The sequence below is a fragment of the Pantoea sp. ACRSC genome (assembly GCF_022346785.1).
GTDB lineage: Bacteria > Pseudomonadota > Gammaproteobacteria > Enterobacterales > Enterobacteriaceae > Pantoea > Pantoea alvi.
The window spans coordinates 1-57,455 of the sequence record NZ_JAKRNN010000002.1 but is presented as its reverse complement, the minus strand read 5'-3'; the positions used below and the strand labels follow the sequence as shown (position 1 = coordinate 57,455).

Here is a 57,455-nt window from a genome sequence, read left to right as displayed (position 1 = left end):
AACGGCGCTCCAGATTCTCGGCGAACAGCGCCTGCTCCAGATCGCTTTTGCCGTCGGCGCGGCGGCGCAGGTTGCCGATAACGCGCAGGCTCACCTCTTTCAGCAGCTCGGGATCGATATTCTCCTCGCTGTCCTTCTCCAGCCGCTCTTCCATTTTATGCAGGCTTTCAATCGCCACGCTCGCCATCACCGCGCGGGCGTTTTGCAGCTCGCGACGGTGGCCGGCTTTATCGATGCCGTCTACGCCGCGCAGCAGCAGCGGCAGCACCACCACGCCCACCAGCAGCGAAAAGAGGATGACGCCGGTTGCGATAAACACCAGCTCATAGCGCGCCGGGAACGGCTCGCCGGAGGTCAGGAACAGCGGAATAGAGAGCACGCCCGCCAGGGTGATGGCGCCGCGCACGCCCGCAAAGGTGGCAATCAGCAGCTCGCGCAGCGAGTAGTTGGCGAACTCCATCGGCTTCTTCTTCAGCACGCGCTTGCTGAGACGCTGCATGATCCAGAGCCAGCCGAAACGCACCACCATCAGCGCGGCGTAAACCAGGATAATGTCGGTAAACAGCATCCAGAGTTCCACGTTGGGATCGGCGTTGGCGGCATCAATCGAGGTGCCGATAATGTCCGGCAGCTGCAGGCCGAGCATCAGGAACACCATGCCGTTGAACACGAACTCCAGCATCTGCCAGACGCTGTTGGCGCGCAGGCGCATCGCCAGCGGCGCCTGACGGATAATGCCGGAGCGGGTAATGGTCATGCCCGCCGCGACCGCCGCCAGGATGCCAGAGACGCCGAGATGTTCGGCGATCAGGTAGGAGGCGAACGGCAGCAGCAGCAGCAGCACGGTTTGCGTCGCCGGATCGTCGCCGCTCCAGCGGCTCAGCAGACGCAGCGATTTACCATAGAGCCAGCAGACCGCCACGCCCGCAATCAGGCCGCCGATCGCCACCTTAAGGAACTCGATGCTGGCGCCGCCCCAGGTAAAGACCATCGTGCCCATCGCCACCGCAACGGCGAACTTCAGCGAGACCAGGCCGGAGGCGTCGTTCATCAGCGCCTCGCCCTGCACGATAGACATGATTTTCTTCGGGATGCGCCCCTCGCCGACAATGCCGGAGAGCGCCACGGCGTCCGTTGGCGACAGCACGGCCGCCAGCGCGAAGGCCGGGATCAGCGGAATGCCCGGCACCGTCCAGTAGATAAGGTAGCCGATGCCGACCACGGTAATCAGCACCAGCACCAGCGCCAGGCCGATAATTTCCCGGCCGTGGTGCAGGAACTCGCTAATAGGCGTTTTCCAGCCGTCGGCAAACAGCAGCGGCGGAATAAACAGCACAAGGAAGAGTTCCGGGTCGAAGTCGACATGCAGGCCGAAGGTCGGCCAGGCGAGCAGCGCACCGGCGAAGATCTGCACCAGCGGCAGCGGGATCTGGAACGGCAAGATGCGCGCGGCCACCCCGGAGAGCGACACCACCAGCGTCATAATGAGAATAGTGAAGAAGATTTCCATGCTTTCCTTAGGCGAATCGTAAAGTCAGAAAAAATGTTGTGAGCGCTAAAGTGTAAAGCAAAGTGCGCAGAGAATGACAAGTCACGCGTGCGGCGCGGCGAAAAATCAGAGAACGAGCCGGGCGAGACGGCGCTCGCCCGGTTTTACTGCTAGATCGCCCAGCCGCCGGCGTAAAACATCACCAGCGCGGCAGCAATCACCACGGTGCCAACGTTCAGCCTGCGCCACTCGCCGGCGAACAGGCGGCCCACCACCAGGGTGGCGAAACCGAGCATAATGCCGGTAACGATATTGCAGGTCAGTACGATAAAGACCGCAGTTACCAGGCCGGACATCGCATCGACAAAGTCGCCGAAGTCGATTTTCGCCACGTTGCTCAGCATCAGCAGGCCGACATACATCAGCGCGGGCGCGGTCGCATAGGCGGGCACCAGATAAGCGAGCGGCGACATAAACAGAATCGCCAGGAACAGCAGGCCAACCACAATCGCCGTCAGGCCGGTCTTACCGCCCGCCGCCGTGCCGGCTGCGGATTCGATATAGACTGCCGCAGGCGACGCGCCGACCAGGCCGGCGAACAGGCTGCTGACTGAGTCAGTGGTCAGCGCGCGTCCGCCGTTGAGGATCTGGCCCTTCTCATCCAGCAGGTTCGCCTGCCCCGCCACCGCGCGGATGGTGCCGGTGGCGTCAAACACCGCCGTCATCACCAGCGCCAGCACGCTCGGCAGCACCACCGGCTGTAGCGCCCCCATAATATCCAGGCTGAACAGCAGCGAGTTGCCCTGGCCGTCGCGCAGGCTGGGTAAGGCGAACAGCCCCTGAAACTTCACCGCCGGATCGAAGATAAGTCCGAGAACCGAGATAGCGATAATGGTGAGCAGAATGCCGCCCGGCACCCGGCGCTTCTCCAGCCCGACGATTGCCGCCAGCCCCAGCAGCGACATCATTACCGGAAACGAAGTGAAGTTGCCCAGCGCCACCGGCAGGCCAGGCGCAGGGTTCTTCACCACCAGCCCAATGCCGTCGGCGGCGATCAGCAGCAGAAACAGGCCGATCCCCACGCCGGTGCCGTGCGCCACGCCCATCGGCAGATTGCGCAAAATCCAGGCGCGGATGCCGGTCAGCGAGATAAAGGTAAACAGCAGCCCCATCAGGAACACCGCGCCGAGGGCGACCGGCACGCTGATATGCTGGCCGAGCACCAGACTAAAGGCAGTAAAGGCGGTGAGCGAGATGGCGCAGCCGATAGCCATCGGCAGATTGGCCCATAATCCCATGACGATTGAGCCAACGCTGGCGACCAGACAGGTGGCGACAAAGACCGCCGTGGGCGAAAAGCCCGCTTTGCCCAGCATGCCGGGCACCACAATCACCGAGTAGACCATCGCCAGGAAGGTGGTCAGTCCCGCCAGAATTTCCTGCCGGACGCTGCTGCCGCGTGCAGAAACAGAGAACCAGGCGTCCAGCTTGCCAGCGGACGAGCGTGATTCATATGACATAGTTGAGCCTCAAAATTTTTTGTTGTGTGAAACGCCCTGCGTCGCAGCCTGCAAAATCCCTGGTTATCGACCCGGCACCATAGCGCGCCAGGCGGCAGGCAAACGTTTACTTCGCGGCGGATAGCTGTCCGCTATGCGGCCAGATTAAAGGCACGGGATTATCCGGCGTTTGGCAGCCGATTTTCAACTGCTTCCTCGCTTAAATTCAGGACAAAAAGAGGCGCTGATGGGGCTTTCTGCGGGGTTGTGCGGCGACCGCTTCAGGGCCGCCGTCGCGTTAGGTTCTGATGTCGCGGGATTTTTTTGCCGCTTAGCCCCCTGGTAGCACCTCGCCGCCCTGCTGCACGGCGCGCTGCCAGGCGGCGCGCTGTTGCACAGTATTTAGCCAGGCCGCCGTGGCGGGCATATCATCCAGGCCGCCGCGCGACTGCAGCGCCAGCAGGGGAAAACTCATCTGAATATCGGCGATGCTGAAGCGCTTGCCGGCAAACCAGGGCTGAGCGGCCAGATGGTGCTCAATCATCTGGCGATGCGGCACCAGCTGCTTATCGAGCCAGGCCTTCTGTATGCCCTTGCCCAGCGCCGCGCCCGCCGGACGCAGCAGCCAGGGCACCGGCGCCTTGCCGAGACGGCTAAAGACCAGCTTCATCACCAGCAGCGGCATCAGCGAGCCTTCGGCATAGTGCAGCCAGTAATTAGCCTGCAGACGCGCCTGCTCGTCGGCGGAGGTCAGCCGCTGCTCGCGGTCATATTTGCTTTCCAGCCAGGAAAGAATGGCGCCCGACTCAGCAATCACCTGATTGCCGTCGGTAATTACCGGCGACTTGCCGAGCGGATGGACCTTCTTCAGCGCTTCCGGCGCCAGCATCGACGCCTCGCGCTGATAGCGTTTGATTTGGTAAGGCACTTCCAGCTCTTCCAGCAGCCACAGCACGCGATGCGAGCGCGATTGCTCAAGATGGTGGACGGTAATCATAGTCAATTCCTGTTGTGAGCCTCTGGCAAGTATAGCCTTCATCCTCTTTAGCGCGGCGGCTCGCCTTTATCATCCTGTTCGGGATCGAGCAGCACCGCGCCGGACCCCTGCTGCGCCAGCCGGTCGCCGGGATTGCGCAGCGGACAGTCGCGCATCGACAGGCAGCCACAGCCGATACAGCCGTCGAGGTCGTTACGCAGCCGCGTCAGGGTTTCGATGCGCTTATCCAGCTCCTCGCGCCAGTGCTGCGTCAGGGCGTCCCACTCCTGGGTCGACATGCGCTTGTTGGCGGGGATATGCATCAGGCTGTCGCTGACCGTGGCGAGCGGAATGCCGATACGCTGGGCAATCTTGATAATGGCGACGCGGCGCAGCACGTCGCGGCTGTAGCGACGCTGGTTGCCGCCGTTGCGGGTACTGAAGATAAGCCCTTTGCTCTCATAAAAATGCAGCGCGGAAACCGCCACGCCGCTGCGCCGCGCGACTTCGCCCGGCGTCAGAACCGGTTTTGGGTAGTTGCAATCTTTTTTCATCTGGCTCTTTACCTCAAGTTAACTTGAGGAATTATACTCGCCTCCGTCAAATAACGAATCCCTCAGAACTAAAGGACGAGATTATGATGCAAGAAGAGATCATTCACTCCCTGACGCGCTGGATCGATCAAAACCTGGATAAGCCGCTGTCGATCGATGACGTCGCGGCCAGGTCAGGCTATTCAAAGTGGCACCTGCAGCGTATGTTCCGTACCGTGACGAAACAGACGCTGGGTGGCTACATTCGTGAGCGTCGCCTGACGCTGGCGGCGGAAGCACTGCGCCAGACGCAGCGTCCGGTATTTGATATCGCGATGCAGTACGGCTATGACTCGCAGCAGACTTTTTCCCGCGTGTTCCGCCGTCAGTTTTCGCAGACGCCGACCGCCTATCGCCATTTTATGCGTCGCCAGGCGATCCAGCGTCCGCGCCGGGTAAACTTCGACTGCAGCGAGCCCGCGGCGAGCTACACCCAGCGCACCACCGGCGAATGCTGCCCGATTCGCTAAGCCTCAGGCGCCCTTAACGGGCGCACCTTTCCCCGCTTCTCTGCTTAACGCCCTGATATTCCTGCCAACATATCGATAAAAAAATTTCTACCATACCAGGTACAAATTTTGTTCAAAAAATCAAATCCAGTGATATAATGTGACCAAGATCACACATTAAATTCTTTTTGACGACGGAAAGCCTTTCCCTGACCACGCTTTCTGTCGCCGGTGATGTCCAGTAACCGTCAGGGATAATCACTTAGATTCAGAGGCTTAAGTCGATGGCGACCATAACCACCAGCTTGATCGTTATGCGTTGGGAACTGCTCAGCGCAATCATGATGTTTTTTGCCAGCACCCTTAAAATTAAATTCCGCCAGAGCAGCCATCATGTGATGGCCTTTATGTGCGGCGGCATTGGTCTCGGTATGAGCTGCTGGTTTGTGATGGGTCTGCTGGGCATCTCGCTGAGCATGGAAAACGTGCATCACTTTATGCTGGTGACCAAAGATACCTTTATTCAGGTGATGAGCCAGACGCCGCCCGACTGGCCTATGCCTTAATCGTTAGCCAGTAAAAAACCCCGCATAGCGGGGTTTTTTATTTTGCGGTGGTTATACAGAGCTGACGAAGCTGGCATGGCACGATCGCAAAGTCGCTTAACGCATCCATGCTCGCTCGGCCCGCGCCTTCCCTGGCGCGGGACGCTTTGCTCTTCGGCTTATGCCAGCTTCGTTTTGGCTTCGTTAGCCAATAAAAAACCCCGCAGCGCGGGGTTTTTTATTTTGCTGTGTGACTCAAACTTTCTTCAACAGCGCAGGAATATTGACGTCCTGCACCGAAACGCCCGGTCTCTGCGTGCCGCGGCGATCCTGAATCCACATATCTCCCATCATCTGATTAAGCCCGCGATCAAGCCCGGTCACCAGACCTGCGCCCGGCGTGAAGGTCAGCTCGCCGAAATAGATGCGGCCTTCATGGATATACCAGTCCACGCGCACGTAGTCGAAATCGCTCGCCAGCTTCTTGCTCAAATCGAGCGCGTGCTGCAGCGAATCGGCGATTTTCGTCACGTCGAGACCGGTATCGCGAATCTTATGAAAGGCTTCGGTCAGGTTATTGACGTAAAAATTCATCGACAGCTGCGGCTGGCAGCGGTTGTAGATCACCTGCAGCACATATTCAAAGCGGCCGTCGCGCTTGTTGAACATATGGAACTTGTAATCGATCGGCGCCGTTTTGCCGTCGCCAATATACTGTTCGACCAGAATACGCGGCTTGATATAGCGGTAGTGGATCTCGCGCGCCTCGTTGGCGAAGTCGGTCTTCAGCCACTTATAGCAGCTGTTGATAATCTGCTGTTTGCGCAGCGCGTCCGGCTCTTCCAGCAGGATCTCCACCATATTGGAGGCGTGATTCGGCTTGATGACCGTGCCCTTCCAGCTTTGCAGGCTATTCAGCGATGCCGGATCGGTGGACTGGTGCACCAGCGGAATCAGGTACTCGTTGCCAATCTTCTCGGCAATATAGTCGCGCACTGAATACTTGTCCGACAGGCGGCCGTAGATCTGATAGTCGCCATAGACAAATTTGCGGTACAGCACCTTTTCGTTAAACACCTTGGGCTGGCGCAAATTGGGCAATTTTCTGAACTTATGGAAGTAGTAAATGCGGTCCTGGTATGCCCAGGGCATCTTCTTAATGAAGTACTGCACACTTCTTCTGAGTTCATCTTTCAACTTAAACATATCTGACCTCATTTGTAGGTTTTGTAGTTGAGTGAGGAAACCTGAATTCTTTGAATGACGCCGTTTTTGAAGAAGTAATTCATTACGGTAAGGGACAAGAGTTCCGACACGAAGACGCTCCACGCAGCGCCCATAATGCCGTAGCCCTGGATCAGCCACCACGAAAGCGGCAGGCTGATCACCATCAGGCAGATGATTTTCTTCAACAGATAGTTGAAACCACCCTCTTTCACCATGTAGCGGTAGGCTACTGTGCCCATAGCGGAGAAACAGGTTGCCATTGACAACAACGTAATGAGACTTCCTGACTGTGTGTATTCTGAACCGTATAAAGCGATGATGATTTTCTCGCCGAACAGCGCGATGACCAGCAGCATCATCAGTGAAACTCCCATGACATAGCCGTTAAGCCGCGCTGCCAGCTTAATAGCCACTTCGCCGCGTTCCCTGAAGATCTCAGTGAAGCATGAAGTTATGAGCGCCACGGGGATAAAAATCCACGAAGCCGCGATTGTGTTGGCCGCCGCAAACAGCCCGAGGTCGCTTGCCGACGCAATGCCGGCTAAAAACATCTGCGCGGCTTTCACCTGCACCGAAATAAAAATACTGGAGATCGCCAGCGGCAAACCGGCGTACATCAGATAGCGCAGATAGGCGCTGCGCTTCTCCTGCGGCGGAGGAATATCCTGAGTTTCGCGGTAAAAGTTGTATCGTTTGATAGCGTAAGGCACCAGGGTCACGGCGACGATAGAGAGCGTCAGCCATGCCGGATTCAGGCGCAGCCAGGCGATAACGAAGCTGATGGTGAAGCTCAGCAGCATGCCGAGCGAGTTCGCAACGGTATTCAGCCGGGAGGCCAGGCGCGCGTTGTTGTAAACGCTGAAGGTGTCCTGGGTGACAAATACCGAGGCGACGAACGACGCCAGCGTAAACGCCAGAAAGTTTTGCGGCATGGTAAACCACACCCAGGCCAGCACCGGCACCGAGGTAAGCAGCAGTAAAATCATGCGCAGCGTGCGCGCCACGTTCATCAGGCGCAGCCCTTTCGGCGCGCTTTTGCTGATCCGCTTGAACAAGATAGTTTCGGTACCGAAGATGGCAACGGTCTGGACCATAGAAAATAAAGAGGTAGAAAACGCCATCTGGCCAAATACGGTTGGCCCGAATGATTTCGCCACGTAGGAGGTCACAAATATGACGCCAAAAACCGAGACGATCTTCTCAGACATCATCCAGGCGGCATTCGACATTACGCTTAATTTCATTGACTCATCCTTTGCATTACTTACTTCAACCGCTTCGGTACAACGTCCCTGTAACGAATTAACAAGCGCTCAGTGGGCCTGGCGTTATTTAAAGATTTCAAACCAGGCTGGTCCGAAAAATGAGAATCAGAACACGATTCGGTGAATATTTTCAGGATAATTCTGATTAAATTTGGCTCAGAACGGCTAATCTGGAATCGATTTCACGGTGAAAACAGAACCCATTCGCAAGCCATTTCCCTGCGAATTTAGCAAGCACGTTATGCTAAATATCAAATGTACGTAGAAATTTTTCGTATTTGGGATGGGAAGAATCTATAACAAAAATCCCTGACCAGGAAGGTGCGCCCATCCGATAAGAATAAAATAAGATTTATCCCATGATGATATTTATTCTAAATATCTTAATTTAACCCACGCAATTCTAATCGCGCACTTTAATACTGCATTAATAGTTTATTTACAGTGCCAGATATTAATACAGTACATCTCATCCATTAATCGATAAGAAAGGTAAGAGCATTTATGAGAAAGTCACGATATAGCGAAGAGCAAATCACAAATGCCATTAAAGCTTCTGAATCAGGGGTTAAAGTCAGGGAGATTTGTGACGAGCTGGGGATCTCTGAGGCCACCTTCTATAGCTGGAAAAAGAAATTCTCCGGTCTCTCTTCGGAAGAAGGAAGAAGAATCAAGGAGTTAGAAGATAAACTACAAACACTTACCCGTGAGCTGCAAATGCTCAACTCAGATAAGGAGATGCTGCAAAGCGTACTGAAGAACTTCTTTACTACCAATGAGAAACGTCAGGCGGTCAACTTCCTGCAGAGCACTTTCGACATCGGCACGCGCCGCAGCTGCCGCCTGCTCGATATTAGCCGCAGCGTTTATCACTACCCGTCAGGCTCGGAAAATCGATAAAACCAATAATACTGCCTTAAACTGACTTAGCGCTGAGATTGTTCTTACCAGAAGAGATGATGACACTTTAAGATACCATTCGTGGCTTTAATTTTCGCTCCATGCATTCCTGATGAGTTTGCAGCCGGGCTGATTTTCATTTTTTGCGGTAATATTGATAAGCACCAGCAAAAGTCTCGCATTTCTCGCTACTTCTACTCTCGCCCAATCTCATTTCGATGAGATTGGTGCTTCTTGCTTTTCATCAGGCATGTTAATGGCCGGCGCTAAACGTCGCTCTTACCATTAAGCCGTGCTAAAGCGCCCGCCAAAGCCAGCCTACTTTTACTTCAACATTCGCTGGCACTAAGTTTGCATCCACTGGATAATATTTAATCAGCCCGGAATAAGCGGTGCGGCACAAAAACGCCAGGAATTTTCCTGGCAGAATGGTTTATCACTGCTTATCTCTTTTCTTATTCAGGGGCGATCTCATATAAGAATATTCAGGATAAAGATCGGCAAATCTAAAGTTTCGTAAATTCCGTCGTTAGGAATTATTCTTATTAGCCGCCCCCTTTCTGGAAAAAACGGTGGTTTATCAAACGCTATTCTCAGGGCCAAATGCCAATAAAAACGCACCGGCAGGTGATAAATATGCAGCAAAATGGCGAATTGATCGCCAGCGTTACGGCCTTAATGACGGTTTAAAAGGGAATAAAAGCGGCCGGAAGCGCAGATTACGGCCAGGTTGAGACGTTAAACGCCAGGCTGACAGCGAAAAAAATGCGATCAAGATCGCTTTTTATCAGGTTTCTCTCGCTGGCCTTAGCGCTTATTTAGCAAAAGAGCGGCAAATTTTGCCGCTCCGCTCTGCGTATTATTCTTAAAACGGTGTGAAATCAGCGGGTCAGCGCATATTGAATGGCGCGACAGCAGCAGAGATTAATGCTCAATTGAGGTCAACAGCGGTTCCGGCTTGATGCGCATCGCCCAGAGCACGCCGAGGATTAAACACAGAATACCCGTTATCGTCAGCAGCGGTGGCCAGCTCTGGCGCCAGAGAAAGGTCCACAGCAAACCGGACAGCGTTTCGAATACGATAAGCGGCCCCATAAAGACCGTCGGCAGCCGCTGGCTGGCGGCGTTCCAGCAAAGGGTGCCAAGCCAGGAGCAGAGCAAACCAATCACCAGCATTAGCGGCAGAAACAGCTGCGGCTGCGGGCCAAACGGCAGGGCGAACGCCGGTCGCTGCCACGCCAGCTGCGCGCTGACCAGCGCATACATCACCAGCGCCAGCGGCAGCGTGACAACGCCCTGCGCCGTTGCCCAGGTGGCGGGCCTGTGCTGCGGATGAGTGCGCAGCCAGCGCGCGTTGCGCAGCGGATACCAGGTCCAGCACGCGACCGCTAACACCGCCAGCGCAATGCCGCTCAGGTAGCGCGTAAGATCCCACTCGCCCCCCTGACCGCGCAGCTCGGCGACATTGACGCACGCCAGCCCCGCGCCAATCGCCAGCAGCGCAGGCGCCAGCCGACGCCAGGCGAGGCGCCCTTCAAGATGGCCGTAACAGAGGTTGGCGGTAATCGCCATCACCACCGGCAGCGTGCCGATAATCATGGTCGATACCGGCGCGCCGGTGCGCTGGATCGCGCTGGCGAGAAAGGTGTAATAAAGAAGGTTGCCTACCAGCGACAGTTTTAGCGCCTCGCGCCAGTCGGCCGCCAGCAGCTTACGCAGGCGGCGGCGATCGAGCCAGGCGAGCGGCAGCGCGATCAGACCAAAGGCGACATAGCGCCCGGCAGACTGCAGCGCGCCGGGATAGTCCGGCACCAGCAGCGGCCCCACGAAAATCAGTCCCCACATCAGCCCTGCGGCAAGGGCAAACAACACGCCAGCTAACATCGTCTCTTCCTTTATTAAAGTGCATAAGGAAGTGTGGCGGAAAAAGCAGGGATAAATCTTGTAGCAGATTGCGGTTAGCTCTGGGTGCCGCGCACCTGTTTTTGATAGCGCACCGGCGTAATGCCGTAGCGCTGGGCGAAGGCGCGGGTGAGGTGCGCCTGGTCGCTCAGGCCGACGCTCGCCGCCACGCTGGCGGCCGACTGCCCGCGCGCCAGCAGCAGCTTGGCTTCATAGAGCCGGTACGCCATCAGCATCTGGTGTGGCGTCACGTGAAAGTGCGCGCGGAAGGCGCGCAGAAAATGCCACGGCGAAAGACCCGCCAGCGCCGCCAGCTCTTCCAGCCTCACCGACTCGGCCAGATTGTCGCGCAGGTAATCACGCACCTGGTCGAAGCGATGACGCCCCTCCTCTTTGCCTCTTTGCGCCATGCGCGCCAGCGGCCGCAGCTGCGCCAGCACCTCGCCCAGCAGGCTTTGCCGCGCCAGCACGCTGTCGGCCTGCCACAGCGCCGAGAGCGCCTGCGACAGCGGCAGCGCCAGCTTTGAATCGGTGCGCAGCGCTTCGCTGAACCACCAGCCGCGATCGCCGGTAAGCTGCGTCATCTCCTCTGGCTGGATATAGATCATCTGGTAGCGCCAGCCCTCCTCGCAGGCGGACTCGCCGGTATGCAGCTCATCGGGATTCATCATCACCAGCGAATGGGTCGGCGCCGTGTATTGCGCGCCGCGATAGCGGAACCGCTGCGCGCCCGATTCGATGGTGCCGATGCCGAACGCTTCGTGCGTATGCGGCTCAAAAGCATAGCGGGTGATATGCGCCTGATAGAGTTCTACGCCTGGCAGCTCGTCAAACTGGCGAAACTGCGCGCGATCTTTTTCGCAGGGAAAAATGGCCGGAACGCCCTCCACCTCTGACTCCTTATTCGCCTGACAGGCAGTCAGAATGCCAGCGATAGCTGACCGATTGCAAAACAGTTTTGCCATTTTGCCCAGCCAGGGTAAGACTGGGCCATCGCAGGCGCAGGGAGAAAGGATAATGTCGCTTAAAACAGTAGTGGTAGTAGATATGCAAAACGGTGTGTTTGCCACGCCGCGCTTTGACCAGGCGGGCTGTACCGCGCGCATCAATCAGCTTACTGAGGCGGCCGACCGCACGATTTTTATATCGCATTGCGAAGGCGAGCTGCAGGAAGGCACGACGGCGTTCCAGCTGCTGGCCGGGCTGCATCAGCCTGAAGGCAGCCTGTATGTGAGCAAAACCGCCTGCGACAGCTTCTGGAGAACCCGGCTGGCCGATACGCTGGCGCAGTTAAACGTCGATGCCTTTGTGATTTGCGGCTGCGCGACCGATTATTGTGTCGATACCACCATTAAAGTCGGGGCGGGATTGGGCTATCGCATTACCGTTGCGGCCGATGCCCACACCACGGCGGATCGCACCTGGGCCAGCGCAGAGCAGTTAATCGGACAGCACAATGAGGTCTGGGCAGGCCTGTCGCTGCCGGGAAATGTGCCTGAGGTGAAAAGCACGGCGGCGATCCTGGCAGAATGGATGCGCCGTGCTGAGTGAAGAAGCGCGGGCAGAAATAAATAAAGCCGCGACGAGCGCGGCTTTATTACAGGAATCTGGATTATCAGAACGGGATATCGTCGTCAAAATCCATCGGCGGTTCGTTGTTGTTGCTCGCCGGCGCGCTCTGCGGCTGCGGACGCGACTGCGCACCGCCGCTGAACTGGTTTCCGCCCTGCGGCTGCTGCGGCTGGCCCCAGCCGTTGTTGTTGCCGCCGCTCTGCTGGCCGCCCATCGGCGCGCCGCCTGCGCTGGCACCGCCCTGCTGACGGCCGCCCAGCATCTGCATGGTGCCGCCGACGTTGACCACTACTTCCGTGGTATAGCGATCCTGGCCGCCCTGGTCCTGCCATTTACGGGTGCGCAGCTGACCTTCGATATAGACCTGCGAACCTTTACGCAGATATTCGCCAGCGACTTCCGCCAGCTTGCCGAACAGCACGACGCGGTGCCACTCGGTGATCTCTTTGTTTTCACCGGTCTGCTTGTCACGCCAGCTTTCCGACGTGGCCAGCGTAATGTTGGCAACCGCGCCACCATTCGGCATGTAGCGCACTTCCGGATCCTGACCCAGATTCCCGACAAGAATCACTTTATTTACGCCACGACTGGCCATGTTGCTCTCTCCCGCTGAGTTAATACTAAGAGTCTAAACGATCAATTCTACCACGTCCTGCCAGGCGATCCCACTTTCGAGCCGTCTCGCAGAAGCGCTCATTTTACACCCAAAACGCAAAAAATACTGGATATTTAATCAGTCTATTTTTTGTGCCATAATACCCTGTTTACGCTAATCGTGTCCGCAAGGCACGGGGCGTGCTGCTCAATCCGGGAAAGGTGAATGGATAAGATCGAAGTTCGTGGTGCCCGCACCCATAATTTGAAAAACATCAACCTGATCATCCCTCGCGACAAACTCATAGTGGTCACCGGCCTGTCAGGCTCCGGCAAGTCCTCTCTTGCGTTTGATACGCTCTATGCGGAAGGTCAGCGCCGCTACGTAGAGTCGCTCTCTGCCTATGCGCGTCAGTTTCTTTCTTTAATGGAGAAGCCGGACGTCGACCATATCGAAGGTCTGTCGCCCGCCATCTCTATTGAACAGAAGTCCACTTCACACAACCCGCGCTCTACGGTCGGCACCATCACCGAGATCCACGACTATCTGCGTCTGCTGTTCGCCCGCGTCGGCGAGCCGCGCTGCCCGGATCACGACGTGCCGCTGGCGGCGCAGACCGTCAGCCAGATGGTGGATAACGTGCTGGCGCAGGAAGAGGGCCGACGCCTGATGCTGCTGGCGCCGGTAGTGAAAGATCGTAAGGGTGAGCATACCAAAACGCTGGAGAACCTTGCGGCGCAGGGCTATATCCGCGCGCGTATCGACGGCGAAGTGTGCGATCTCTCCGATCCGCCGAAGCTGGAGCTGCAGAAAAAGCACACCATCGAAGTGGTTATCGACCGCTTTAAGGTGCGTGAGGATCTGTCGACGCGCCTCGCTGAATCCTTTGAAACCGCGCTGGAGCTCTCCGGCGGGACGGCGATCGTCGCCGATATGGACGACGCAGACGCAGAAGAGCTGCTCTTCTCCGCCAACTTCGCCTGCCCGATCTGCGGCTACAGCATGCGCGAGCTGGAGCCGCGTCTCTTTTCGTTCAACAACCCGGCAGGCGCCTGCCCGACCTGCGACGGCCTGGGCGTGCAGCAATATTTTGATCCTGACCGCGTGGTGCAGAACGGCGAGCTGTCGCTGGCCGGCGGCGCGATCCGCGGCTGGGATCGCCGCAACTTCTACTACTTCCAGATGCTGCGCTCGCTGGCCGAACATCTCAGTTTCGACGTTGAAGCGCCGTTCAACAGCCTGAGCGAGAAAGCGCGCCAGGTTATTCTCTTCGGCTCCGGCAAAGAGAACATTGAGTTTAAGTACATCAACGATCGCGGCGATACCTCGGTGCGTCGTCACCCGTTTGAAGGCGTGCTGCACAATATGGAGCGTCGTTATAAAGAGACGGAATCCACCGCGGTGCGCGAAGATCTGGCGAAGTTTATCAGCAACCGCGCCTGCGCCAGCTGCGAAGGCACCCGTCTGCGTCGCGAAGCGCGTCACGTTTTTGTCGAAAACACCAATCTGCCGACTATCTCCGATATGAGCATCGGCCACGCGATGGATTTCTTCCGCAACCTTAAGCTGAGCGGCCAGCGCGCCAAAATCGCGGAAAAAGTGCTGAAGGAGATTGGCGACCGTCTGAGCTTCCTGGTGAACGTCGGCCTGAACTATCTCTCGATGTCGCGCTCCGCAGAGACGCTTTCCGGCGGCGAAGCGCAGCGTATCCGCCTGGCGAGCCAGATCGGCGCCGGCCTGGTGGGCGTGATGTATGTGCTGGACGAGCCGTCAATCGGCCTGCATCAGCGCGACAACGAGCGTCTGCTCAGCACCCTGATCCACCTGCGCGATCTCGGCAACACCGTGATTGTGGTCGAGCATGACGAAGACGCTATCCGCGCGGCGGATCACGTGATCGATATCGGGCCGGGCGCCGGCGTACACGGCGGCCAGATCGTGGCGGAAGGCACGGTGCACGAAATCATGGCGGTAGAGGAGTCGCTGACCGGCCAGTTCCTCAGCGGCAAGCGCGAGATCGCGGTACCGCAAGAGCGCGTGAAAGGCGACCCGACCAAAACGCTGAAGCTCAGCGGCGCACGCGGCAATAACCTGAAAGACGTGACGCTGACGCTGCCGGTCGGCCTGTTTACCTGTATCACCGGCGTCTCCGGCTCGGGTAAATCGACCCTGATCAACGATACGCTGTTCCCAATCGCGCAGCGCCACCTGAACGGCGCGACCACGGGCGAAGCGGCGCCCTATCGCGAGATCAGCGGGCTTGAGCACTTTGATAAGGTGATCGATATCGATCAGAGCCCGATCGGCCGCACGCCGCGTTCCAACCCGGCGACCTACACCGGCATCTTTACGCCGGTGCGCGAGCTATTTGCCGGGGTGCCGGAAGCGCGTTCGCGCGGCTACAATCCGGGCCGCTTTAGCTTTAACGTGCGCGGCGGCCGCTGCGAAGCCTGCCAGGGCGACGGCGTACTGAAGGTAGAGATGCACTTCCTGCCCGATATCTACGTGCCCTGCGACCAGTGCAAAGGCAAGCGCTACAACCGCGAGACGCTGGAGATTAAGTACAAAGGCAAGAGCATCCATGAAGTGCTGGAGATGACCATCGAAGAGGCGCGTGAGTTCTTCGACGCCGTCCCGGCGCTGGCGCGCAAGCTGCAGACGCTGATCGATGTGGGCCTCTCCTACATCCGTCTCGGCCAGTCGGCGACGACGCTTTCCGGCGGTGAGGCGCAGCGCGTCAAGCTGGCTCGCGAGCTGTCAAAACGCGGTACCGGCCAGACGCTCTATATTCTGGATGAGCCGACAACCGGCCTGCACTTCGCCGATATCGCCCAGCTGCTGGAGGTGCTGCATCAGCTGCGCAACCAGGGCAACACCATCGTGGTGATTGAGCACAACCTTGACGTGATCAAGACGGCGGACTGGATTGTCGACCTGGGCCCGGAAGGCGGTAGCGGCGGCGGCGAAATCCTCGTTGCCGGCACGCCGGAAACCGTGGCGGAGTGCGAGAAATCCCACACCGCGCGCTTCCTGAAGCCGCTGCTGAAGAAAAAGAGCGCCTGACGCTTAGCGATAAGCGGCTGGCCCTTTATGGACGCACCTCAACCATGGGGTGCGTATCCGCGCAAGCCGGCTGGCAGGGCTCTCTCCTTTTGCCTCTTCGCCATCGTCATCCGTACCCCCCCTCAGGCCCGCCGCAAGCGGGCCTTTCTTTTACTGCATATTCCATCGGATAAAAACAGAATCAGGCAAGATTCAGGCATGTATAGGCATAGCCGCGCCAGGGTTCTGTGACTATTCTTTTAACGTTCCTCATTGGCGCGCCCGGTTGGCCGCGCACTCTTATAACGGCGCTCTGCGCGCCGAACGCACGACTCTATTCACGACACAACGAACCTGGAGACACCATGAATATTACGCACGCCTACGCCGCTCAGGATGCAAAATCCCCACTGGCGCCGTTTGATTACAAACCGCGTGAGCTGCGCGCGCATGATGTACAGATTGAAGTGTTGTTCTGTGGCGTTTGTCACTCTGACCTGCACCAGGCCCGCAACGAGTGGAAAAACACCCTTTTTCCTGTCGTGCCGGGACATGAAATTGTCGGCCGCGTAACCGCCGTCGGCGGCCACGCCAGCAAATACAAAGTCGGCGATCTGGTCGGCGTCGGCTGTATGGTCGACTCTTGCCGCAGCTGTCCGAGCTGTCAGGAAGGGCTGGAGCAGTATTGTGAAGTCGGCTTCGTCGGCACCTACAACGGTCAGGATCGCGAAACCGGCGACGTCACCTACGGCGGTTACTCAACGGCGGTGGTGGTTGATGAAAACTTCGTGCTGCGCGTGCCGGAAAACCTCGATCTGGCGGGCGTCGCGCCGCTGCTGTGCGCCGGTATCACCACCTATTCGCCGCTGCGCCACTGGAACGTCGGACCGGGCAAAAAAGTGGGTATCGTCGGCCTGGGCGGCCTGGGCCATATGGGCGTGAAGATTGCGCACGCGATGGGCGCACATGTGGTGCTGTTCACCACTTCGCCGTCGAAAATTGAAGACGGCAAGCGCCTGGGTGCGGATGAAGTGGTGATCTCGAAAGATGCGGATCAGATGGCGCAGCACGCCAACAGCTTCGATTTCATCCTTAACACCGTGGCGGCGCAGCACGATCTTAACCCGTTTATCGCCCTGCTGAAGCGCGACGGCAACATGACGCTGGTCGGCGCGCCGGAGCACGATCACCCGGCACCGCAGGTGTTTAACCTGATTATGAAGCGCCGCAGCATTGCCGGATCGCTGATTGGCGGCATCGCCGAAACGCAGGAGATGCTCGATTTCTGCGGCAAGCACGGCATTACTTCCGATATTGAACTGATTGCGATGAATCAGATCAACGAAGCCTACGAGCGTATGCTGAAAAGCGACGTGAAGTACCGCTTTGTTATCGATATCAATACGCTGCGCGACGAAGCGGCGGCGTAAGGGAAACCCGGCGCGCGGCCTGACGCCGCGCGCCTCTCTCAGGCACCCGCCGCCCGGGTGGTGCCAGCCTGCTGGTAAGAGGCATCCACCAGATAGTAAATCTGCGAATCTTTTAGCGATCCGTCCAGCAATAGCGTGCTCCAGTGCGTCTTATTAAGATGCTCGCTGGGGAAGACATCGCTGTGCTCTTCGCGCAGCAGCTCCGCCAGCGCAGGCGTCGTTTTCAGCGACACCGCCGGGCGTCCCTCCACCTCATGTACCATAGCGAACAGCACGCCGCCGCTTTTAATTTGCGTCGCTTTCCAGTCGCTGTGAACGCTCTGCTCCGCGTCCGGTTTGCTCATGCAGTAAGTCAGCAGATCTGACGTATTCATTTCAACTCCCCTTGTAAAGTAGCGACAATGCGCCGCGCGCCGCCGTGGATGCGGTGTTCGCCTAACCAGATGCCCTGCCAGGTGCCCAGCATCAGCCTGCCGCGCTGTACCGGCAGCAGTAGCGATACCCCCAGCGTAGAGGATTTGATATGGGCCGGCATATCGTCGCGGCCTTCATAGTCGTGCTGATAAGGCGCCTCTTCCGGAACGTGGCGCATAAAATGGTTTTCCATATCGCTGCGCACCGTAGGATCGCAGTTTTCATTCAGCGTCAGCGACGCGGAGGTGTGCTGCAGCAGCAGGTGCAGCAGGCCGGTTTGCACCTGGGCCAGCGCCGGAAGATGAGCGACGATCTCGTCAGTGACCAAATGAAAACCGCGTGATTTCTCACTGAGCGTGAGCGTTTGTTGATGCCACATGCCTTGTTCCTGAGTTGGTTACACCGTTTAAGTGTGCAATAAGTCGCGGAAAGGTAAACCTGAAGGCGAAAAAAAACCGTCAGCCTGCGCGGACGGTTTGCATCGGGTACAAGGTGGGGGTGGCACAAGTGAGAGCGGCCGATCGCAAAGAAGTAAAAGCGTCATCCATGCCTGCCCCGCGACATCTTTATCGCGGAGGGCTTTGCTCTTCGCCCCTGCTACCCGCCTGCAGAGATCATCAGCTGCATCACATCACGGCGGCAAACGCCTGCGCGACCTGCTGCACATTATTGCTGTTAAGACCGGCAACGCAGATACGCCCGCTGCCGACCAGATAGATGCCGAACTCTTCGCGCAGGCGATCCACCTGCTGTGCGCTCAGGCCGGTATAGCTGAACATGCCGCGCTGCTTCAGCAGGTAGTCGAAGTTTTTGCCGGGCAGCGCCGTGCTGAGCACGTCTACCAGGGTTTTGCGCATGGCGATAATACGCAGGCGCATCGCCTCTACTTCCGCCAGCCAGTTCGCCTTCAGCGCGTCGTCGTTAAGCACGCGCGCCACCACCTGCGCGCCGAAGTTCGGCGGGCTGGAGTAGTTGCGGCGCACCGTGGCTTTCAGCTGGCCCAGCACGCGGCCCGCCTCTTCGGCGCTGTCACATACGACAGAGAGGCCGCCGACGCGTTCGCCATAGAGCGAGAAGATTTTCGAGAAGGAGTTGCTGACCAGCGCTGGCAGGCCAGCGGCGGCAACCGCGCGAATGGCGTAAGCGTCCGCTTCCATGCCCGCGCCGAAGCCCTGATAGGCAATGTCGAGGAAGGGAATCAGCTCCTGCGCCTTCAGCACCTCAACGGTTTGATCCCACTGCGCGTCAGAGAGGTCCGCGCCGGTCGGGTTGTGGCAGCAGGGATGCAGCAGCACGATGCTCTGCTTCGGCAGGGTTTTCAGCGTCGCCAGGAAGGCGTCGAATTTTACGCCGTGGGTCTCCGCGTCGTACCACGGATAGCTCTTCACCTCGAATCCCGCGCCGTTGAAAATCGCCACATGGTTATCCCAGGTTGGATCGCTGACCCAGACGCCGGCATTCGGGAAGTAGCGCTTGAGGAAATCCGCACCGACTTTCAGCGCGCCGGAGCCGCCCAGCGTCTGAATGGACGCGATGCGCCCCGCCTTCAGCATCGGGTGGTCGGCGCCGAACAGCAGCGGCGCAATGGCGTTACGGTACGCGTTGAGGCCTTCCATCGGCAGATAGAGCGACGCCTGCTGCGGCTCGGCTTTAAGCTGTTCTTCTGCGGCGGCGACCGCCTGGAGCTGAGGGATAATGCCCTGCTCGTCATAGTAGAGGCCGATGCTGAGATTGACTTTATTCAGGCGCGGATCCTGTTTAAAGGTTTCCATCAGCGACAGAATCGGATCGCCGGCGTAGGCGTCAACGTTTTGAAACACGGTGCAGATCTCCATGTATGGTCGTAAAAATCAGAGGTGTATGCAGCATTAAACCATGTATCGTCCGGGACGATGGTTCATGGCGATGATCAGGTTAAGGATCACTGCGCCCGCGACCGACGCTAACAGCATCGGCACGCTGACGACAAACAGCGACGCCAGCACGACGCAGGTATCGACCGCCATTTGCAGTTTCCCGGCGCGCAGCCCGATGCGATCCTGCAGCCACAGCGCCAGAATATTGATTCCGCCCAGGCTGGCTTTATGACGAAACAACACTATAAACCCAATGCCCATGATCACGTTACCGAACAGTGTCGCATAAAAGGGATTGAGCGCGGAAAAGTGGACGAAGAGCGGATGAAGATGGGTGAAGAGCGACACCAGCCCCACCGCGCAGAAGGTTTTCACGGTGAACTCCCATCCCATGCGGCGCGCCGCCAGCCAGTAAAACGGCAGGTTGATCAGGAAAAAGGCGCTGCCGAAAGAGAGCGGCGTCAGATAGCCGATCAAGAAGGCGATGCCGGCGGTGCTGCCCGTCAGCGCCCCCGCCTGTCTCAGCATAATGACGCCGAAAGAGACCATCAGCGTGCCGAGCACTATCGCCAGCGCGTCTTCGATACGTGAATGGGGAATGCGGGTAGGGTCTACAACGTTATCCATAGGTAATCTCATTGCACTCTGAGCCGAAAAAGCGTGGCGTTAAGATGCAAAAAACGCACCATGCCGTCGGCTTATGGCCGCCTTCGGCAGGTGCCAGTGATTATCCAGTTGATAACTAAGGCGCTTTTATTGCTTATTTTCGCGCACGCCTTGCGGTTAAACCGTCAATTCATGCGCAAATTCGAGTTTTTACGCATATCTTTTGCATCATATGGCGCGCAATTGCACCAAATAAGCACATCATGCACTCTTTTGGCGCGCCTTGTGCGCCGGGGCCATCATCAGGCCGTTCTCTTTGAGTCGACCCAGCACGACCGAGGTTTTCACATGGGACACGCTTTGATGGCCCGCCACCAGCTGGCTAATCAGCGCGCTCAGCGACGCCAGATCCGCTACGGCGACCTTGAGCAGATAATCGGCGTCGCCGGTCGTTTTGTAGGCGTCGACGATCGCCTCTTCCTGCTCCACCATACGGTGAAAGCTGTCGACGTAGTCGGCGGTATGGTTAATCAGCCGTACCTCAATCAGGCCGACCATGCCCAGGCCGATCGCATCAGGCGACAGGCGCGCATGATAGCCAAGAATTAAATTCGCCTGTTCAAGGTTGATGCGGCGACGCGAACACTGCGAGGCCGACAGGCCCACTAAATCGCTCAGCTCCTGGTTGGTCAAACGGCCGTTAGATTGTAATAAGGTCAGTATTTTCAGGTCGTAATCATCTACGTGAGTCATGCTGCTTCCAGTGCGTAAACGTGCGCTGTGATACAGATAACCCGATTAAAGGCGGGGTTGTCCAACACTATTTTCTGATGATGCGAGGCGGCATGCACAGATCGTGCATGCCGGAATAGAAAGGTTATTCGTCGTCGTAGGCCGGGCCAGCATAGTTGTCGAAGCGCGACCACTGACCGTTAAACGTCAGGCGAACCGTACCGATAGGGCCGTTACGCTGTTTACCCAGAATAATCTCGGCGATGCCTTTAAGATCGCTGTTCTCATGGTAAACCTCGTCGCGGTAGATAAACATAATCAGGTCGGCATCCTGTTCGATAGAGCCCGATTCACGCAGGTCGGAGTTGACCGGACGTTTATCGGCGCGCTGCTCCAGCGAGCGGTTCAGCTGCGACAGCGCCACCACCGGCACGTTAAGCTCTTTCGCCAGCGCCTTGAGCGAGCGAGAGATCTCGGCAATCTCCAGCGTACGGTTATCGGAAAGCGCCGGCACGCGCATCAGCTGCAGGTAGTCGATCATAATCATGCTCAGCCCGCCATTTTCGCGGAAGACGCGTCGCGCGCGCGAGCGCACTTCGGTCGGCGTCAGGCCGGAAGAGTCATCGATATACATATTCTTCTTCTCCAGCAGGATGCCCATTGTGCCGGAGATACGCGCCCAGTCCTCATCGTCAAGCTGGCCGGTACGGATGCGCGTCTGATCCACGCGCGACAGCGACGCCAGCATACGCATCATAATCTGCTCGCTGGGCATCTCGAGGCTGAAAATCAGCACCGGCTTGTCGTGCAGCATGGCGGCGTTTTCGCACAGGTTCATGGCGAAGGTGGTTTTACCCATCGACGGACGCGCCGCGACGATAATCAGATCCGACGGCTGCAGGCCGGCGGTCTTTTTATTCAGGTCCTGATAGCCGGTATCGACGCCGGTTACGCCGTCGTGCGGCGTTGAGACCAGCGATTCGATGCGCGAGACCGTGGCTTCCAGCACCTCCTGAATGTTCTTCGGCCCTTCATCTTTGTTGGCGCGCGACTCGGCGATTTTAAAGACGTTGGATTCGGCGAAGTCGAGCAGCTCGTCGCTGTTGCGCCCCTGGGGATCGTAACCGGCATCGGCGATCTGATTCGCCACCGAGATCATCTCGCGCACTACCGCGCGTTCGCGCACGATATCCGCATAGGCACCGATGTTCGCCGCGCTGGGGGTGTTTTTCGCCAGCTCCGCCAGATAGGCGAATCCGCCCGCCATCTCCAGCTCGCCGCGCGTTTCCAGCGACTCGGAGAGCGTGATGAGGTCGATAGGCTGGCCCGCTTCCAGCAGACGCTGCATCTCGGAAAAGATCAGACGGTGCGAGCGGTTGAAGAAATCTTCCGCCACGACGCGCTCGGAGACGTTATCCCAGCGTTCGTTATCCAGCATCAACCCACCCAGCACCGACTGCTCCGCTTCAATCGAATGCGGCGGCATTTTAATACCTTCCAGCTGACGGTCGGGCGTGTCGTTCGATTTGTTGGTGGGTTTATTTCCTGCCATAGTGAATGCAATACCGATGTTCTGAGGGGACGCGCCAGTATACCTGATGGCGGCGCGCCTCTCACGCCTGATGTTGAACAATCACAGGAGTAAAAATGGCAAAGCGTATTCAGTTTACCGCGCAGGGCGGGCCTGAGGTGTTGCAGTGGGTTGACGTCGATCCTGCCGATCCTGCTGAGCGCGAAGTGCAGGTAGAGAACCGCGCCATCGGCATTAACTATATTGATACCTACGTGCGCAGCGGACTTTATCCGGTGCCCGCCCTGCCTTCAGGCCTCGGCACCGAAGCGGCGGGCGTGGTGAAGCGCGTCGGCAGCGCGGTGACGCGCTTTAAGCCGGGCGACCGGGTGGTCTATTGCCAGGCGGCGCTGGGCGCCTACAGCGAACTGCACAACGTGGCGGAAGATCGCCTGATGCTGCTGCCGGACGCCATCAGCTTCGAGCAGGCCGCCGCCAGCTTTCTGAAAGGGCTGACCGTACACTATCTGCTGCGTCAGACCTACCGGGTGAAACCGGATGAAACCTTTCTGTTCCACGCGGCGGCGGGTGGCGTTGGCCTGATCGCCTGCCAGTGGGCAAAAGCGCTTGGCGCGCATCTTATCGGCACCGTCGGGTCGGCGGAAAAGGCGAAGCTGGCGAAAGCGGCGGGCGCCTGGGCCACCATCAACTACCGCGAAGAGAATATTGCCGAGCGCGTCAGCCAGCTCACCGAGGGTAAAAAGGTCGCGGTGGTGTATGACTCGGTGGGTAAAGATACCTGGGAAGCGTCGCTGGATTCGCTGCGTCGTCAGGGTCTGATGGTGAGTTTTGGTAATGCTTCCGGGCCGGTTAAAGGCGTCGATTTGAGCATACTCAACCAGAAAGGTTCGCTGTTTGTTACCCGCCCTTCGCTTTACGGCTATATCACCAACCGCGAAGAGCTGGAGCACGCCAGCAACGATCTCTTCTCGCTGCTCGCCAGCGGCGCCATCAAGGTCGAGGTGCCGGAGCAGCAGAAATTCCCGCTGAAAGAGGCGGAGCGGGCGCACCGCACGCTGGAGAGCCGCAGCACCCAAGGCTCTAGCCTGCTGATCCCATGAGCCCTGAACGCAAACGGGGCTTCCCGTAGGAAGCCCCTTTTCTTTTTATCGTTCGCGCTGGTGTAGGGACAGCGGCGATGAATTCATGTCGACTCAACGACAGTTATCCTGGCAGAAAACATAAGTAAAAAATATGTTTAATTGCAAAACAGGCATAAGCAATCTGTCACTCTGTGATCTCACCCGCAATTAATAGCCGCGGCGTCGCTCTAACCTGCTGATTTTGCGGCGCAGCTTGCGGCGCGCACGCTCACGACCGTCGCCGCAAAAGGCGCGATATGCCCAGGCGGCCACCAGCGCCAGCGCCAGCCAGGGCAACAATTTGATTACAAGTGCAAACAGGCCGCCGATAAACATCACCACGGTAGCGACCACCAGCGCCGCCATCACGCCCAGCAGCGAGACGCCCGTCACCAGCAGCATCAGGAAAAAGCCCAGCACAAACAGAATTTCCACGTTGTTACTCCTCTTGTTAGTTCTACAGCCTTATTACAAGAAGCGTGCCAGAGTGTAACTTATTGTCCTGTAAGCAAAACGGCCAGAGTAACGCTGGCAGCAATGGTGAATTTCCCTGAATTCTGGCGTAAAAAAAACCAGCACTCAGGCTGGTTTTTATCGACTGCCGCAGGCGATCAGGCTTCCTGCGGGATCTTGTCCGCCACCAGCGCCAGCGCGGCTTCCAGCACGCGCACGTCTGCGCCCGGCTTGTGGGCGTTTTCACTCAGATGGCGACGCCACTGGCGCGCGCCGGGAATCCCCTGGAACAGGCCGAGCATATGACGCGTGATATGGCCAAGATAGGTGCCCTTCGCCAGCTCCGCCTCAATATAGGGATACATGCTGCGCACCACCGCCACCGGATCGGCTACCAGCGCATCACGGCCAAACAGCTCGCGATCCACCTGCGCCAGCAGGCCGGGATTCTGGTAGGCCTCACGGCCCATCATTACGCCGTCGAGATGCTGCAGATGGACTTTGGCCTCTTCCAGCGATTTTACGCCGCCGTTGATGGCGAGCGTCAGCTGAGGAAAATCACGCTTCAGCTGATAGACGCGTGGATAGTCGAGCGGCGGGATTTCCCGGTTCTCTTTGGGGCTCAGGCCGGAAAGCCAGGCTTTACGCGCGTGGATAATAAAGGTGTCGCAGCCGCCGCGCTGCGCGACGGTGCCGACAAAATCGGTCAAAAATGCGTAGCTGTCCTGATCGTCGATGCCGATGCGGGTTTTTACCGTCACCGGTATTGAAACCACCTGACGCATCGCGTCGATACATTCAGCCACCAGCGAAGCTTCCGCCATCAGGCAGGCACCGAAACGCCCATTCTGAACGCGATCGGAGGGACAACCGACGTTGAGGTTCACCTCATCGTAGCCACGCTCTTCTGCCAGCTTCGCGCACTGGGCCAGCGCCGCCGGATCGCTGCCGCCAAGCTGCAGCGCAACCGGATGTTCCGCCTCGCTGTAGGCCAGATAGTCGCCCTTGCCGTGAATAATGGCACCGGTGGTGACCATTTCGGTGTAGAGCAGCGCGTCGCCGGTCAGCTGACGATGAAAATAGCGACAGTGTCGGTCGGTCCAGTCGAGCATCGGCGCGATGGAAAAACGTTGCGAGGAGAAAGAGTTGCTCATGAAGCGCAGAAAATCCGTTAAGGGTGATGATAATCTGCGCAATGATAGCACATTAACAGGGTGTCGGGCGACTCTGCGTCGCCCGGTTTAGAGACGGCTAAGCATCGCCGATCAGAAGTTAAACCCGAGCTGCATCATCGCGCCCCAGGTATTGTTGTCGCCCACTGAACCAGCCAGATCCAGATGCACCGCGTTGTTGAACGGCGATACGCCAAAACCGGCGGTAAAGACATTTTCATCGTTGGATTTCATATCCGCGCGGTAGCCAGCGCGCAGCGCCAGCCAGTCCAGCACGCGGTATTCCCCACCGACGCCAGCATACTGGCTGCTCTCTTCCGACTTAAAGCGTTTCGTTTCGGTGAGATCCACATCCAGCGCCGCGGTAAAGGGACCGCCGCTCCAGGAGAGGCCAGAGGTCACCAGCGGACGGATCTGGTAGGTGTCGCGATAGCCGTTGGTCTCTTTGGTCTTCAGATCGCGCGACACCAGGTTCTGCCCGGTAACGCCCAGCGTCCAGTTATCGCCCAGCGGCGTTGCTAAACCAGCGTCGACGTTAAAGCCGGTATTATCGTTGCGGTAGCGGCTGCCGTTGAGGTCGTTTTTATCGTAGTTGTAGATGCTGGCGGTGTAGTTATAGAGCCAGGTTTTCTGAATTTTCGGCGTCACGCCGAGCGAAACTGGATGGCCCGCCACGTTAAACTCGTGCGCCACGGCGATACCGTAATCGGTGACCAGCGCCGCCAGGCCGTTTGCGCTGGAGCGCAAATTATTCTGGTCGCCCGGTACGGGAATACGGGTGCCGTCCGCTACGCCGTTAAGATAGTCGATATCGCTCTGCGCCACGTTGGCACGCAGGTGAACCGTGCCGTACGCCTTGGTGATAAACGCAAACGGCAGGGTTTCGTTAGGGACCGTAACCGCCAGCGCGACGCCCGCCGTACCGTTGGCCTTGTTACCGCGCAGATCGCGCAGCTGGTTCGCCACGTCCCGTGACGCCGCTTTAAGCTGCGGATAGCCGTTAAGATAGTCGCGGAAGGTCAGGCCGTTGATAACGTCACGATAGCGATTAACGGTATCGCTGATGTCATCGACCTTATCGACCATCTTGTCTTTATCGGTAATTTGCAGGCCAGCAGAGGGAAAGATAATGCCGACATTGTCGTCCGGCTGCGCACGCGTCATCAGCGCCGGGTTTGCCAGCACGGCGGAGCTCCACGTCGAGGAGGCGACGCCGGTACCGCCCATCGCGTCGTTGCGCGCGTCATACCAGGTTCCCGCAGCCATCGCGGAAGAGGAGAGAAAGAGCGCGTTTAAAACAGCAGGATATAAAAGCGCAGAGCGCCGGGTGGTTTTGTTCGCCATTTGTCTGCCATCACCTTGATCAGGAAAACATTCATCATCGGAATTTGTCGTTAGCGCTATTGTGTATCGCGGCTAACGGTTCATTGCTGTGAATTTAGTTGAAACAGCACTGTTATTCGCCGGATTGGATGTTTTAGCTACAAATCGGCGCTTTTATTATTTAGGGGGATAATCAAAAAGGATATTGAGGCCAGCAGTTGCTTAAGGCCTCTTGAACATTAGTGCTTAACCTGGTGAGTTGTAAAGCAAAACTCTCTTTTTGTTAATTTATGTCTTAACAATGTTGGCACTGATTAGCATTAGCGAAGCGAGTTCACCAGCCAGCGGCCAGCCTAATGTATTGATATTAATGGAAGATGACAGGTTCGGCTCTGAAAGCGCGCAACCTGAGCGCAAGCGCATCGGGTGTGATAAGATAACATCTCGTTTTTAGCGGAGAATCACCATGTCGACAATGACGCCAGATAAAATCATGACCCAGGCAGAGAAGCTCTGTCTGCAACGCGGGGTGCGCCTGACAGCGCAGCGCGCTGAGGTGTTACGTCTGATGGCTGCGCAGCATGGATCGATTAGCGCTTATGATTTACTGGATCAGCTACGCGCCAGCGAGCCACAGGCAAAGCCGCCGACGGTCTATCGCGCGCTGGAATTTTTGCTGGAACAGGGCTTTATTCACCGCGTGGAGTCAAACAACAGCTATGTGGTTTGCCACCATTTTGAAGCGCCGGCGCATACCTCGGTGATGCTGGTCTGCGATCGCTGCGCGGCGGTCACGGAAAAGCAGGCGCAGGGCGTAGAGAATATTATTGCCGATCTGGCTGGCGAGGCGAGCTTTACGCTACGGCACAGCGTGATTGAGGCGCACGGGCTCTGCATGAGCTGTGCGGAAGTTGAAGCCTGTACGCATAAGGATAGCTGCGGGCACGACCATGAGTCAGAAGGGAAAAAGCGCGGAAGAAGAGGCTAAGCAGCACGTCCCTGTGCCGGTCGCTCAGGCAAGGCCTGAGCGAGAAGATTACCAGCGGTAATCTTTGTTATTGCTTTCCCAGTCTGAGACCTCTTTCTCTGCCTCATCCTTAGCGTAACCGTAGCGTTCCTGAATTTTGCCGACCAGCTGATCGCGTTTGCCTTCGATAACCTGCATGTCGTCGTCGGTCAGCTTGCCCCATTTTTCTTTGAATTTACCTTTGAACTGCTTCCAGTTACCGCTCGCTTCGTCTTTGTTCATGTCAGACCTCCACGTCATCCTTAGTTTTACATACCACCACATAATGGTGATACGACAATACAAAGCGCTGCTGTGTCGCGCTGTTGTAAGTTAATTATAGTAGACGAATCGGCAACTGCCGCAGAAATACAGAATAATCTGTTTAGCGCAGCGCGTTAAGGCTGCCGCTGCGCGCGATAATCAGTTTGCAAACCAGCGGTTTAGGCGCCATTCGCGCCGCCAGATCCACCAAAGCGAAACGCCGCGCAGCGCAAGAAAAACCGTTACCGCCAGCCACAAACCGTGGTTGCCCAGCGAGGGTAAGGTCAGCAGCGTCAGGAAGTAACCGAGCGCGGCCACCGCCATGCTGTTGCGCATTTCGCGCCCGCGCGTCGCGCCGATAAACAGCCCGTCCAGCAGATAGCACCACACGCCAGCCAGCGGCAGAATGATCTGCCAGATAAGATAGCGATCGACCAGCTGCTGCAGCGACGCCAGCGAAGTCAGCATCGACACAATAGCGTCACCGCTCGCCGCATAGATTAGCGCGAAGGCGAGCGCAACCATGCCCGCCTGACGACAGGCGGCGTGCCATACTGACAGCAGCCTGTCGCCGTCGCGCGCGCCATAGGCCTCGCCGGAAACGGCTTCCACCGCATAGGCGAATCCGTCGAGCGCATAGGCGGTAAAGGTAATAAACATCAGCAGGACGGCATTGGCGGCGACGATCTCTGGCCCCAGGCGCGCGCCGATAAGCGTCAGCGAGGCAAAGCAGAGCTGCAGCAGCAGGGAGCGCAGCATAATGTCGCGGTTAAGGCGCAGCAGGCGACGGATATCGCCGCGCCAGCTCCTCTTCAGCATCGTCATTGATATGCCGCGTAGCTTCAGAACCCGCCATACCATCGCCAGCCCTACCGCCAGCGTGACATATTCCGCCAACGCCGTCGCGGTCGCCGCGCCGGCCACGCCCCACTTCAGACCGAGCACCAGCCAGAGATCGAGCAGAATATTTACCGTGTTGCCCACCACCAGCAGCACAACCGGCGCACGGGCATACTGCACGCCCAGCAGCCAGCCGAGGATAACCATATTTGCCAGCGTTGCCGGCGCGCTGAGCCAGCGAATATGGATAAAGATGGCGGCCTGCTCCAGCACCTGGGGATTGCCCCCCGCCAGCCGGCCCGCCAGCGCGCTAAGCGGATCGCGCAGCAGAATAAACAGCAGGCCCGCAAGCAGCGCCATCAGCAGCGGCTGCGTCAGGGCGCGCGCCAGCGCCTGCGCATCGCGCGCGCCAAAGGCCTGCGCGGTAAAGCCGGTGGTGCTCATGCGTAAAAAGAGTAACAGCATAAAGACGAAGCTGGTCGCGGTCGCGCCAATCGCTACGCCGCCAAGGTAAACCGGACTGTCGAGATGGCCGATAACGGCGGTGTCCACCAGGCCGAGCAGCGGCACGGTGATATTAGAGAGGATCATCGGCAGCGCCAGCCGCCAGAGTTGTCGATCGTCAGCAGAGAAGAGACGCATCAGCCGGTCCATGCCTGAAAACGTAAAAAGGAGCGAGGCGGCCTCAATGCGGCGCTAGCCGCAGGAGGAGGCGCGTGAAAAGATTATCGTACAGACGCCTGGCGAAGCGATACAGGCGTCTGAAGGCGAGCGGTCAGAGCCACTCGCCGTTGCGCACCACGCCCACTGCCAGACCTTCAACGGTCAGCGACTGCGTGCGGGTATCGACGATAATCGGTTCGAAGTCGTTGTTTTCCGGCAGCAGATGAACCACGGTGCCCTGCTTTTTCCAGCGTTTTACCGTGACTTCGTCATCGATACGCGCCACAACAACCTGACCGTTACGCACATCCTGCGTTTTATGCACCGCAAGCAGATCGCCATCCATAATGCCGATATCTTTCATCGACATACCGGCAACGCGCAGCAGGAAATCAGCAGAGGGCTTAAACAGGTCGGGATCGACTTTATAGTGCGTCTCAATATGTTCCTGAGCCAGCAGCGGCTCGCCAGCGGCGACGCGGCCGATTAACGGCAGCCCGTTGGACTCTTCCTCTTCCATCAGCAGGCGAATGCCGCGTGATGCGCCGGAAACGATCTCAATAACGCCTTTACGCGCCAGCGCTTTAAGGTGTTCTTCGGCGGCGTTGGGGGAACGGAACCCCAGCTGCGAGGCGATCTCCGCACGCGTTGGCGGCATGCCCGTCTGGTTGATATGGTCGCGAATCAGGTCATAAACCTGTTGCTGCCTGGTGGTTAATGCTTTCATCCCGCCCCCTGGTTGTTTATACAGTCGCTGTGAGTATATACAGGTATTGGTGAAATGAAAACCAAAACCCAGGGAAATAACAGCCGTTTGGGCCATTGTGGAAAGCCTACCGCAAATGCGTCCAGAGCAGCGCGATCCAGATGAACAGCGCCAGTATAATAGCGAGCAAAACGGCGGCGGAGCCCATATCTTTCGCTCGTCCCGACAGCGGGTGACGCTCCTGGCCGATACGGTCGACCACCGCTTCGATTGCGCTGTTGAGGATCTCGACAATAATCACCAGCACCACCGATCCAATCATCAGGATGCGCGCGACGGTGTCGACATCCAGCCAGCAGGCGATAGCGATAGCGACGATGGCGGCCGTGGCCTCCTGACGAAACGCGGCTTCATGCTGCCAGGCGGCGCGCAGCCCCTGCCACGAGTAGCCTGCCGCTTTTACAATCCTGAGCAAACCGGTGGTATTACTTGCCATTGCGAGGGAACCCTTTAGGTTGTTTGACGTCAATGTCTGGGCCAGGTGCGTTTGGCACCACCACAGATCTTCGCAGCACTTTCTGATATGCTTGCGGCGCTTTGCTAACAAGAGGCTTCATGTTGTCTATGTCAGGTTGGCGTAAACTTTATTATAAATTGTTGAATTTACCACTCTCTGTTCTGGTAAAAACGAAGGCTATTCCGGGCGATCCCGTTTCCGAACATGGACTCGATCCAACGCGGCCGATTATGTACGTGCTGCCATACGATTCCAAGGCGGATTTGCTGACGCTGCGCCAGCAGTGTCTGAAGCATAATCTGCCCGATCCGCTGTTACCACTGGAGATTGACGGCTCGATACTGCCGCGCCACGTGTTTATTCACGACGGCCCGCGCGTATTCCCCGCTTTTGGGCCGAATACCGAATCGGTGAAGATTTTTCACGAGTATCTCGATCTGCACCGTAACAACCCTCAGCTCGATATCCAGATGCTGCCGGTTTCGGTGATGTTTGGCCGCGCGCCCGGCCGCGAGGTTCAGGGCGACGATGCGCCGCACCTGCGCGAGCTTAACGGGGTTGAGAAGTTTTTCGCTATCGTCTGGCACGGCCGCGACAGCTTTGTGCGCTTTTCGCCAACCGTCTCGCTGCGCTGGATGGCGACGCAGCACGGCACCGACAAATCCATCGCGCAGAAACTGGCGCGCGTGGCGCGTATTCATTTCGCACGCCAGCGTTTAGCCGCGGTTGGTCCGCGTCTGCCGGCGCGACAGGATCTCTTCAACAAGCTGCTGCAGTCCAAGGCGATTGAAAAAGCGGTGGAAGAAGAGGCGCGCAGCAAAAAGCTCTCCCATGAGAAGGCGCAGCAAAACGCCGTTGAGATGATGGAAGAGATCGCTGCCGACTTCTCCTATGAGGCGATCCGCGTCACCGATCGCGTAATGGGCTGGCTGTGGAGCCGTCTCTATCAGGGCATCAACGTCAACGGCGGCGAACGCGTGCGCCAGCTGGCGGAAGATGGCCATGAGATCGTCTATGTGCCCTGCCATCGCAGCCATATGGATTATCTGCTGCTCTCCTACGTCCTTTATCACCAGGGCCTGGTGCCGCCGCATATCGCCGCGGGCATCAACCTGAACTTCTGGCCCGCCGGTCCGATCTTCCGTCGCCTGGGCGCGTTCTTTATTCGCCGTACCTTTAAAGGCAATAAACTCTACGCCACCGTATTCCGTGAATATCTCGGCGAGCTGTTCAGCCGCGGCTATTCGGTCGAGTATTTCGTTGAAGGTGGGCGCTCACGTACCGGTCGCCTGCTCGATCCGAAAACCGGCACGCTGGCGATGACGCTGCAGGCGATGCTGCGCGGCGGCAAACGTCCGATTACGCTGGTGCCGATCTATATCGGCTATGAGCACGTCATGGAAGTGGGTACTTACGCCAAAGAGCTGCGCGGCGCGGCGAAAGAGAAAGAAGGCTTTATGCAGATGGTGCGCGGCCTGCGCAAGCTGCGTAACCTGGGCCAAGGCTACGTTAACTTCGGCGAACCGCTGCCGCTGGTGAACTACCTGAACAAGCAGGTGCCGGAGTGGCGCGACGCTATCGACCCGATTGAACCGCAGCGTCCCAGCTGGCTGACGCCGACGGTCAACGATATTGCGGCGCGTCTGATGGTGCGCATCAACGAAGCGGGCGCGGCTAACGCCATGAACCTGTGCGTTACCGCGCTGCTCGCCTCACGTCAGCGCTCACTAACCCGCGAGCAGCTGATCGAGCAGCTGGATTGCTACACCGCTCTGCTGCGCAACGTGCCCTATTCGCCGGAATCAACGGTGCCGCCGCTTTCAGCGGAAGAGCTGCTGAACCATGCGATGAGCATGAATAAGTTCGAAACTGAACAGGACAATATCGGCGATATCATCATCCTGCCGCGCGAGCAGGCGGTGCTGATGACCTATTACCGCAACAATATTCACCATATGCTGGTGATGCCGTCGCTGATCGCCGCCATTATTCAGCAGCATCCTAACCTGAGCGAAGCCGAGCTGCTGCGCCAGGTGCGTCTGATCTACCCGATGCTGAAAAGCGAGCTGTTCCTGCGCTGGGAAATCGACGCCCTGCCGGCGCTGCTGAGCGCGCTCTGTCAGGAGCTGGCGCGTCAGGGGCTGATTACCCTGCAGGATGGCCAGCTGCGCCACACCGCCGCGCGTTATCGCACGCTGCAGCTGCTGGCCGCCGGTATCCGCGAGACCCTGCAACGTTTCGCTATCACCTTCTCTATCCTCAGCGCGAAGCCGACCATTAACCGCGGCACGCTGGAGAAAGAGAGCCGTATGCTGGCACAGCGTCTTTCGGTGCTGCACGGCATCAACGCGCCGGAGTTTTTCGATAAGGCGGTGTTTACCACGCTGGTGCTGACGCTGCGCGATGAGGGCTATATCAGCGATACCGGCGACGCCGACGTTGAGCGTACCCAGGCCACCTGGCATATTCTGGCCGATCTGGTGACCAGCGATGTGCGGCTGACTATCGAAAGCGCGGTGGCGCACGAGTAACGCACCGCAGGCAGAAAAAACAAAGGGCGACAGTGATGTCGCCCTTTTTTTCAGTTACTCATCAGCCTGATAAGCGGGAAAGGTAAAAAGCGTCTCTTCCGCGCTAGCGCCAAAGGCGACAACGTTGTCGCCTTTTTACCGTTAAAACAGCCCACTAAACGGCGGCGTATTCAACACCACGCCGATAAATATCACCAGGCCAACATAATTATTGTTGAGGAAGCCCTGGAAGCAGGCGTCGCGCTCGCGGTGTACGATCAGCTTTTGCTGGTAGAGAAACAGCGCCGCGGCGCCAAGCAGCGACCAGAAAAAGAAGGCGTTAAGCTGCATCATCAGGCCCACCAGCGCCAGCAGCGCCAGCGTTGCGAGCTGCAGGAGGCCGATAATCAGCTTGTCGTAGCGGCCGAACAGAATCGCCGTTGATTTGACGCCAATCTTGATATCGTCATCGCGATCCACCATGGCGTACTGCGTATCATAGGCGACGGTCCAGCAGATGTTAGCCAGAAACACCAGCCAGCACTCTAGTGGTAAGGACTCACTAACTGCAGACCAGGCCATCGGGATCGCCCAGCCGAATGCCGCCCCTAATACCACCTGCGGCAAGTGGGTATAGCGCTTCATAAAGGGATAGCACCAGGCCAGCGCCAGGCCGCCAAACGAAAGCAGAATCGTCATCAGATTCATGGTCAGCACCAGCCCGAACGCCAGCAGCCCCAGCAGCACGAACAGGATTTTCGCCTCTTTCTCGCTTACCGCGCCGCTGGGCAGCGGACGGCCTGCGGTACGCTTCACGAAGCCGTCGACCTTGCGATCGGCGAAATCGTTAATCACGCAGCCCGCCGCGCGCATCACAAATACGCCGAGCACAAACACCACCAGCACCGACAGCGGCGGCACGCCCAGGGTCGACAGCCAGAGCGCCCACAGCGTCGGCCACAGCAGCAGCAGCGTGCCGATCGGTTTATCAATACGCATCAGGCGGCTATAGGCCTGAAACTTGCTCATCTGTACGCTTTTTTCCACGTGTAATCGTCCTCAGGCCAGGTCGCGATAGAGCGGCGAGGCCGGTAAAAACAGTTCGGTCAGCAGCAGCGGCTTGCCTGACAGTCGCAGGCGCGAGCGGCGTCCCCAGAGCGCGCCGACGCTGCCCGGTTCGATAAAGTCGCGGCTTAAGGTTGAAGAGGAGAAGAGATAGCGGCCAAGCGGGCGCGTTCCCAGCTTTTGCAGCATCTGCTCTGGCCCGCTGAGGGTGCTCTCCGGCACCAGCGTGCGGCCAATAAGCCAGGGTTCATCGTCGCCGCACAGCACAATCTCCCGCAGCCAGAAACGCGCATCGTCCGGCAGAAGCGCCCTTTCATCGGTAAGCTCATCGGCATTAATAAAGCCTTCGCGTATCGGCTGCACCGTTACCTGCCGACAGTGCTGCTCGAAACGGCGCGTCATGGAGTCCTCCTCCATCAGCCAGTCCAGCAGCGGCGCGGTCAGCGTCGGATGCGTGGACGGCAGCCAGTTGAGCGCGCGTAATAAGCTGAGCGCCTCGTGCGACATATCACCACTCCCGTCAATTTTGAGGGCAACAGTGTAGCGCAGAGGCGCGACGGGCACACCTGGCGGCGCTTATTCGCGCTTCAGGCGGTTGCTGTTCGCCAGCCACAGGGTCACCACCAGAATCAGGATGGCGCCGGAGTAGCAGAGCGTGTCGAAGGGATTTTTATGGTCGACGATAATCAGTCGAATAATCGCCGTAATGCCGATGTAGACAAAGTAGCGCAGCGGAAAGTGATAGCCAGACTGGAAATACTTGACGATCAGCGCGATAAATTCGAAGTAGAGGAAATAGATAACGATCCCCTCAATCAGCAGATAAGAGGAGGCCTGCTCGCCAACGTTCAGCAGCACGTTGGCAAGGTGCAGCGTCTCTTTGCCGAGGAACACTGCCAGAATAACCGCCAGCGCCAGCAGTCCCAGGTTGAGCACCCATTGCAGCGCCAACGCGATGTACTGACCGCCGGTGGGTTTAACGTTCATGATTTGCCTCGATAATGGCTTTTAGTAAGGATCGCCATCATGCTGCAATGTGACGCAGATCACAAGATACCAGCCGCGCCCTGCCCGACGCGGCGCGCCAGCTGCCAATAGCCAGCCAATATTTATCCCCTTCCCGTAGAGCGAACTGGTCTACAGTTAAAGAGTCGGCAGCGCGCGCAGGTCGCTTAAAATTCAGGAAAAATTGCGCCCGCCCGGCGGTTCGTTTTGCAGATTGCTCTTTCCGTCAGGCTGGCTTTCTGCTGCTTTTTAGCCTGACGGTTATGGAGTGGCATGACGTGTTGACCCTGCTTAATCTTCTCTCCGCCGTCGCCCTGCTGGTCTGGGGCACCCATATCGTGCGCTCCGGCATTATGCGCGTCTTCGGCGCGGACCTGCGCCGCGTGCTCAGCCGCAGCATCGAAAAGAAACCCATGGCTTTTCTGGCGGGCATCGGCGTAACGACGCTGGTGCAGAGCAGCAACGCCACCACGCTGCTGGCGACCTCCTTTGTGGCGCAGAAACTAATGGGCCTGACGCCTGCGCTGGTGGTGGTGCTGGGCGCCGACGTGGGCACCGCCATTATGGCGCGTATTCTCACCTTCGATCTCTCCTGGCTGTCGCCGCTGTTTATCTTTTTCGGCGTGGTCTTTTTCCTGTCGCGCAAGCAGACGCGCGTCGGCCAGATGGGCCGCGCCAGTATCGGACTGGGGCTGATTTTGCTGGCGCTGCAGCTGATTGTCAGCGCCGCCCGGCCGATTACCCAGGCGTCGGGTGTGCAGGTGCTCTTTTCCAGCCTGACCGGCGATATTCTGCTGGATGCGCTTATCGGCGCGGTCTTCGCCATTATCAGCTACTCCAGCCTGGCGGCGGTGTTGATCACCGCCACGCTGACCGCCGCAGGCGTGATCTCATTTAAAGTGGCGCTCTGTCTGGTCATCGGCGCCAATCTCGGCAGCGGCCTGCTGGCGATGCTCAACGCCAGCGGCTCTAACGCCGCCGGCAAGCGGGTGGCGCTCGGCAGCCTGCTGTTCAAGCTGCTCGGATCGCTGGCGGTGCTGCCCTTTATCAACCTGCTGGCGCCCTGGCTCGATACGCTGCCGGTCAATGACGAAGAGCTGGTGATCTTCTTCCACGTTTTCTACAACCTGATCCGCTGCCTGATTATGGTGCCCTTCGCTGACCCGATGGCGCGCCTCTGCACCCGCCTCATCGGCGACGACGCCGAGGCGGATATGGCAGTGAAGCCTCGCCACCTCGACCGCAGTGCGCTGGATACGCCGACGCTGGCGCTGGTCAACGCCGCGCGCGAGGCGCTGCGCATCGGCGACGTGCTGGAAATGATGCTGGAGGCGTTCAGCAAAGTGGTGCACGGCGAAGTGCGCGAAGAGCGTACGGTGCGACGGCTGGACGACGATGTCGACGTGCTCTATACCGCCATCAAGCTCTATCTGGCGCGCATGCCGAAAGAAGATTTGTCGGAAGAGGATTCGCGCCGCTGGGGCGAAATTATCGAAATGTCGCTGAACCTTGAACAGGCGGGCGACATTATTGAGCGCATGAGCGGCGACGTAGCGGATAAGGCGCTGACGCCGCGTCGCGCCTTCTCGCCGGAAGGCATCAGGGAGCTGGAGACGCTGCATGAGCAGCTGCTGGCGAACCTGCGCCTCAGCCTGTCGGTATTTCTCTCACGCGACATCAGCAGCGCGAAACGGCTGCGCCGCGCCAAGCATCGCTTCCGTATTCTGATCCGCCGCTTCTCGCATGCACATGTGGAGCGGCTGCATCAGCAAAACGTTCAGAGCATTGAAACCAGCTCGCTGCATCTGGGGCTGCTGGGAGATATGAAACGCCTGAATTCGCTGCTCTGCAGCGTGGCCTATACGCTGCTGGAGCAGCCGGACGACGAGCGGGACTATGAGTAAAGCGGGGGCGCGTCGCCCCCGCTCTGTTACTTTTTATCGACCGGTTTGCCTGACCAGTAGCCAGCCAGCAGCGAACCGGAAAGGTTGTGCCAGACCGAGAAGAGCGCGCCTGGCAGCGCGGCCAGCGGCGAGAAGTAGAGTTTGCCCAGCGTCGCCGCCAGGCCGGAGTTCTGCATCCCGACCTCCAGCGCCAGCGTGCGGCAGGTCGACTCGTCGAAGCCGAACAGCTTGCCGCCCCAGTAGCCGCCCAGCAGGCCGATGGCGTTATGCATTATCACGGCGGCGATCACCATCAGGCCGACCGAGCTGATAAAGCCCTGGCTGCCCGCCACCACGGCGCTGATGATCAGCAGAATGCACACCATCGAGAAAGCCGGCAGGTAGGGCTCGATGCGGCGCACCAGTCCGTTAAAGCTGTGGTGAACGATCAGTCCGAGGCTAATGGGGATCGCCACGATCTTCACGATGCTGAGCAGCATACCCATAACGTCCACCTGGATATGGGTATCGACGTAGAAGCGCGTCAGCAGCGGCGTAGCAAAAACCCCCACCAGCGCGGAAACCGAGGAGATGGTCACCGAGAGCGCGACGTCGCCCTTCGCCAGATAGATCATCACGTTCGAGGCGGTACCGCTGGCCACGCTGCCGACCAGGATCATGCCCGCAGCGAGATCCGGCGGCATATGGAACAGCTTCGCCAGCGCCCAGGCGGCAAGCGGCATCACCAGATAGTGCAGAAAGGTGCCGGCGATCACCGGCGCCGGGCGCACCAGCACGCGTTTGAAATCGTCGATATTAAGCGTTACGCCCATGCCAAACATAATCAGCATCAGCAGCCAGGAGACCCACGGCCCGATGCCGAGAAAGACGCCGGGGGAATACCAGGCGGCCAGGGAGAGCAGCACGGCCCACAGCGGGAACAGGCGGGTTATTTTGGCGAGCATAGCCAGACTTCCTTCTTTGAATGTTGTGTTTTTTCGCGGTTTTGCCACAGAGAAACGCGGCGCAGGAACGGGTGCGCCGGCGGAGCGGGATCATAACATTTCGTTATCGCAAGGTGAGGCCAGAAGGGAAAATGGGGATCGACTGCTGCCGATCCCGCAGATAGTGCCGGAAATACGCTGGCTTTTACGCTAAAAAGCGGTCGATCGCACCAGCCGGATCCGATCCGGCCGGGCAGATCCTTACTCGAACAGGTTCTTATGCAGCGCGCGCACGACGCTTTCCGCATCTTCACCCGGCACCAGGAAGCAGAGGTTGTAGCTGCTGGCGCCGTAGCAGATCAGGCGCAGGTTAAACGGCTCAAGCGTACCGAACACCTCTTTGCCAACGCCGCGCGCTCTGGAGAGGTTGTTGCCGATAATCGCCACCAGCGCCAGGTTCTCTTCTACCTCAACGCGGCAGAGCGACGACAGCTCCGTCAGCAGCGCCTGGGTCAGCAGGCTGTCGCCGGTCGAGGTCGAGCCGGTGGTGTCGAGCGTCAGCGCAACGCTGACTTCTGAGGTGGTAATCAGATCCACCGAGATGTTATGGCGCGCCAGAATAGTGAACACCTCGACGAGGAAGCCGCGCGAGTGCAGCATGTTCAGACTGTGCAGCGTCAGCAGCGTCTGGCGACGACGCAGCGCCAGCGCGCGGAACAGCGGCGGGTTGGCGGTTTCGCGGTGAACGCGCGTGCCGCCGGCGGCGGGATCTTTGCTTGAGCCGACAAACACCGGAATATCGCTGCGCACCGCCGGCAGCAGCGTCGCCGGATGCAGCACCTTGGCGCCGAAGATCGCCATTTCGGTCGCCTCTTCGAAGGTGATGTCATCGATACGTTTAGCGGACGGCACCACGCGCGGATCGGTGGTGTAGATACCCGCCACGTCGGTCCAGATATCGACGCGCGCCGCTTTCAGCGCCTCGCCCAGCAGCGCAGCGGTGTAGTCGCTGCCGCCGCGTCCCAGCGTGGTGGTGCGCCCCTTTTGTTCGCTGCCGATAAAGCCCTGGGTAATCACCAGCGACTGCGCCAGACGCGGGGTGAGCAGCGCGGCGGCCTGTTCGGCCAGCGTCGCGATTTCCGGCTCGGCGCGGCCAAAGCGGTCGTTGGTGCGCATCACTTTACGCACGTCGAACCACTCCGCCTCTACCTGACGCTCGCGCAGGATCTCCACGAACAGCAGCGTCGACATCAGCTCGCCGTGGCTGACCAGTTCGTCGGTAAGCGCGTTAGAGGTGGCCAGCGAGGCGGCATCGGAAAGCATGGTGATGTTTTCGAGCATGCGATCGATTTCATCACGGATAACGGCCGGGTTTTGCAGGCGTTCGACAATCGCATACTGGATGCGGCGAATTTCATCCAGCAGGTAAGCGCGCTGCGCCTGCTCCTGGCCTTCCGCCAGCGATACCAGCAGATTGGTTACGCCCGCCGATGCGGAGAGCACCACCAGACGCGTGTTGGCATTGGCCAGCACCACATCGGCGCTGCGGTTCATAGCATCGAAATCGGCAACGCTGGTGCCGCCAAATTTCGCCACGATCAGAGTTTGAGACATGTACGACCTCGTGTCAGGTTATCTTCTCCCGCGTTTATGGGACGGGAGACATTGTATCAGCCTTGGCACAAGGGAAGAGCAGAATTGGGCAGACAAGATCAGGAGACGTGTCACCCAGAAGCACTTCACCTTGCGAAGCGACCGACTGTGGACGCCTCTGGTGACAACCCAGGGGATTCAGCCCCTGCAGCCGACAGGCAACACTCCGTGTGTTGACCACCTCGGCGTCGCTCCCCCTGATGTGTTATCCCCGGATACGGTTCCTCCAACACACTGCCTGGGCGACGCGCCTCTTCTGGCTTGCGCACGGGTGCGCAAGTAGCCGCATAAAAATAGCGGGTCATAAGGTTGCTGTCTACGTCTGTTGGCGATTTGCTGCGCCCGCAGAGCTAAATGCCCCCTTTCAGACCGGTTTATTCTGATTCGGCACAAGGTTCAGCGGCGGCGTTAACGGCACAATAGGCACCGCCTGGTCTGGACATCGCCTGCGGCGACAGGCGAAAACGGCGCGCGGTTTCCGCCGCGCTGCCCGCCGCAAAGGTGACGACGCCGACAAAATTTTTCCTTTCAGCGGACACTATTGTCATACTGAAACGCTACACGGGTGTGGTTGCCCACGATGGAATGACGGTTCTTAAATCAACAAGAGTGTTGCCATGAAAAATATCAATCCGACCCAAACCGCAGCCTGGAAAGCGCTGCAACAGCATTTTGAACAGATGAAATCGGTGACTATCGCCGAGCTGTTCGCCCAGGATGCCGATCGTTTTGCTAAATTCTCTGCCACCTTTGACGACCAGATGCTGGTGGATTTTTCGAAAAACCGCATCACCCAGGAGACGCTTGACAAGCTGCAGGCGCTGGCCAAAGAGACCGACCTGAGCGGCGCAATTAAATCGATGTTCTCCGGCGAGAAGATCAACCGCACCGAAGATCGCGCCGTGCTGCACGTTGCGCTGCGCAACCGCAGCAATACGCCGATCCTGGTAGACGGCAAAGATGTGATGCCGGAAGTGAACGCGGTGCTGGAAAAGATGAAGCACTTCTCTGAGCGCATTATCGGCGGCGAGTGGAAAGGCTATACCGGCAAAGCGATCACCGACGTGGTGAATATCGGCATCGGCGGTTCAGATCTGGGTCCGTTTATGGTGACGGAAGCGCTGCGCCCCTATAAGAACCACCTGAATATGCACTTCGTCTCCAACGTGGACGGCACGCATATTGCGGAAACCCTGAAAGATCTCAGCCCGGAAACCACGCTGTTCCTGGTGGCGTCAAAAACCTTCACCACGCAGGAAACCATGACCAACGCCCACAGCGCGCGCGACTGGTTCCTGAAAACCGCTGGCGACCAGCAGCACGTAGCGAAACACTTCGCCGCGCTGTCGACCAACGCGAAAGCGGTGGGCGAATTCGGCATCGATACCGCCAATATGTTTGAGTTCTGGGACTGGGTCGGCGGCCGCTACTCGCTCTGGTCCGCTATCGGCCTGTCGATTATCCTCTCTATCGGCTTCGACAACTTCGAGCAGCTGCTGAGCGGCGCGCACGCGATGGATAAGCACTTCTCCACCACGCCGGCCGAGCAGAACCTGCCGGTACTGCTGGCGCTGATCGGCATCTGGTACAACAACTTCTTCGGTGCCGAAACCGAAGCGATTCTGCCTTACGATCAGTACATGCACCGCTTCGCGGCCTACTTCCAGCAGGGCAATATGGAGTCTAACGGCAAGTACGTCGATCGCGACGGCAACCCGGTGGATTACCAGACCGGCCCGATTATCTGGGGCGAGCCGGGTACTAACGGCCAGCACGCCTTTTACCAGCTGATCCATCAGGGCACCAAGCTGGTACCGTGCGACTTTATCGCGCCGGCCATTACCCACAACGCGCTGGCGGATCATCACCAGAAGCTGCTTTCCAACTTCTTCGCCCAGACCGAAGCGCTGGCGTTTGGTAAGTCACGCGAGGTGGTGGAGAAAGAGTTCACCGATGCGGGCAAATCAGCCGAGTCTGTCGCACACATCGTGCCGTTCAAGGTGTTTGAAGGCAATCGTCCGACCAACTCAATTCTGCTGCGCGAGATCACCCCTTACAGCCTGGGCGCGCTGATTGCGCTTTACGAGCACAAGATCTTCACCCAGGGCGCTATCCTCAATATCTTCACCTTCGATCAGTGGGGCGTAGAGCTTGGCAAACAGCTGGCTAACCGTATTTTGCCTGAGCTGGAAAACAGCGAGGATATTACCAGCCACGACAGTTCCACTAATGGCTTAATTAACCGCTATAAATCCTGGCGCTAATAAAGTCGCTGTTCTGCAAGGGCGGCCCGCACGGCCGCCTTTTTTGTGTCATAGCAAACAAAATAACCGCGCTGGCCCTCGAAACAGGCGCAATGCAGACGGGATAATTCTTAAATTAAGCTAAGATTGTTCTGAAGCTGTAGCCTGACGCCCCCTCTGCCTCGCGTTTTAAATGGCCCTTATTTTCCCTGCTGCTCTCCTCTCTCGCTTGTTTTATAAGGAAAATTTATTTCCAGCTATCCCGGCAAAATCTGATAATCGCGTTTTCGGGCCAGTTGTTAATAAAAAAGCGCAAAACGCTTTGCATTTAATTTTCGGCCAGCAATAAATCCGGCCTTGCGCTAATTCCAGCCAATAAAAAAGGGGTTATCGCTGTTTAGCCCCCTTTTTAGTCACAATAAACCGCGCCTTTCACACCCCTTTTCCCACGCTGAACTCTGGTAATTTGTTGCCCTATACTGAACGCGCCCGTAACGGGTACATCCTTCATTCACTCAATGCAGGACAAGCTGTATGAAAAAAATCATGGTTGCCGGAGCAGCCGTACTATACGTCGCAGCGCATTCCGTGGCTTTTGCCGCTCCGGAAGAAGCGGGTGCCGCAGCGGGCGCGCAGGCAGGAGCAATCTCCGCCGGCACCTCGACCGCTGTCGGTATCGGCGCGCTCGGCGCATTAGTCGGTGTCGGCATCGCCGCTTCTGGCGGTGGTGATGGCGCGAATACCGGTACAACAACCACGACCACAACGAGCACCACTCGTTGACGTAGCACCTTTAAACATAACCACACAGCCGTGTGGTTATTTTTTGCTTTGGCTTCTTTTACAGGGACACACAGTGCGCCAACTTCCTTTGTTGCTGGCTTGCCTGCTGCTGCAGGCCTGCACGCAGACGCAAAAAGGGCTGGAACAGACCGTCATGATGGCGGTGTCCGGGCCCGATGACGTGATTAAAACCGATCAGCAGATCGCCGACCTGCCCTACGCCAGCCTCTATGCGCGAATCAATGAAGGCCCACAGATTTTCGTGGTGCTGGGCTATAACGAAAATGGCCAGCAGAAGTGGATCACCCAGGATAACGCCATGCTGGTGACCCAGCACGGCCGCCTGGTGAAAACCCTCGGCCTGCCGGACAACCTGCAGGCGGTGAGCAATCTGCCGCAGGATCCGCTGGCGGATGCGCTGCATCTGCGCGACGGCGCCAGCTGGACGCGCATCGCGCAGTGGACCGAGCGCGGCGAAACGCGCGCCGCGACGGTAAGCTCGCGCTTTACGCGCGGCGCTGACGAGGTGCTGACGCTGCCGGGTCGCCGCGTCGCCTGCCGCGTCTGGATCGAGCAGGCGCGCATCGAGGCCACCGGCCGCGCGTGGGAGAATACCTTCTGGGTCGATAACAGCAGCGGCGATGTGGTGCAGGCGCGCCAGATGCTGGCTGCGGACGACTTCCCTGTTGCCACTACCCTTCTGAAGCCGGCGAAATCATGAAAACAACACTCTCTTTGCTGGTCGGGCTGATGCTGGCCGGCAGCAGCGCCGCGTGGGCGGCGGGTCAGGTCACGGTGCACGCCGCACAGGGCAGCGCTACGCTCGAAAACGTACAGAATCTGGCGCAGCTGACAACGCAGCCGGCGCTTATTGACGCCGCCTGGTGGCGCGGCGCAGTCATCGCAGAGCGAAACGCCAGCTCGGTAGCGCAGCGCCAGCAGCAGCAGACGCTGGCCGATCTGCGCGCCTGGCAGGCACAGAGCAGCGGCGATCGCGCCGCCGCTATTGGCGAAGTGCTGCGCCAGCTCAGCGCCATCAGGGTCACTGGCCGCCAGTTCGTCTCGCTCGATCCCGATGAGATCCGGCTCCATCCTGAAGCCAACCGTCGCCTGGAAGGCCGCTACGACCTCTGGCTGACGCCGCCGTCCGACAGCGTATGGCTGATGGGCGCGCTGCGCGGCGCAGGCAAAGTGAGCTGGCAGCCGGGCCAGACGGTGCGCGGCTATCTGGCGCAACACGATCGCCTTTCCGGCGCGGAGAACAGCTACGCCACGGTAATCGCGCCCTCCGGCGAGACGCAGCGCGTGCCGGTCGCGTACTGGAATCAGCGTCATCGCGAGGTCGCGCCCGGCAGCATTATCTGGCTGGGCTTCTCCTCCTGGAGCCTGCCTGACGCCTATAGCGATTTGAACCAGCGCATGATTTCTGTTCTGACTCACCGGGTGCCAGAGTGATGAATAAACGACTTTTTTTCAGCCTGCTGGCTGTTTCCGTGGCCGCCGCGTGCCAGGCGCAGGCCGAGACCTTTCCCGATCCGGTGGGTCCGTCGCAGTCTGACTTCGGCGGCGTCGGCCTGCTGCAGGTGCCGACCGCGCGCATGGCGCGCGAGGGCGAATTCAGCCTTAACTTCCGCGATAACGATCAGTACCGCTACTACTCCGCCTCGCTGCAGCTGCTGCCCTGGCTGGAGACAACGGTGCGCTATACCGACGTGCGCACCAGGCGCTACAGCGCCGTAGAGAGCTTTAGCGGCAACCAGAGCTACAAAGACAAGGCGTTCGACCTTAAGCTGCGCCTGCTGAAAGAGAGCTACTGGCTGCCAGAGGTCGCTTTGGGCTCGCGCGATCTGGGCGGCACCGGCCTGTTCGACAGCGAATATCTGGTGGCGAGCAAAGCCTGGGGGCCGTTCGACTTTACCCTGGGGCTGGGCTGGGGCTACCTCGGCAACAGCGGCACGGTTAAAAACCCCTTCTGCTCCTACAGCGACAGCTACTGCCAGCGTCCCGGCGTCGGCGAAGCGGGCTCAATTAATGGCTCGCAGATGTTCCACGGCCCGTCGGCGCTGTTCGGCGGCGTGGAGTATCAAACGCCGTGGCAGCCGCTGCGTCTTAAGCTGGAATATGAAGGCAATAACTATCAGGATGATTTCGCCGGCCGGCTCGATCAGCGCAGCAAGATCAACGTTGGCGCGATCTACCGCGTCACTGACTGGGCCGATATCAACGCCAGCTACGAGCGCGGCAACACCTTTATGTTCGGCGTCACGGTGCGCACCAACTTTAACGATCTGCGCCAGGCGCATATCGACAGCGCGAAGCCCGAATACCATCCTCAGCCGCAGGAGAGCATGCTGGAGCCGACGGTGGTCGCCAGCCAGCTGAGCGATCTGAAGTACAACGCCGGACTGAACGGGCCGCGCATCCAGACTCGTGGCAGCACGCTGTTCGTCTCTGGCGAGCAGACCAAATATCGCGACACGCGCGAAGGGGTCGATCGCGCTAACCGCATCATTATGAATAACCTGCCGGCGGGCATCGAAACTATCGAGGTGACCGAGTCGCGCTTCAACATGCCGCAGGTCACGACGCGCACCGACGTCAACAGCCTGCGCAATGCGCTGGCAGGCTATCCCCTCGGCCAGGAGCAGTCGCTGCGCCAGACGCGCGAGAATCCGGTGGATCCAGGAGAGACCGAGCAAGGTTTCTTTATTCGTAAAGAGCGCCTGAACTACAGCCTGTCGCCAGTGCTGAACCAGTCGGTCGGCGGCCCGGAAAGTTTCTATATGTACCAGGTCGGCGTGATGGGTAACCTGGACTACTGGTTTACCGATCATCTGCTGGTGGGCGGCAGCCTGTTCGGCAACCTCGCCAATAACTACGACAAGTTCAACTACAACGGCGCGCCTTCCGATTCGACGCTGCCGCGCGTGCGTACCCATATCCGCGACTACGTCGAGAACAACGTTTACGTTAACGATCTGCAGGCCAATTACATGGGCTACCTCGGCAACGGCTTTTACGGCCAGATGTACGGCGGTTACCTGGAGACCATGTACGGCGGCGTTGGCGGCGAGATGCTCTACCGTCCAGTCGACAGCAACTGGGCCTTTGGCGTCGACGCCAACTACGTGCGCCAGCGCGACTGGGACAACATGATGCAGTTCACCCGCTACAAAGCGCCGACCGGCCATGTGACAGCCTACTGGCGTCCGTGGTTTATGCAGGATCTGCTGGTGAAGGCGAGCGTCGGGCAGTATCTGGCCAAAGACAAGGGCGTCACGCTCGACGTCTCTAAGCGCTTCGACAGCGGCGTGATGGTGGGCGTCTATGCGACCAAAACCAACGTGTCGTCAGAGCAGTATGGCGAGGGGGATTTCACCAAAGGCTTCTATTTGTCGATTCCAATGGATCTCTTTACCGTGACGCCGACGCGCGGACGCGCGCAGGTGAACTGGGTGCCGCTGACGCGTGACGGCGGGCAGATGCTGGGACGTAAATATCAGCTTTATGACCTGACGTCAGACCGCGACGCACGCTTTAATTAACTGAGTGCTCCCGCCACGCACGTGGCGGGTATCATCTGCGCTCGCGGCAGGCTTCAGGCACCCCGCTTAATCGGCGTCATACCCCAGGTTTGGCGCCAGCCAGCGCTCCACCTCGCTTACCGTCATCCCTTTACGCGCCGCGTAATCCTCGACCTGATCGCGCTGGATCTGCGCCACCGCGAAGTAGCGACTCTCAGGATGGCTGAAGTACCAGCCTGAAACCGACGCGCCCGGCCACATGGCGAAGGATTCGGTAAGTTTCATGCCGGTGTGGGCTTCCACATCGAGCAGCTGCCAGATCGCCGCTTTCTCGGTATGTTCCGGACAGGCGGGATAACCCGGCGCGGGGCGAATGCCCTGATAGTTTTCGCGGATCAGCTCATCGTTGCTCAGGTTCTCATGGGGGGCGAAGCCCCAGATCACCTTACGCACCCGCTCGTGCAGATACTCGGCGAAGGCTTCCGCCAGCCGATCGGCCACCGCTTTCACCATGATTTTGTTGTAGTCGTCGTGCTGCGCGTCATACGCCTCCGCCAGCGCGTCCTCTTCAAGGCCGCCGGTCACGGCAAAAGCGCCCAGATAATCGGCCTTGCCGCTCCCCTTCGGCGCAACATAATCGGCCAGACAGTAGTTAGGGAAGTCGCTTTTCTCGGTCTGCTGACGCAGATGATGGCTAACGGCAATCACCTCGCGGCGGCTCTCGTCACGGTAAATTTCGATATCGTCCCCGACGCGGTTAGCCGGGAAGATGCCCACCACGCCGCGCGGCGTCAGGGATTTGTGCGCGCTGAGCCTGTCCAGCATCGCGTTGGCGTCGGCAAACAGACGCTTCGCCTCTTCCCCCACCACCTCATCGTGCAGAATGCGCGGATACTTGCCCGCCAGCGACCAGGTCATAAAGAACGGCGTCCAGTCGATATAGTGACGCAGCGCGTCGATGCCAACCGAAATCTCGCTGACGCCGGGACGATGCGCCACCGGCGGCGTATAGCTTTCCCAGTCGATGTGGACCGCGTTATCACGCGCGGCCTGCAGCGAAACCGGCGGCGTGCGCGGCTTTTTACGCGCGTGCTGAATGCGCACGGTGTCGTACTCTTTACGGGTACGCGCCACAAAATCCTCTTTCAGCGTCGGCGAGAGCAGTGACGACACGACGCCCACGGTGCGCGAGGCGTTCTGCACGTACACCGTCGGGCCGCTGTAGTTCTGCTCGATCTTCACGGCGGTGTGCGCCTTCGAGGTGGTGGCGCCGCCAATCAGCAGCGGCAGCGTAAAGCCCTGACGCTCCATCTCTCTGGCGACGTTGACCATCTCATCCAGCGACGGCGTAATCAGGCCCGAGAGTCCGATAATATCCGCCTTCTGTTCGATGGCGGTTTTCAGGATCTTATCGCTCGGCACCATCACGCCGAGATCGATAATCTCGTAGTTATTGCACTGCAGCACCACGCCGACAATATTCTTGCCGATATCGTGTACGTCGCCCTTCACCGTCGCCAGCACGATTTTGCCGTTGCTGCGGCCCGCCTCTTTGCTGGCCTGAATATAGGGCTCAAGGTAAGCCACCGCCTGCTTCATCACGCGCGCCGACTTCACCACCTGCGGCAGGAACATTTTTCCTTCACCGAACAGGTCGCCCACGACGTTCATGCCCGCCATCAGCGGCCCCTCAATCACCTCGATCGGACGCGCCGACGCCTGACGCGCCTCTTCGGTGTCCTGCTCGATAAATTCGGTGATGCCTTTCACCAGCGAATATTCCAGACGCTTCACCACGTCCCAGCTGCGCCACTCCGCCTGCTGCTTATCCTCGGTGCCATCACCTTTGCTGGCGCGATACTTCTCCGCCAGCGCCAGCAGGCGCTCGGTGCCGTCGGCACGACGGTTAAGAATGACATCCTCAACCGCCTCGCGCAGCTCGGCAGGCAGATCGTCATAAATCGCCAGCTGACCGGCGTTAACGATGCCCATATCCATGCCGTTGCGGATGGCGTAGTAGAGAAACACGGCGTGAATCGCTTCACGAACCGGATCGTTGCCGCGGAAAGAGAAGGAGACGTTAGAGACGCCGCCGGAGATCATCGCGTGCGGCAGCTCGCGCTTGATATCTTCACACGCGCCGATAAAGTCCATGGCGTAGTTGTTGTGCTCGTCGATGCCGGTGGCAACGGCAAAGATATTCGGGTCAAAGATAATATCTTCCGGCGGAAAGCCGACCTGCTCGGTCAGAATGTTATAGGCGCGGCGGCAAATCTCGATCTTGCGCGCGCGCGTATCCGCCTGGCCATCCTCATCAAAGGCCATCACCACCATCGCCGCGCCGTAGCGGCGCACCAGGCGCGCATGATGGATAAAGGTCTCCTCCCCCTCTTTCATCGAGATAGAGTTAACGATGCCTTTGCCCTGGATGCACTGCAGGCCCTTTTCAATCACCTCCCACTTTGAGGAGTCGATCATAATCGGCACGCGCGCGATATCAGGCTCGCCGGCGATCAGGTTGAGGAAGCGCACCATCGCCGCTTCGGCGTCGAGCATCCCCTCATCCATATTGATGTCGATAACCTGTGCGCCGCTCTGCACCTGCTGCAGCGCCACTTCCAGCGCCTCGTTGTACTTCTCTTCTTTAATCAGCCGCTTGAATTTAGCCGAGCCGGTGACGTTGGTGCGCTCGCCGACGTTAACGAACAGCGTATCGCTGCTGATATTGAGCGGCTCAAGGCCAGAGAGACGGCAGGCGACCGGCAGTTCAGGCCGCTTGCGCGGTGCCACCCCGGCGACGCTGTCCGCCATCGCCCTGATGTGCTGCGGCGTGGTGCCGCAGCAGCCGCCGATAATGTTGAGGAAACCGGCGCGCGCCCATTCGCCAATCTGATCCGCCATCACGCTGGCATCGAGATCGTATTCGCCAAAGGCGTTGGGCAGTCCGGCATTCGGGTGGGCGGTAACGTAGCATTCGGCAATGCGCGACATCTCCGCCACGTACTGGCGCAGCTCGTCCGGGCCGAGCGCACAGTTGAGGCCAAACGAGAGCGGTTCAGCGTGGCGCAGCGAGTTGTAAAAGGCCTCGGTGGTCTGGCCGGATAGCGTGCGGCCAGAGGCGTCGGTAATGGTGCCGGAGATCATCAGCGGCAGCCTGACCCCCAGCGCTTCCATTTCGGTCTGCACCGCAAAAACCGCCGCTTTGGCGTTCAGGGTGTCGAACACCGTTTCGATCATGATGAGATCGGCGCCGCCCTCCACCAGCGCGCGCGTCGATTCGCGATACGCCTCTAACAGCTGGTTAAAGGTAACGTTGCGGTAAGCGGGATCGTTGACGTCCGGCGAGATGGAACAGGTGCGGTTGGTCGGACCGAGCACGCCAGCCACATAGCGCGGGCGATCGGGCGTTTTCGCCGTCCATTCGTCGCAGCAGGCGCGCGCCAGCCGGGCTGCCTCAAGGTTAATCTCCGCCGACAGCCCTTCCATCTGGTAGTCCGCCATCGCAATGGTGGTGGCGTTAAAGGTGTTGGTTTCCAGAATATCGGCGCCCGCTTCCAGATAGGCATTGTGGATCTCGCGGATCACCTCAGGCTTGCTGAGCACCAGCAGATCGTTGTTGCCTTTGAGATCGCAGGGCCAGTCGCGGAAACGGCTGCCGCGAAAATCGTGCTCGTCCAGCCTGTAGCTCTGGATCATGGTGCCCATGCCGCCGTCCAGCACCATGATGCGTTGCGCGAGCTGCTGATGCAGCGCTTCGATTCTGTTGCTCACTCTTGCCTCATCCGCTCATCTGCTGGCTAAAATGCCAGCGCATCATACTGTCATAACTTTCACAGAGGAGAAAGCCGCAGCAGGTGAGACATTTTCAGGCGGACCGCTTAACAGATCCGACCAGAACGCGCGCGTTTGCAAATTGCGCAATTAACCTGAAAATGATTTCCACTTTGCGTAAGGAGATACCTCAATGGCTACGCCCGTTCCCGCTAAACGCGGCAAAAAACCGCGCGGCACACCCGCCGCTCCGCCTGCCGGCGGCCAGGTGCAGTCTCTGCAACGCGGCCTGCATCTGCTGGAGCTGATCGCCGACTCCCACGGCAGCGTAGCGCTGACCGAACTGGCGCAGCAGGCGGGTTTGCCTAACTCCACCACGCACCGTTTATTGACGACGATGCAGCAGCAGGGTTTCGTGCATCAGACCGGCGATCTCGGCCTGTGGACGATCGGCGCGCACGCCTTTGTGGTTGGCAGCAGTTTTTTGCAGAGCCGAAACCTGCTGGCGCTGGTGCATCCCGTGCTGCGCAGGCTGATGGAAAATTCGGGCGAAACGGTCAATCTGGCCGTGCTGGATCTCAGCGATTATCAGGCGGTGATCATCGACCAGGTGCAGTGTACCCAGCTGATGCGCATGTCGGCCCCCATTGGCGGCAAGCTGCCAATGCACGCCTCAGGCGCGGGCAAGGCTTTTCTGGCGCACCTGAGCGATGAGCAGGTCACCGCGCTGCTGCATCAGAAAGGTCTCCATCACTACACGCCCAACACCCTGATGTCGCCGCAGAGCCTGAAGGCTAATCTGGCACAGGTACGCAAAGGCGGTTTCGCCTTTGACGATGAGGAACACGCGCTGGGACTGCGCTGCGTCGCCGCGCCAGTCTACGACGAGCACGGCGAACCCTTTGCCGCTCTGTCGATATCCGGGCCGGTGGCGCGTATGACGGACGATCGCATTACCGAGCTGGGCGCGCTGGTGATCCGTGAGGCGCGTCAGGTGACGCTGGCCTACAGCGGCCGCTAAGCCAGTTCGCGGGCGTAGCGCACGCTGAAGCGCTGCGCCTGACGCCAGGCAATCGTCTCCTCCACATGCCCCTGCCGGATGCGCTGCTGCTGTGCCCGCCACCAGCCCGCATCGAAGAGTTCAGGATGCAGCTGTTGCAGCAGCGCGCCGGTAGCGGCTTCGCTGCACAGCGCGTAGCGAAAGGTTTCAGGAAAGACATCGTCCGGGCCGACGCTGTACCAGGGTTCGGCGCTCATTTCATCTTCGTCATAGCGCGCCTGCGGCACATCGCGGAAGTGCAGCTCATCCATTGGCCGGATTTCATCGTAGTCGTAAAACACCACGCGCCCGTGCCGCGTCATGCCGAAGTTTTTAAACAGCATATCGCCAGGAAAGATATTGGCCGCCGCCAGCTGTTTGATGGCATTGCCATACTCCTCAACCGCGTGCCGGCGTTGTTCGGCGTTCGCCTGCGCCAGATAGAGGTTGAGCGGCTGCATACGCCGCTCCAGCCAAAGATGGCGGACAATCAGGCGGTCGCCGTCGATATGCATCTTTGTGGCAATGCTGGACTGGAACTCCGCCATCAGCGCGGGCGGAATACGCGCCAGCGGCAGCGCAAACTGCTCGAACTCCAGCGTGTCCGCCATGCGCCCGACGCGGTCGTGCTCTTTGACCTGCTGATAGCAGGCGCGCACCTGCGCCTCCGTCACCTCTTTCTGCGGCGCAAAGCGATCGCGGATCACCTTGAAGACGCGATCAAAGCCCGGCAGCGTAAAGACCAGCATCACCATGCCGCGCACGCCGGGCGCTATTTCAAATGGCGCATCGCTGTGCGCCAGCGCATGCAGATAGTCGCGGTAGCTTTCGGTTTTGCCGTGCTTCTGACAGCCGATCGCCATGTAGCGCTCAGAGAGCGTTTTGCCCGGCAGAATCGGCTGTAGCCACGCCACCAGCGCCGCGGGCACCGGCGCGTACACCATAAAATAAGCGCGGGCGAAGCCGAACACGATGCTGGCATCGTTCGCATCCGTCAGGCAGGTATCGATCCACAGCTCACCCTGCGCGGTACGCTGAACCGGCAGCAGACAGGGAAAAATGGCGTGCGGCAGGTGTAAACGCGCCACAATCCACGCGGTTTTGTTTCGGAAAAAGAGTTCGCTGGCGACCTCCAGCCAGCCGCCCTCCAGCCTGAAATGCTGTTGCAGATGACGCAGGATATAGCTGGCGTCGCGCGCGCGATCCTGCCAGGGCAGCGTCAGTGTGGTATCGGCCAGCACCTGCTCCAGCATCGCCTGCCAGCCGTGCTGCGGCTGATAGCGACGCGCCAGCGGGCGTGCAGGCTGCGCGGCGCGCTGCTGGGTCGAGAAGATAAACAGCCGCTGCGGCTGCAGGTGCGCGTGGCCATGCAGACGACAGTAAACGGAATTAAAAAAGCTTTCGGCGATTTCCGCGCGCGGATAGTCCGGCAGCAGCGCTTCGTAATCCTGTTTGACCTGTAGCCAGAACCTGTCGTCCCAGTGTGCCGCATCGTTGAGTATGCGCAGCTGATCCACCACCAGCGTGACGTGGCTGTCGTAGAGGTGGATGCGCGTTTTCATCGCCTGCTGCACCGCCTGCCAGTCCGCCTGTTCAAAGCGCTGCTGCGCGCCAGCGGTAATATCAAGAAAGCGACCATACTGCGCGTCAAAGCCCTGCAGGATGGTATGGGCAATTAAGGATTCGCGTGGTGGCACAGGCAGCTCCCGCAAAAGCCCGCCCGAACGCGTCGGGCAGGCCATCTGGTTTAGCGTTAAAACTGGTGCTGTTCGGTCGAGCCGGTCAGCGCCGTCACTGACGAGTGGCCGCCCTGGATCAGGGTGGTGACCCGATCGAAGTAGCCCGTCCCGACCTCCTGCTGATGGGATGAGAAGCTGTAGCCTTTATCCCGCGCCGCAAACTCCGGCTGCTGCACCTTCTCGACGTAGTGTCGCATGCCCTCTCCCTGGGCATAGGCGTGCGCCAGGTCGAACATGTTGAACCACATGCTGTGAATGCCCGCCAGGGTGATGAACTGGAAGCGATAGCCCATCTCGCTCAGCGCCTGCTGGAATCCCGCAATGGCGCGGTCGTCGAGGTTCTTTTTCCAGTTAAAGGAGGGCGAGCAGTTGTAGGCCAGCAGCTTGCCGGGATAGCGTGCGTGAATGGCGGTGGCGAAGCGCTGCGCCAGCGCCAGATCTGGCGTCGAGGTTTCGCACCACAGCACATCAGCGTAAGGCGCGTAGGCCAGCCCGCGGCTGATCGCCTGCTCAATGCCCGCGTGCGTGCGGAAGAAGCCTTCCGCCGTGCGATCGCCGCGAATAAAAGGCCGGTCATAGTCGTCACAGTCAGAGGTAATCAGATCGGCTGCATCGGCGTCGGTGCGCGCTAACAGGATGGTCGGTACATCCATCACGTCAGCCGCCAGCCGTGCCGCCACCAGCTTCTGTATCGCCTCCTGCGTCGGCACCAGCACCTTTCCGCCCATATGGCCGCATTTTTTCACCGCCGCCAGCTGATCTTCGAAATGTACCGCTGCGGCACCCGCGCTAATCATCGCCTTCATCAGTTCAAAAGCGTTGAGCACGCCGCCAAATCCCGCTTCGGCATCAGCAACAATCGGCAGGAAATAGTCAATGTAGCCCGCTTCACCCGGTTGAGCGCCGTTCGCCCACTGGATCTGATCGGCGCGCTGAAAAGTCTGGTTGATGCGCTGCACCACTTCCGGCACCGAGTTCACGGGATAGAGCGATTGATCGGGATACATCTGCCCGGCAAGATTGGCATCCGCCGCCACCTGCCAGCCCGAAAGGTAGATCGCTTCAATGCCCGCTTTCGCCTGCTGCAACGCCTGGCCACCCGTCAGTGCGCCGAGGCTGTTAATGTAGCCTTTGCGCGCGGTGCCGTTGAGCAGCGACCAGAGCTTTTCCGCTCCGCGCTGCGCCAGCGTACAGGCTGGATTGACCGAGCCGCGCAGGTTAACGACCTCTTCAGCGCTGTAGGGACGCGTGATGCCTTCCCAGCGCGGTGCGCGCCAGGCTTGTTCAAGCTGCTGGATCTGTTGGGTACGAGTCATGGCAACGGCTCCTTTTTCAGGGGATCAGGCGATAGCCCGGCAGAGTAAGAAATGAAACCAGTTCGTCTTCGGTGGTGATCTGCGCCATCAGCCGCGCCGCGTCGTCGTAACGCGCATCGTTGAGCTGGCGTCGCTCTTCATCCAGCATGCGCAGAAAGCTTTCGGCGGTGACGGGCTGACCGTCGCTCAGGGTTTGCTGATGATGGATCCACTGCCAGATGGAGGTGCGGGCGATTTCTGCCGTGGCGGCATCTTCCATCAGGCCGTCGATCGGCACGCAGCCGTTGCCGCCCAGCCAGGCTTCCAGATAGCGCAGCGCGATGCGGATATTGGCCCGCATTCCTGCCTCGGTACGTTCGCCTGCGCAGGGCGCCAGCAGCTGTGCGGCGTCTACGGGCGCATCGCTTTCGCGCAGCAGGTCGAGCTGGTTTTTACGCTCGCCGAGCGCAGCGTCAAAGACCGCCATTGCCGTATCAGCCAGTCCAGGATGGGCAATCCAGGTACCGTCGTGACCGTTATCAGCCTCACGCTGTTTATCCTCACGCACGCGCTGCAATACCCACTCATTACGCCCACTCTCTTTGGCCGGGATTAAAGCTGACATACCGCCCATGGCGAACGCACCGCGGCGATGGCAGGTTTTTACCAGCAGCCGTGAGTAAGCATCCAGGAAAGGCTGCGCCATGGTAATCGACTGCCGGTCGGGCAGAATGCGGTCGCCATGCTGGCGCAGCGTTTTGATGTAGCTGAAGATGTAATCCCAGCGGCCACAGTTAAGGCCAACAATATGGTCGCGCAGGTTCCACAGGATCTCATCCATCTGAAAGACCGCTGGCAGGGTTTCAATCAGTACCGTGGCCTTAATGGTGCCGCGCGCCACTCCGAAGCGATCCTCAGTGAAGCGAAAGATCTCGCGCCACCAGGCAGCTTCCTGCCAGCTTTCGCTTTTCGGCAGATAGAAATATGGGCCGCTGCCTTTGCTGAGCAGCGTGGCGAAGTTGTGGAAAAAGTAGAGCGCAAAATCAAACAACCCGCCGGGAATCGCTTTGCCCTGCCACTGCACATGTTTTTCTTCCAGATGCAGACCGCGCACGCGGCACATCAGCACCGCAGGGTTGGCGCGCAGCTGGTAGATCTTCCCGGTTTCGCTGGTAAAGCTGAGCGTTCCACTGACCGCCTCACGCAGCGTTTGCTGCCCCTCCATCAGCTTATCCCACTGCGGCGTCAGCGAGTCTTCAAAATCCGCCATATAAACTTTCACGTTAGCGTTCAGGGCGTTAATAACCATTTTGCGTTCCGGCGGTCCGGTAATTTCCACGCGTCTATCCAGCAGGTCATGCGGGATGGTGCCGATACGCCATGCGCTCTCACGAATGGAAGCGGTTTCCATATCGAAGTCGGGAAGCTGGCCGGCGTCATAACGCTGCTGCCGCTGCTGCCTGAGGGCAAGCAGCCTTTCCCGCTCAGCGGAGAAATGAGTGACCAGTTCAAGCAAAAACTGCTGTGCCTCTGGCGTGAACAGCTGCTGTTCCGCATGGGAGAAGGGTTGTGTGAAGGTAAGATCGCTATGAATTATCGTGTCGGTCATATGAGATCGCTCCTGTCGCCGATCGGATCCTGTCACAGCGATCCGGTTAGAGGATAATTTTTGAGCTACAGGATCCAAGCATATTCACTCTTTAATTAAAATCAAAAACTATTTCCATTTTCAAGGAAAGTTTCAGTTAAATCCCTGAAGCGAATGAAGTTAAAGTTTTCTATTTAAAGGGAGGCGTTTTCAAAAAGAGGAGACATAAAAAAACCGTGACAGCTTTGCAGCTGGCACGGTAAGGACAAACGAGGAAAATGATTATTCGAGCGTGGGATTCATCCGGCGCAGATCGAATGGCGTGATTTGGTAGACGTAATAGTTCAGCCAGTTAGAGAAGAGCAGATTGCCGTGGCTGCGCCAGGTGGCGCGCGGCGGCAGCTCCGGATTATCCTGGGGGAAATAGTTAAAAGGCACTTCCGGCTGCAGGCCCGCTTCGTAATCCCGGTGGTATTCGCCTGACAGGGTCAGCGCGTCATATTCCGGGTGGCCGGTAACGAAAACCAGGCGCTTGTCTTTGCTCGCCATCAGATAGGCGCCGGTCTGTTCAGACTCGGCGAACAGTTCCAGATCGGTGTAGTCCGCGATCAGCTGCGTCGGGAAGTCAGCATAGCGCGAATGAGGTGCCAGAAAATTATCGTCAAAACCACGCGTCAGCAGCGCGTGCGGATGCAAAATCTGATGCTCATAGACGCCCGACAGTTTGGTCTGCCGCGTCTGCTTAGGGATGCCGTAGAGAATATTGAGCGCCGCCTGTACTGCCCAGCAGACAAAAAGCGTTGAGGTGACGTGCTCTTTTGCCCAGTGCAGCACGCGCTGGATCTGCGGCCAGTAGGCGACATCATTGAAGTCGACCAGGCCCAGCGGCGCGCCGGTGACAATCAGGCCGTCAAAGTTATCGTGCTGAATATCGTCAAAGTTGCAGTAGAAGTTGTTGAGATGCTCCACTGGCGTATTGCGCGACTCGCGGCTGTCGATACGCAGCAGCTGGATATCGATCTGTAGCGGCGAGTTTGAAAGCAAACGCAGGAACTGGTTTTCCGTCTCAATCTTCTTTGGCATCAGATTGAGCACCAAAACTTTCAACGGACGGATTTCCTGAACACTGGCGCGCGACGAGGTCATGACAAACACGTTTTCATCACGTAAGAACTTTACTGCCGGTAATTCGTCGGGAACCCTGATTGGCATGTGCGACTTTCCTCTTTACAACCGTATATACGTTTAGACATCCAGATGCCCAACATTACCCTGGCAGCGGGAAGTTGTCGAGGCTTCATGCAGTTTATGAAAATCTTTCAGCTTAAAGTGGCAAACAGGAGAGGGAAAAGAGAGAAAAGGGAAAGCTTAAACGCAAAAAACCCTGACCGTGAGGTCAGGGTTATCGCAGTTGGATGCCTGGCAGTTCCCTACTCTCGCATGGGGAGGCCCCACACTACCATCGGCGCTACGGCGTTTCACTTCTGAGTTCGGCATGGGGTCAGGTGGGACCGCCGCGCTAAGGCCGCCAGGCAAATTCTGTTTCCGCGCCGCCCACAGGCCGCGCAGATATATCCGTCACAAGCTGAAAATCTCGCGTCTCACAAAACGCCTCTGGCGTTGTAAGGTTAAGCCTCACGGGTCATTAGTACCGGTTAGCTCAACGCATCGCTGCGCTTACACACCCGGCCTATCAACGTCGTCGTCTTCAACGTCCCTTCAGGA

49 protein-coding genes, 2 rRNA genes and 1 riboswitch (1 of these 52 running past the window's edge) are annotated in these 57,455 nt (G+C 58.6%); of the genes, 16 read left to right on the top strand and 35 right to left on the bottom strand.

Annotation, left to right across the window (positions count from 1 at the left end; genetic code table 11):
* The 4 genes from MHZ97_RS03745 to soxR all read right to left on the bottom strand — a co-directional run.
* On the bottom strand, positions 1–1,510 hold the 5' portion of the coding sequence (locus MHZ97_RS03745) for a Na+/H+ antiporter (protein WP_103793673.1). It extends 140 nt beyond the left edge of the window; only the first 1,510 of its 1,650 coding nucleotides appear in the window; it begins with the start codon at positions 1,508–1,510; its stop codon lies beyond the left edge, outside the window.
* A gap of 149 nt (positions 1,511–1,659) precedes the next feature.
* The gene (locus tag MHZ97_RS03740) at positions 1,660–3,009 is read right to left on the bottom strand and encodes an NCS2 family permease (RefSeq protein ID WP_239313620.1); all 1,350 of its coding nucleotides are present in this window, start codon (positions 3,007–3,009) and stop codon (positions 1,660–1,662) included.
* 310 nt (positions 3,010–3,319) lie between these two features.
* A complete protein-coding gene (locus tag MHZ97_RS03735; RefSeq protein ID WP_103793671.1) occupies positions 3,320–3,985 on the bottom strand; it encodes a glutathione S-transferase family protein in 666 nt (221 codons plus the stop codon).
* Between the two features lie 47 nt (positions 3,986–4,032).
* Positions 4,033–4,518 carry a redox-sensitive transcriptional activator SoxR gene (soxR, locus tag MHZ97_RS03730; RefSeq protein WP_239313622.1) on the bottom strand — a complete coding sequence of 162 codons (486 nt, stop codon included), beginning with the start codon at positions 4,516–4,518 and terminating at the stop codon, positions 4,033–4,035.
* A gap of 83 nt (positions 4,519–4,601) precedes the next feature.
* Here soxR and soxS point away from each other — a divergent pair, with 83 nt between their 5' ends.
* A complete protein-coding gene (gene soxS / locus MHZ97_RS03725; RefSeq protein WP_103793669.1) occupies positions 4,602–5,027 on the top strand; it encodes a superoxide response transcriptional regulator SoxS in 426 nt (141 codons plus the stop codon).
* Positions 5,028–5,290: 263 nt separating this feature from the next.
* A complete protein-coding gene (locus tag MHZ97_RS03720) occupies positions 5,291–5,572 on the top strand; it encodes a YjcB family protein (protein ID WP_103793668.1) in 282 nt (93 codons plus the stop codon).
* A 234-nt stretch (positions 5,573–5,806) separates the two neighbouring features.
* On the opposite strand, the gene MHZ97_RS03715 is transcribed toward MHZ97_RS03720, so the two are convergent.
* Positions 5,807–6,757, bottom strand: a complete 951-nt coding sequence (locus MHZ97_RS03715) for an ATP-grasp fold amidoligase family protein (RefSeq protein ID WP_103793667.1) — start codon at positions 6,755–6,757, stop codon at positions 5,807–5,809.
* A gap of 8 nt (positions 6,758–6,765) precedes the next feature.
* Positions 6,766–8,022 (bottom strand): polysaccharide biosynthesis C-terminal domain-containing protein, encoded by a 1,257-nt coding sequence (locus tag MHZ97_RS03710; RefSeq protein ID WP_103793666.1) that lies wholly within the window; start codon positions 8,020–8,022, stop codon positions 6,766–6,768.
* A gap of 525 nt (positions 8,023–8,547) precedes the next feature.
* Here MHZ97_RS03710 and MHZ97_RS03705 point away from each other — a divergent pair.
* Positions 8,548–8,943 (top strand): transposase, encoded by a 396-nt coding sequence (locus tag MHZ97_RS03705; RefSeq protein WP_239313624.1) that lies wholly within the window; start codon positions 8,548–8,550, stop codon positions 8,941–8,943.
* A 924-nt stretch (positions 8,944–9,867) separates the two neighbouring features.
* On the opposite strand, the gene MHZ97_RS03700 is transcribed toward MHZ97_RS03705, so the two are convergent.
* Together MHZ97_RS03700 and MHZ97_RS03695 are read right to left on the bottom strand one after the other, a co-directional pair.
* Positions 9,868–10,827 (bottom strand): DMT family transporter, encoded by a 960-nt coding sequence (locus tag MHZ97_RS03700; RefSeq protein WP_239313627.1) that lies wholly within the window; start codon positions 10,825–10,827, stop codon positions 9,868–9,870.
* 74 nt (positions 10,828–10,901) lie between these two features.
* Entirely contained in the window at positions 10,902–11,735 is an 834-nt protein-coding gene (locus tag MHZ97_RS03695; RefSeq protein WP_239313630.1) for an AraC family transcriptional regulator, read from the bottom strand.
* A 127-nt stretch (positions 11,736–11,862) separates the two neighbouring features.
* Here MHZ97_RS03695 and MHZ97_RS03690 point away from each other — a divergent pair, with 127 nt between their 5' ends.
* Positions 11,863–12,396, top strand: coding sequence for an isochorismatase family protein (locus MHZ97_RS03690; RefSeq protein WP_103794023.1), 534 nt, complete (start codon positions 11,863–11,865; stop codon positions 12,394–12,396).
* A gap of 64 nt (positions 12,397–12,460) precedes the next feature.
* On the opposite strand, the gene ssb1 is transcribed toward MHZ97_RS03690, so the two are convergent.
* Entirely contained in the window at positions 12,461–13,012 is a 552-nt protein-coding gene (gene ssb1 / locus MHZ97_RS03685) for a single-stranded DNA-binding protein SSB1 (protein ID WP_103793662.1), read from the bottom strand.
* Positions 13,013–13,237: 225 nt separating this feature from the next.
* On the opposite strand from ssb1, the gene uvrA reads away from it, so the two are divergent.
* The gene (uvrA, locus tag MHZ97_RS03680; RefSeq protein WP_103793661.1) at positions 13,238–16,075 is read left to right on the top strand and encodes an excinuclease ABC subunit UvrA; all 2,838 of its coding nucleotides are present in this window, start codon (positions 13,238–13,240) and stop codon (positions 16,073–16,075) included.
* Positions 16,076–16,419: 344 nt separating this feature from the next.
* On the top strand, positions 16,420–17,484 hold the full coding sequence (locus MHZ97_RS03675) for an NAD(P)-dependent alcohol dehydrogenase (protein WP_033793196.1): 1,065 nt from the start codon (positions 16,420–16,422) through the stop codon (positions 17,482–17,484).
* Between the two features lie 38 nt (positions 17,485–17,522).
* On the opposite strand, the gene MHZ97_RS03670 is transcribed toward MHZ97_RS03675, so the two are convergent.
* The 6 genes from MHZ97_RS03670 to dnaB form a co-directional block, all read right to left on the bottom strand.
* Positions 17,523–17,858 (bottom strand): MmcQ/YjbR family DNA-binding protein, encoded by a 336-nt coding sequence (locus tag MHZ97_RS03670; RefSeq protein ID WP_103793660.1) that lies wholly within the window; start codon positions 17,856–17,858, stop codon positions 17,523–17,525.
* Entirely contained in the window at positions 17,855–18,277 is a 423-nt protein-coding gene (locus MHZ97_RS03665; protein WP_239313633.1) for a secondary thiamine-phosphate synthase enzyme YjbQ, read from the bottom strand. The genes MHZ97_RS03670 and MHZ97_RS03665 overlap by 4 nt, the downstream gene beginning before the upstream one ends.
* A 247-nt stretch (positions 18,278–18,524) precedes the next feature.
* On the bottom strand, positions 18,525–19,718 hold the full coding sequence (locus tag MHZ97_RS03660) for an amino acid aminotransferase (protein ID WP_239313636.1): 1,194 nt from the start codon (positions 19,716–19,718) through the stop codon (positions 18,525–18,527).
* Between the two features lie 48 nt (positions 19,719–19,766).
* Positions 19,767–20,381 carry a YitT family protein gene (locus MHZ97_RS03655; RefSeq protein WP_239313639.1) on the bottom strand — a complete coding sequence of 205 codons (615 nt, stop codon included), beginning with the start codon at positions 20,379–20,381 and terminating at the stop codon, positions 19,767–19,769.
* 240 nt (positions 20,382–20,621) lie between these two features.
* Positions 20,622–21,113, bottom strand: a complete 492-nt coding sequence (locus MHZ97_RS03650) for an Lrp/AsnC family transcriptional regulator (protein ID WP_103793657.1) — start codon at positions 21,111–21,113, stop codon at positions 20,622–20,624.
* Positions 21,114–21,237: 124 nt separating this feature from the next.
* Positions 21,238–22,644: a replicative DNA helicase gene (dnaB, locus tag MHZ97_RS03645; protein ID WP_103793656.1), complete on the bottom strand. Its 1,407-nt coding sequence runs from the start codon at positions 22,642–22,644 to the stop codon at positions 21,238–21,240.
* Positions 22,645–22,739: 95 nt separating this feature from the next.
* Here dnaB and MHZ97_RS03640 point away from each other — a divergent pair, with 95 nt between their 5' ends.
* On the top strand, positions 22,740–23,723 hold the full coding sequence (locus MHZ97_RS03640; RefSeq protein ID WP_103793655.1) for a quinone oxidoreductase: 984 nt from the start codon (positions 22,740–22,742) through the stop codon (positions 23,721–23,723).
* Positions 23,724–23,912: 189 nt separating this feature from the next.
* Here MHZ97_RS03640 and pspG read toward each other — a convergent pair whose 3' ends face one another.
* The 3 genes from pspG to MHZ97_RS03625 form a co-directional block, all read right to left on the bottom strand.
* Positions 23,913–24,179: an envelope stress response protein PspG gene (gene pspG, locus MHZ97_RS03635; protein WP_103793654.1), complete on the bottom strand. Its 267-nt coding sequence runs from the start codon at positions 24,177–24,179 to the stop codon at positions 23,913–23,915.
* 176 nt (positions 24,180–24,355) lie between these two features.
* Positions 24,356–25,351 carry a tRNA dihydrouridine(20/20a) synthase DusA gene (gene dusA, locus MHZ97_RS03630; RefSeq protein WP_239313642.1) on the bottom strand — a complete coding sequence of 332 codons (996 nt, stop codon included), beginning with the start codon at positions 25,349–25,351 and terminating at the stop codon, positions 24,356–24,358.
* A gap of 111 nt (positions 25,352–25,462) precedes the next feature.
* Positions 25,463–26,713, bottom strand: coding sequence for a conjugal transfer protein TraF (locus tag MHZ97_RS03625; protein WP_239313645.1), 1,251 nt, complete (start codon positions 26,711–26,713; stop codon positions 25,463–25,465).
* A 445-nt stretch (positions 26,714–27,158) separates the two neighbouring features.
* Here MHZ97_RS03625 and zur point away from each other — a divergent pair, with 445 nt between their 5' ends.
* Positions 27,159–27,680 carry a zinc uptake transcriptional repressor Zur gene (gene zur / locus MHZ97_RS03620; RefSeq protein ID WP_103793651.1) on the top strand — a complete coding sequence of 174 codons (522 nt, stop codon included), beginning with the start codon at positions 27,159–27,161 and terminating at the stop codon, positions 27,678–27,680.
* A 48-nt stretch (positions 27,681–27,728) separates the two neighbouring features.
* Here the strand turns inward: zur and MHZ97_RS03615 are convergent, their stop codons facing one another.
* From MHZ97_RS03615 to MHZ97_RS03600, 4 genes are all read right to left on the bottom strand, one after another.
* Positions 27,729–27,941 carry a CsbD family protein gene (locus tag MHZ97_RS03615; protein ID WP_103793650.1) on the bottom strand — a complete coding sequence of 71 codons (213 nt, stop codon included), beginning with the start codon at positions 27,939–27,941 and terminating at the stop codon, positions 27,729–27,731.
* Positions 27,942–28,121: 180 nt separating this feature from the next.
* Positions 28,122–29,444 (bottom strand): MATE family efflux transporter DinF, encoded by a 1,323-nt coding sequence (dinF, locus tag MHZ97_RS03610; RefSeq protein WP_239313648.1) that lies wholly within the window; start codon positions 29,442–29,444, stop codon positions 28,122–28,124.
* Positions 29,445–29,577: 133 nt separating this feature from the next.
* Entirely contained in the window at positions 29,578–30,192 is a 615-nt protein-coding gene (lexA, locus tag MHZ97_RS03605; RefSeq protein ID WP_033749144.1) for a transcriptional repressor LexA, read from the bottom strand.
* 106 nt (positions 30,193–30,298) lie between these two features.
* Positions 30,299–30,667 (bottom strand): diacylglycerol kinase, encoded by a 369-nt coding sequence (locus MHZ97_RS03600; protein ID WP_103793648.1) that lies wholly within the window; start codon positions 30,665–30,667, stop codon positions 30,299–30,301.
* A 128-nt stretch (positions 30,668–30,795) separates the two neighbouring features.
* On the opposite strand from MHZ97_RS03600, the gene plsB reads away from it, so the two are divergent.
* Positions 30,796–33,219: a glycerol-3-phosphate 1-O-acyltransferase PlsB gene (gene plsB / locus MHZ97_RS03595; protein ID WP_239313667.1), complete on the top strand. Its 2,424-nt coding sequence runs from the start codon at positions 30,796–30,798 to the stop codon at positions 33,217–33,219.
* A 141-nt stretch (positions 33,220–33,360) separates the two neighbouring features.
* On the opposite strand, the gene ubiA is transcribed toward plsB, so the two are convergent.
* The 3 genes from ubiA to psiE all read right to left on the bottom strand — a co-directional run bounded on the left by ubiA (position 33,361) and on the right by psiE (position 35,250).
* Entirely contained in the window at positions 33,361–34,227 is an 867-nt protein-coding gene (gene ubiA / locus MHZ97_RS03590; RefSeq protein WP_239313710.1) for a 4-hydroxybenzoate octaprenyltransferase, read from the bottom strand.
* A gap of 30 nt (positions 34,228–34,257) precedes the next feature.
* On the bottom strand, positions 34,258–34,770 hold the full coding sequence (gene ubiC, locus MHZ97_RS03585; RefSeq protein ID WP_103793645.1) for a chorismate lyase: 513 nt from the start codon (positions 34,768–34,770) through the stop codon (positions 34,258–34,260).
* Between the two features lie 69 nt (positions 34,771–34,839).
* Positions 34,840–35,250 (bottom strand): phosphate-starvation-inducible protein PsiE, encoded by a 411-nt coding sequence (gene psiE / locus MHZ97_RS03580; RefSeq protein ID WP_033749140.1) that lies wholly within the window; start codon positions 35,248–35,250, stop codon positions 34,840–34,842.
* Positions 35,251–35,546: 296 nt separating this feature from the next.
* On the opposite strand from psiE, the gene MHZ97_RS03575 reads away from it, so the two are divergent.
* On the top strand, positions 35,547–37,172 hold the full coding sequence (locus tag MHZ97_RS03575) for a Na/Pi cotransporter family protein (protein WP_239313670.1): 1,626 nt from the start codon (positions 35,547–35,549) through the stop codon (positions 37,170–37,172).
* Positions 37,173–37,198: 26 nt separating this feature from the next.
* Here the strand turns inward: MHZ97_RS03575 and panS are convergent, their stop codons facing one another.
* The 3 genes from panS to MHZ97_RS03560 all read right to left on the bottom strand — a co-directional run bounded on the left by panS (position 37,199) and on the right by MHZ97_RS03560 (position 40,296).
* Positions 37,199–38,116, bottom strand: coding sequence for a ketopantoate/pantoate/pantothenate transporter PanS (gene panS / locus MHZ97_RS03570; RefSeq protein WP_103793644.1), 918 nt, complete (start codon positions 38,114–38,116; stop codon positions 37,199–37,201).
* Between the two features lie 240 nt (positions 38,117–38,356).
* Positions 38,357–39,709 (bottom strand): lysine-sensitive aspartokinase 3, encoded by a 1,353-nt coding sequence (lysC, locus tag MHZ97_RS03565; protein ID WP_103793643.1) that lies wholly within the window; start codon positions 39,707–39,709, stop codon positions 38,357–38,359.
* A gap of 110 nt (positions 39,710–39,819) precedes the next feature.
* Positions 39,820–40,012, bottom strand: a riboswitch (Lysine riboswitch).
* 110 nt (positions 40,013–40,122) lie between these two features.
* Positions 40,123–40,296 carry a hypothetical protein gene (locus MHZ97_RS03560; protein WP_239313671.1) on the bottom strand — a complete coding sequence of 58 codons (174 nt, stop codon included), beginning with the start codon at positions 40,294–40,296 and terminating at the stop codon, positions 40,123–40,125.
* A gap of 69 nt (positions 40,297–40,365) precedes the next feature.
* Here MHZ97_RS03560 and pgi point away from each other — a divergent pair, with 69 nt between their 5' ends.
* From pgi to MHZ97_RS03535, 5 genes are all read left to right on the top strand, one after another.
* Positions 40,366–42,012, top strand: coding sequence for a glucose-6-phosphate isomerase (pgi, locus tag MHZ97_RS03555; protein ID WP_103793642.1), 1,647 nt, complete (start codon positions 40,366–40,368; stop codon positions 42,010–42,012).
* 513 nt (positions 42,013–42,525) lie between these two features.
* Positions 42,526–42,774 carry an exopolysaccharide production protein YjbE gene (yjbE, locus tag MHZ97_RS03550; protein WP_033749135.1) on the top strand — a complete coding sequence of 83 codons (249 nt, stop codon included), beginning with the start codon at positions 42,526–42,528 and terminating at the stop codon, positions 42,772–42,774.
* 73 nt (positions 42,775–42,847) lie between these two features.
* The gene (locus MHZ97_RS03545; protein ID WP_103793641.1) at positions 42,848–43,495 is read left to right on the top strand and encodes a YjbF family lipoprotein; all 648 of its coding nucleotides are present in this window, start codon (positions 42,848–42,850) and stop codon (positions 43,493–43,495) included.
* Positions 43,492–44,229, top strand: a complete 738-nt coding sequence (locus tag MHZ97_RS03540) for a capsule biosynthesis GfcC family protein (RefSeq protein WP_239313673.1) — start codon at positions 43,492–43,494, stop codon at positions 44,227–44,229. The genes MHZ97_RS03545 and MHZ97_RS03540 overlap by 4 nt, the downstream gene beginning before the upstream one ends.
* Complete coding sequence (locus tag MHZ97_RS03535; protein WP_239313675.1) at positions 44,229–46,319, top strand: YjbH domain-containing protein; 2,091 nt, start codon at positions 44,229–44,231, stop codon at positions 46,317–46,319. The genes MHZ97_RS03540 and MHZ97_RS03535 overlap by 1 nt, the downstream gene beginning before the upstream one ends.
* A 66-nt stretch (positions 46,320–46,385) precedes the next feature.
* Here MHZ97_RS03535 and metH read toward each other — a convergent pair whose 3' ends face one another.
* Positions 46,386–50,069, bottom strand: a complete 3,684-nt coding sequence (metH, locus tag MHZ97_RS03530) for a methionine synthase (protein WP_239313687.1) — start codon at positions 50,067–50,069, stop codon at positions 46,386–46,388.
* A 193-nt stretch (positions 50,070–50,262) separates the two neighbouring features.
* On the opposite strand from metH, the gene iclR reads away from it, so the two are divergent.
* Complete coding sequence (gene iclR, locus MHZ97_RS03525) at positions 50,263–51,090, top strand: glyoxylate bypass operon transcriptional repressor IclR (protein WP_239313689.1); 828 nt, start codon at positions 50,263–50,265, stop codon at positions 51,088–51,090.
* On the opposite strand, the gene aceK is transcribed toward iclR, so the two are convergent.
* From aceK to MHZ97_RS03495, 6 genes are all read right to left on the bottom strand, one after another.
* Complete coding sequence (gene aceK, locus MHZ97_RS03520; protein WP_239313692.1) at positions 51,087–52,805, bottom strand: bifunctional isocitrate dehydrogenase kinase/phosphatase; 1,719 nt, start codon at positions 52,803–52,805, stop codon at positions 51,087–51,089. The two genes, iclR and aceK, sit on opposite strands and share 4 nt — an antisense overlap.
* 56 nt (positions 52,806–52,861) lie before the next feature.
* Positions 52,862–54,163, bottom strand: a complete 1,302-nt coding sequence (gene aceA, locus MHZ97_RS03515) for an isocitrate lyase (protein ID WP_103793635.1) — start codon at positions 54,161–54,163, stop codon at positions 52,862–52,864.
* A 16-nt stretch (positions 54,164–54,179) separates the two neighbouring features.
* Positions 54,180–55,751 (bottom strand): malate synthase A, encoded by a 1,572-nt coding sequence (gene aceB / locus MHZ97_RS03510; protein WP_239313695.1) that lies wholly within the window; start codon positions 55,749–55,751, stop codon positions 54,180–54,182.
* Positions 55,752–56,012: 261 nt separating this feature from the next.
* Positions 56,013–56,942 carry a homoserine O-succinyltransferase gene (gene metA / locus MHZ97_RS03505; protein ID WP_103793633.1) on the bottom strand — a complete coding sequence of 310 codons (930 nt, stop codon included), beginning with the start codon at positions 56,940–56,942 and terminating at the stop codon, positions 56,013–56,015.
* A 205-nt stretch (positions 56,943–57,147) separates the two neighbouring features.
* Positions 57,148–57,263: ribosomal RNA gene (rrf, locus tag MHZ97_RS03500) — 5S ribosomal RNA — on the bottom strand.
* Between the two features lie 91 nt (positions 57,264–57,354).
* Positions 57,355–57,455, bottom strand: a 23S ribosomal RNA gene (locus MHZ97_RS03495); the annotation flags it as partial.

Excerpts from the sequence above, each read along its gene's own strand:
- MHZ97_RS03720 (WP_103793668.1), top strand. The coding sequence starts at position 5,291 with ATGGCGACCATAACCACCAGCTTGATCGTTATGCGTTGGGAACTGCTC.
- plsB (WP_239313667.1), top strand. The coding sequence starts at position 30,796 with ATGTCAGGTTGGCGTAAACTTTATTATAAATTGTTGAATTTACCACTC.
- MHZ97_RS03740 (WP_239313620.1), bottom strand. The coding sequence starts at position 3,009 with ATGTCATATGAATCACGCTCGTCCGCTGGCAAGCTGGACGCCTGGTTC.
- panS (WP_103793644.1), bottom strand. The coding sequence starts at position 38,116 with ATGCTCGCCAAAATAACCCGCCTGTTCCCGCTGTGGGCCGTGCTGCTC.
- dinF (WP_239313648.1), bottom strand. The coding sequence starts at position 29,444 with ATGCGTCTCTTCTCTGCTGACGATCGACAACTCTGGCGGCTGGCGCTG.
- MHZ97_RS03715 (WP_103793667.1), bottom strand. The coding sequence starts at position 6,757 with ATGTTTAAGTTGAAAGATGAACTCAGAAGAAGTGTGCAGTACTTCATT.
- ubiA (WP_239313710.1), bottom strand. The coding sequence starts at position 34,227 with ATGAGCAAGTTTCAGGCCTATAGCCGCCTGATGCGTATTGATAAACCG.
- MHZ97_RS03615 (WP_103793650.1), bottom strand. The coding sequence starts at position 27,941 with ATGAACAAAGACGAAGCGAGCGGTAACTGGAAGCAGTTCAAAGGTAAA.
- MHZ97_RS03655 (WP_239313639.1), bottom strand. The coding sequence starts at position 20,381 with ATGGATAACGTTGTAGACCCTACCCGCATTCCCCATTCACGTATCGAA.
- MHZ97_RS03560 (WP_239313671.1), bottom strand. The coding sequence starts at position 40,296 with ATGACAATAGTGTCCGCTGAAAGGAAAAATTTTGTCGGCGTCGTCACC.
- metA (WP_103793633.1), bottom strand. The coding sequence starts at position 56,942 with ATGCCAATCAGGGTTCCCGACGAATTACCGGCAGTAAAGTTCTTACGT.
- MHZ97_RS03640 (WP_103793655.1), top strand. The coding sequence starts at position 22,740 with ATGGCAAAGCGTATTCAGTTTACCGCGCAGGGCGGGCCTGAGGTGTTG.
- lysC (WP_103793643.1), bottom strand. The coding sequence starts at position 39,709 with ATGTCTCAAACTCTGATCGTGGCGAAATTTGGCGGCACCAGCGTTGCC.
- MHZ97_RS03690 (WP_103794023.1), top strand. The coding sequence starts at position 11,863 with ATGTCGCTTAAAACAGTAGTGGTAGTAGATATGCAAAACGGTGTGTTT.
- MHZ97_RS03710 (WP_103793666.1), bottom strand. The coding sequence starts at position 8,022 with ATGAAATTAAGCGTAATGTCGAATGCCGCCTGGATGATGTCTGAGAAG.
- MHZ97_RS03600 (WP_103793648.1), bottom strand. The coding sequence starts at position 30,667 with ATGGCAAGTAATACCACCGGTTTGCTCAGGATTGTAAAAGCGGCAGGC.
- MHZ97_RS03540 (WP_239313673.1), top strand. The coding sequence starts at position 43,492 with ATGAAAACAACACTCTCTTTGCTGGTCGGGCTGATGCTGGCCGGCAGC.
- soxR (WP_239313622.1), bottom strand. The coding sequence starts at position 4,518 with ATGAAAAAAGATTGCAACTACCCAAAACCGGTTCTGACGCCGGGCGAA.
- MHZ97_RS03670 (WP_103793660.1), bottom strand. The coding sequence starts at position 17,858 with ATGAATACGTCAGATCTGCTGACTTACTGCATGAGCAAACCGGACGCG.
- MHZ97_RS03650 (WP_103793657.1), bottom strand. The coding sequence starts at position 21,113 with ATGACTCACGTAGATGATTACGACCTGAAAATACTGACCTTATTACAA.
- yjbE (WP_033749135.1), top strand. The coding sequence starts at position 42,526 with ATGAAAAAAATCATGGTTGCCGGAGCAGCCGTACTATACGTCGCAGCG.
- psiE (WP_033749140.1), bottom strand. The coding sequence starts at position 35,250 with ATGAACGTTAAACCCACCGGCGGTCAGTACATCGCGTTGGCGCTGCAA.
- ubiC (WP_103793645.1), bottom strand. The coding sequence starts at position 34,770 with ATGTCGCACGAGGCGCTCAGCTTATTACGCGCGCTCAACTGGCTGCCG.
- dnaB (WP_103793656.1), bottom strand. The coding sequence starts at position 22,644 with ATGGCAGGAAATAAACCCACCAACAAATCGAACGACACGCCCGACCGT.
- soxS (WP_103793669.1), top strand. The coding sequence starts at position 4,602 with ATGATGCAAGAAGAGATCATTCACTCCCTGACGCGCTGGATCGATCAA.
- MHZ97_RS03625 (WP_239313645.1), bottom strand. The coding sequence starts at position 26,713 with ATGGCGAACAAAACCACCCGGCGCTCTGCGCTTTTATATCCTGCTGTT.
- aceB (WP_239313695.1), bottom strand. The coding sequence starts at position 55,751 with ATGACCGACACGATAATTCATAGCGATCTTACCTTCACACAACCCTTC.
- uvrA (WP_103793661.1), top strand. The coding sequence starts at position 13,238 with ATGGATAAGATCGAAGTTCGTGGTGCCCGCACCCATAATTTGAAAAAC.
- dusA (WP_239313642.1), bottom strand. The coding sequence starts at position 25,351 with ATGAGCAACTCTTTCTCCTCGCAACGTTTTTCCATCGCGCCGATGCTC.
- iclR (WP_239313689.1), top strand. The coding sequence starts at position 50,263 with ATGGCTACGCCCGTTCCCGCTAAACGCGGCAAAAAACCGCGCGGCACA.
- zur (WP_103793651.1), top strand. The coding sequence starts at position 27,159 with ATGTCGACAATGACGCCAGATAAAATCATGACCCAGGCAGAGAAGCTC.
- pgi (WP_103793642.1), top strand. The coding sequence starts at position 40,366 with ATGAAAAATATCAATCCGACCCAAACCGCAGCCTGGAAAGCGCTGCAA.
- MHZ97_RS03675 (WP_033793196.1), top strand. The coding sequence starts at position 16,420 with ATGAATATTACGCACGCCTACGCCGCTCAGGATGCAAAATCCCCACTG.
- MHZ97_RS03665 (WP_239313633.1), bottom strand. The coding sequence starts at position 18,277 with ATGTGGCATCAACAAACGCTCACGCTCAGTGAGAAATCACGCGGTTTT.
- lexA (WP_033749144.1), bottom strand. The coding sequence starts at position 30,192 with ATGAAAGCATTAACCACCAGGCAGCAACAGGTTTATGACCTGATTCGC.
- MHZ97_RS03705 (WP_239313624.1), top strand. The coding sequence starts at position 8,548 with ATGAGAAAGTCACGATATAGCGAAGAGCAAATCACAAATGCCATTAAA.
- aceA (WP_103793635.1), bottom strand. The coding sequence starts at position 54,163 with ATGACTCGTACCCAACAGATCCAGCAGCTTGAACAAGCCTGGCGCGCA.
- MHZ97_RS03735 (WP_103793671.1), bottom strand. The coding sequence starts at position 3,985 with ATGATTACCGTCCACCATCTTGAGCAATCGCGCTCGCATCGCGTGCTG.
- ssb1 (WP_103793662.1), bottom strand. The coding sequence starts at position 13,012 with ATGGCCAGTCGTGGCGTAAATAAAGTGATTCTTGTCGGGAATCTGGGT.
- MHZ97_RS03700 (WP_239313627.1), bottom strand. The coding sequence starts at position 10,827 with ATGTTAGCTGGCGTGTTGTTTGCCCTTGCCGCAGGGCTGATGTGGGGA.
- MHZ97_RS03535 (WP_239313675.1), top strand. The coding sequence starts at position 44,229 with ATGAATAAACGACTTTTTTTCAGCCTGCTGGCTGTTTCCGTGGCCGCC.